At 73.6% G+C, this 55,162-nt stretch carries 56 protein-coding genes (1 of these 56 cut by a window edge); 29 read left to right on the top strand and 27 right to left on the bottom strand.

The window, feature by feature from the left end:
• Positions 1-90 precede the first annotated feature (90 nt).
• Positions 91-861: an SDR family NAD(P)-dependent oxidoreductase gene (locus CLV63_RS07095; protein WP_106582120.1), complete on the bottom strand. Its 771-nt coding sequence runs from the start codon at positions 859-861 to the stop codon at positions 91-93.
• 53 nt (positions 862-914) lie between these two features.
• Here CLV63_RS07095 and CLV63_RS07100 point away from each other — a divergent pair, with 53 nt between their 5' ends.
• Complete coding sequence (locus tag CLV63_RS07100; RefSeq protein WP_106582121.1) at positions 915-1,262, top strand: ArsR/SmtB family transcription factor; 348 nt, start codon at positions 915-917, stop codon at positions 1,260-1,262.
• Positions 1,263-1,581: 319 nt separating this feature from the next.
• Positions 1,582-3,816, top strand: a complete 2,235-nt coding sequence (pabB, locus tag CLV63_RS07105; protein WP_106582122.1) for an aminodeoxychorismate synthase component I — start codon at positions 1,582-1,584, stop codon at positions 3,814-3,816.
• A 21-nt stretch (positions 3,817-3,837) separates the two neighbouring features.
• Here the strand turns inward: pabB and CLV63_RS07110 are convergent, their stop codons facing one another.
• Together CLV63_RS07110 and CLV63_RS07115 are read right to left on the bottom strand one after the other, a co-directional pair.
• Positions 3,838-4,629, bottom strand: a complete 792-nt coding sequence (locus CLV63_RS07110; RefSeq protein WP_106582123.1) for an SDR family NAD(P)-dependent oxidoreductase — start codon at positions 4,627-4,629, stop codon at positions 3,838-3,840.
• Positions 4,626-5,444: an NAD(P)-dependent oxidoreductase gene (locus tag CLV63_RS07115; RefSeq protein ID WP_106582124.1), complete on the bottom strand. Its 819-nt coding sequence runs from the start codon at positions 5,442-5,444 to the stop codon at positions 4,626-4,628. The genes CLV63_RS07110 and CLV63_RS07115 overlap by 4 nt, the downstream gene beginning before the upstream one ends.
• A gap of 165 nt (positions 5,445-5,609) precedes the next feature.
• Here CLV63_RS07115 and CLV63_RS07120 point away from each other — a divergent pair, with 165 nt between their 5' ends.
• Positions 5,610-5,945 carry a winged helix-turn-helix transcriptional regulator gene (locus CLV63_RS07120; protein ID WP_106582404.1) on the top strand — a complete coding sequence of 112 codons (336 nt, stop codon included), beginning with the start codon at positions 5,610-5,612 and terminating at the stop codon, positions 5,943-5,945.
• 9 nt (positions 5,946-5,954) lie between these two features.
• Here CLV63_RS07120 and CLV63_RS07125 read toward each other — a convergent pair whose 3' ends face one another.
• A complete protein-coding gene (locus CLV63_RS07125) occupies positions 5,955-6,581 on the bottom strand; it encodes a hypothetical protein (RefSeq protein ID WP_106582125.1) in 627 nt (208 codons plus the stop codon).
• Between the two features lie 219 nt (positions 6,582-6,800).
• Between CLV63_RS07125 and CLV63_RS07130 the strand changes: the two genes are divergently transcribed.
• Entirely contained in the window at positions 6,801-7,112 is a 312-nt protein-coding gene (locus CLV63_RS07130) for a hypothetical protein (RefSeq protein WP_106582126.1), read from the top strand.
• 54 nt (positions 7,113-7,166) lie between these two features.
• Here the strand turns inward: CLV63_RS07130 and CLV63_RS07135 are convergent, their stop codons facing one another.
• Positions 7,167-8,159, bottom strand: a complete 993-nt coding sequence (locus CLV63_RS07135) for an exonuclease domain-containing protein (RefSeq protein WP_106582127.1) — start codon at positions 8,157-8,159, stop codon at positions 7,167-7,169.
• 164 nt (positions 8,160-8,323) lie between these two features.
• On the opposite strand from CLV63_RS07135, the gene CLV63_RS07140 reads away from it, so the two are divergent.
• From CLV63_RS07140 to CLV63_RS07170, 7 genes are all read left to right on the top strand, one after another.
• Entirely contained in the window at positions 8,324-9,145 is an 822-nt protein-coding gene (locus CLV63_RS07140) for a class I SAM-dependent methyltransferase (RefSeq protein WP_106582128.1), read from the top strand.
• 44 nt (positions 9,146-9,189) lie between these two features.
• On the top strand, positions 9,190-9,894 hold the full coding sequence (locus CLV63_RS07145; RefSeq protein ID WP_106582129.1) for a metal-dependent transcriptional regulator: 705 nt from the start codon (positions 9,190-9,192) through the stop codon (positions 9,892-9,894).
• Positions 9,895-10,390: 496 nt separating this feature from the next.
• Positions 10,391-11,350, top strand: coding sequence for a metal ABC transporter substrate-binding protein (locus CLV63_RS07150; RefSeq protein WP_394339752.1), 960 nt, complete (start codon positions 10,391-10,393; stop codon positions 11,348-11,350).
• Positions 11,347-12,108 carry a metal ABC transporter ATP-binding protein gene (locus CLV63_RS07155; protein ID WP_106582130.1) on the top strand — a complete coding sequence of 254 codons (762 nt, stop codon included), beginning with the start codon at positions 11,347-11,349 and terminating at the stop codon, positions 12,106-12,108. The genes CLV63_RS07150 and CLV63_RS07155 overlap by 4 nt, the downstream gene beginning before the upstream one ends.
• Complete coding sequence (locus tag CLV63_RS07160) at positions 12,108-12,983, top strand: metal ABC transporter permease (RefSeq protein WP_106582131.1); 876 nt, start codon at positions 12,108-12,110, stop codon at positions 12,981-12,983. Before CLV63_RS07155 ends, CLV63_RS07160 begins: the two co-directional genes overlap by 1 nt.
• 30 nt (positions 12,984-13,013) lie before the next feature.
• A complete protein-coding gene (locus tag CLV63_RS07165; RefSeq protein ID WP_106582132.1) occupies positions 13,014-13,280 on the top strand; it encodes a type II toxin-antitoxin system prevent-host-death family antitoxin in 267 nt (88 codons plus the stop codon).
• On the top strand, positions 13,277-13,534 hold the full coding sequence (locus tag CLV63_RS07170; protein WP_211301200.1) for a type II toxin-antitoxin system RelE family toxin: 258 nt from the start codon (positions 13,277-13,279) through the stop codon (positions 13,532-13,534). Before CLV63_RS07165 ends, CLV63_RS07170 begins: the two co-directional genes overlap by 4 nt.
• A gap of 44 nt (positions 13,535-13,578) precedes the next feature.
• Here the strand turns inward: CLV63_RS07170 and CLV63_RS07175 are convergent, their stop codons facing one another.
• The 7 genes from CLV63_RS07175 to CLV63_RS34450 form a co-directional block, all read right to left on the bottom strand.
• Positions 13,579-13,941 carry a MerR family transcriptional regulator gene (locus CLV63_RS07175; protein ID WP_106582134.1) on the bottom strand — a complete coding sequence of 121 codons (363 nt, stop codon included), beginning with the start codon at positions 13,939-13,941 and terminating at the stop codon, positions 13,579-13,581.
• 77 nt (positions 13,942-14,018) lie between these two features.
• Positions 14,019-14,678: a hypothetical protein gene (locus CLV63_RS07180; RefSeq protein ID WP_106582135.1), complete on the bottom strand. Its 660-nt coding sequence runs from the start codon at positions 14,676-14,678 to the stop codon at positions 14,019-14,021.
• 73 nt (positions 14,679-14,751) lie between these two features.
• Positions 14,752-15,357: a response regulator transcription factor gene (locus CLV63_RS07185; protein ID WP_106582136.1), complete on the bottom strand. Its 606-nt coding sequence runs from the start codon at positions 15,355-15,357 to the stop codon at positions 14,752-14,754.
• Entirely contained in the window at positions 15,354-16,544 is a 1,191-nt protein-coding gene (locus CLV63_RS34975; RefSeq protein ID WP_106582137.1) for a sensor histidine kinase, read from the bottom strand. The genes CLV63_RS07185 and CLV63_RS34975 overlap by 4 nt, the downstream gene beginning before the upstream one ends.
• 5 nt (positions 16,545-16,549) lie before the next feature.
• Positions 16,550-17,557, bottom strand: coding sequence for a CPBP family intramembrane glutamic endopeptidase (locus CLV63_RS07195; RefSeq protein ID WP_106582138.1), 1,008 nt, complete (start codon positions 17,555-17,557; stop codon positions 16,550-16,552).
• 194 nt (positions 17,558-17,751) lie between these two features.
• Positions 17,752-18,102, bottom strand: coding sequence for a VOC family protein (locus CLV63_RS07200; RefSeq protein WP_106582139.1), 351 nt, complete (start codon positions 18,100-18,102; stop codon positions 17,752-17,754).
• Positions 18,103-18,173: 71 nt separating this feature from the next.
• The gene (locus CLV63_RS34450; protein WP_245928636.1) at positions 18,174-18,326 is read right to left on the bottom strand and encodes a hypothetical protein; all 153 of its coding nucleotides are present in this window, start codon (positions 18,324-18,326) and stop codon (positions 18,174-18,176) included.
• Between the two features lie 212 nt (positions 18,327-18,538).
• Here CLV63_RS34450 and CLV63_RS07215 point away from each other — a divergent pair, with 212 nt between their 5' ends.
• From CLV63_RS07215 to CLV63_RS07230, 4 genes are all read left to right on the top strand, one after another.
• Positions 18,539-19,009 (top strand): MerR family transcriptional regulator, encoded by a 471-nt coding sequence (locus CLV63_RS07215; RefSeq protein ID WP_106582140.1) that lies wholly within the window; start codon positions 18,539-18,541, stop codon positions 19,007-19,009.
• Positions 19,002-20,039: an NAD(P)-dependent alcohol dehydrogenase gene (locus tag CLV63_RS07220; RefSeq protein WP_106582141.1), complete on the top strand. Its 1,038-nt coding sequence runs from the start codon at positions 19,002-19,004 to the stop codon at positions 20,037-20,039. The genes CLV63_RS07215 and CLV63_RS07220 overlap by 8 nt, the downstream gene beginning before the upstream one ends.
• 131 nt (positions 20,040-20,170) lie before the next feature.
• Positions 20,171-20,506, top strand: a complete 336-nt coding sequence (locus CLV63_RS07225) for an ArsR/SmtB family transcription factor (protein WP_106582142.1) — start codon at positions 20,171-20,173, stop codon at positions 20,504-20,506.
• On the top strand, positions 20,503-20,892 hold the full coding sequence (locus CLV63_RS07230; RefSeq protein WP_106582143.1) for a VOC family protein: 390 nt from the start codon (positions 20,503-20,505) through the stop codon (positions 20,890-20,892). The genes CLV63_RS07225 and CLV63_RS07230 overlap by 4 nt, the downstream gene beginning before the upstream one ends.
• Before the next feature lie 27 nt (positions 20,893-20,919).
• Here the strand turns inward: CLV63_RS07230 and CLV63_RS07235 are convergent, their stop codons facing one another.
• Positions 20,920-21,327 carry a hypothetical protein gene (locus CLV63_RS07235; protein ID WP_211301201.1) on the bottom strand — a complete coding sequence of 136 codons (408 nt, stop codon included), beginning with the start codon at positions 21,325-21,327 and terminating at the stop codon, positions 20,920-20,922.
• A gap of 257 nt (positions 21,328-21,584) precedes the next feature.
• On the opposite strand from CLV63_RS07235, the gene CLV63_RS07240 reads away from it, so the two are divergent.
• The 3 genes from CLV63_RS07240 to CLV63_RS07250 are packed head-to-tail and all read left to right on the top strand — an operon-like array spanning position 21,585 to position 26,583.
• Positions 21,585-22,955 carry an MFS transporter gene (locus CLV63_RS07240; RefSeq protein WP_106582144.1) on the top strand — a complete coding sequence of 457 codons (1,371 nt, stop codon included), beginning with the start codon at positions 21,585-21,587 and terminating at the stop codon, positions 22,953-22,955.
• Positions 22,952-25,036, top strand: a complete 2,085-nt coding sequence (locus tag CLV63_RS07245; protein ID WP_106582145.1) for a molybdopterin oxidoreductase family protein — start codon at positions 22,952-22,954, stop codon at positions 25,034-25,036. Before CLV63_RS07240 ends, CLV63_RS07245 begins: the two co-directional genes overlap by 4 nt.
• Complete coding sequence (locus CLV63_RS07250; RefSeq protein WP_106582146.1) at positions 25,033-26,583, top strand: FAD-dependent oxidoreductase; 1,551 nt, start codon at positions 25,033-25,035, stop codon at positions 26,581-26,583. Before CLV63_RS07245 ends, CLV63_RS07250 begins: the two co-directional genes overlap by 4 nt.
• A 189-nt stretch (positions 26,584-26,772) precedes the next feature.
• Here the strand turns inward: CLV63_RS07250 and CLV63_RS07255 are convergent, their stop codons facing one another.
• The 4 genes from CLV63_RS07255 to CLV63_RS07270 all read right to left on the bottom strand — a co-directional run bounded on the left by CLV63_RS07255 (position 26,773) and on the right by CLV63_RS07270 (position 31,160).
• Positions 26,773-27,138 (bottom strand): hypothetical protein, encoded by a 366-nt coding sequence (locus tag CLV63_RS07255; protein WP_106582147.1) that lies wholly within the window; start codon positions 27,136-27,138, stop codon positions 26,773-26,775.
• A gap of 154 nt (positions 27,139-27,292) precedes the next feature.
• On the bottom strand, positions 27,293-27,967 hold the full coding sequence (locus tag CLV63_RS07260) for a class I SAM-dependent methyltransferase (protein WP_106582407.1): 675 nt from the start codon (positions 27,965-27,967) through the stop codon (positions 27,293-27,295).
• 199 nt (positions 27,968-28,166) lie between these two features.
• Positions 28,167-30,320 carry an RNA polymerase recycling motor ATPase HelR gene (gene helR / locus CLV63_RS07265; protein WP_106582148.1) on the bottom strand — a complete coding sequence of 718 codons (2,154 nt, stop codon included), beginning with the start codon at positions 30,318-30,320 and terminating at the stop codon, positions 28,167-28,169.
• Positions 30,321-30,560: 240 nt separating this feature from the next.
• Positions 30,561-31,160, bottom strand: a complete 600-nt coding sequence (locus tag CLV63_RS07270; RefSeq protein WP_106582149.1) for a short chain dehydrogenase — start codon at positions 31,158-31,160, stop codon at positions 30,561-30,563.
• Between the two features lie 69 nt (positions 31,161-31,229).
• Here CLV63_RS07270 and CLV63_RS07275 point away from each other — a divergent pair, with 69 nt between their 5' ends.
• From CLV63_RS07275 to CLV63_RS07285, 3 genes are all read left to right on the top strand, one after another.
• Entirely contained in the window at positions 31,230-32,108 is an 879-nt protein-coding gene (locus tag CLV63_RS07275; RefSeq protein ID WP_106582150.1) for a LysR family transcriptional regulator, read from the top strand.
• Between the two features lie 71 nt (positions 32,109-32,179).
• Entirely contained in the window at positions 32,180-33,001 is an 822-nt protein-coding gene (locus CLV63_RS07280; RefSeq protein WP_106582151.1) for a MerR family transcriptional regulator, read from the top strand.
• Entirely contained in the window at positions 32,998-33,996 is a 999-nt protein-coding gene (locus tag CLV63_RS07285; RefSeq protein WP_245928637.1) for a hypothetical protein, read from the top strand. The genes CLV63_RS07280 and CLV63_RS07285 overlap by 4 nt, the downstream gene beginning before the upstream one ends.
• A gap of 113 nt (positions 33,997-34,109) precedes the next feature.
• On the opposite strand, the gene CLV63_RS07290 is transcribed toward CLV63_RS07285, so the two are convergent.
• From CLV63_RS07290 to CLV63_RS07305, 4 genes are all read right to left on the bottom strand, one after another.
• The gene (locus tag CLV63_RS07290) at positions 34,110-34,793 is read right to left on the bottom strand and encodes a DUF998 domain-containing protein (protein WP_106582152.1); all 684 of its coding nucleotides are present in this window, start codon (positions 34,791-34,793) and stop codon (positions 34,110-34,112) included.
• 38 nt (positions 34,794-34,831) lie between these two features.
• Positions 34,832-36,427 (bottom strand): carboxylesterase/lipase family protein, encoded by a 1,596-nt coding sequence (locus CLV63_RS07295; RefSeq protein WP_106582153.1) that lies wholly within the window; start codon positions 36,425-36,427, stop codon positions 34,832-34,834.
• The gene (locus CLV63_RS07300) at positions 36,424-37,038 is read right to left on the bottom strand and encodes a TetR/AcrR family transcriptional regulator (RefSeq protein ID WP_106582154.1); all 615 of its coding nucleotides are present in this window, start codon (positions 37,036-37,038) and stop codon (positions 36,424-36,426) included. Before CLV63_RS07300 ends, CLV63_RS07295 begins: the two co-directional genes overlap by 4 nt.
• Before the next feature lie 151 nt (positions 37,039-37,189).
• Complete coding sequence (locus tag CLV63_RS07305; RefSeq protein ID WP_245928638.1) at positions 37,190-37,963, bottom strand: TetR/AcrR family transcriptional regulator; 774 nt, start codon at positions 37,961-37,963, stop codon at positions 37,190-37,192.
• 60 nt (positions 37,964-38,023) lie between these two features.
• Here CLV63_RS07305 and CLV63_RS33470 point away from each other — a divergent pair, with 60 nt between their 5' ends.
• From CLV63_RS33470 to CLV63_RS07320, 4 genes are all read left to right on the top strand, one after another.
• Positions 38,024-38,173, top strand: a complete 150-nt coding sequence (locus CLV63_RS33470) for a hypothetical protein (RefSeq protein ID WP_170134167.1) — start codon at positions 38,024-38,026, stop codon at positions 38,171-38,173.
• 1 nt (position 38,174) lies between these two features.
• Complete coding sequence (locus tag CLV63_RS07310) at positions 38,175-38,930, top strand: siderophore-interacting protein (RefSeq protein WP_106582156.1); 756 nt, start codon at positions 38,175-38,177, stop codon at positions 38,928-38,930.
• 70 nt (positions 38,931-39,000) lie between these two features.
• Positions 39,001-40,260, top strand: coding sequence for an MFS transporter (locus tag CLV63_RS07315; protein WP_106582157.1), 1,260 nt, complete (start codon positions 39,001-39,003; stop codon positions 40,258-40,260).
• 20 nt (positions 40,261-40,280) lie between these two features.
• On the top strand, positions 40,281-40,655 hold the full coding sequence (locus tag CLV63_RS07320) for a MerR family transcriptional regulator (protein ID WP_106582409.1): 375 nt from the start codon (positions 40,281-40,283) through the stop codon (positions 40,653-40,655).
• A gap of 38 nt (positions 40,656-40,693) precedes the next feature.
• Here CLV63_RS07320 and CLV63_RS07325 read toward each other — a convergent pair whose 3' ends face one another.
• The 6 genes from CLV63_RS07325 to CLV63_RS07350 form a co-directional block, all read right to left on the bottom strand.
• Positions 40,694-42,685: a WD40 repeat domain-containing serine/threonine protein kinase gene (locus CLV63_RS07325; RefSeq protein WP_106582158.1), complete on the bottom strand. Its 1,992-nt coding sequence runs from the start codon at positions 42,683-42,685 to the stop codon at positions 40,694-40,696.
• Between the two features lie 287 nt (positions 42,686-42,972).
• Positions 42,973-43,737 (bottom strand): sulfite exporter TauE/SafE family protein, encoded by a 765-nt coding sequence (locus CLV63_RS07330; RefSeq protein WP_106582159.1) that lies wholly within the window; start codon positions 43,735-43,737, stop codon positions 42,973-42,975.
• Between the two features lie 132 nt (positions 43,738-43,869).
• Positions 43,870-44,682, bottom strand: coding sequence for a GntR family transcriptional regulator (locus CLV63_RS07335; protein ID WP_106582160.1), 813 nt, complete (start codon positions 44,680-44,682; stop codon positions 43,870-43,872).
• A gap of 136 nt (positions 44,683-44,818) precedes the next feature.
• Entirely contained in the window at positions 44,819-45,352 is a 534-nt protein-coding gene (locus CLV63_RS07340; protein WP_106582161.1) for a GNAT family N-acetyltransferase, read from the bottom strand.
• Between the two features lie 100 nt (positions 45,353-45,452).
• Positions 45,453-50,027, bottom strand: coding sequence for a HEAT repeat domain-containing protein (locus CLV63_RS07345; protein WP_106582162.1), 4,575 nt, complete (start codon positions 50,025-50,027; stop codon positions 45,453-45,455).
• Positions 50,028-50,303: 276 nt separating this feature from the next.
• Complete coding sequence (locus CLV63_RS07350) at positions 50,304-50,786, bottom strand: GyrI-like domain-containing protein (RefSeq protein WP_106582163.1); 483 nt, start codon at positions 50,784-50,786, stop codon at positions 50,304-50,306.
• A gap of 260 nt (positions 50,787-51,046) precedes the next feature.
• Between CLV63_RS07350 and CLV63_RS07355 the strand changes: the two genes are divergently transcribed.
• From CLV63_RS07355 to CLV63_RS07370, 4 genes are all read left to right on the top strand, one after another.
• Complete coding sequence (locus CLV63_RS07355; RefSeq protein ID WP_106582164.1) at positions 51,047-51,571, top strand: GNAT family N-acetyltransferase; 525 nt, start codon at positions 51,047-51,049, stop codon at positions 51,569-51,571.
• Between the two features lie 480 nt (positions 51,572-52,051).
• Positions 52,052-54,553, top strand: a complete 2,502-nt coding sequence (gene nirB, locus CLV63_RS07360) for a nitrite reductase large subunit NirB (protein ID WP_106582165.1) — start codon at positions 52,052-52,054, stop codon at positions 54,551-54,553.
• A 5-nt stretch (positions 54,554-54,558) separates the two neighbouring features.
• A complete protein-coding gene (nirD, locus tag CLV63_RS07365; RefSeq protein WP_106582166.1) occupies positions 54,559-54,936 on the top strand; it encodes a nitrite reductase small subunit NirD in 378 nt (125 codons plus the stop codon).
• Positions 54,933-55,162 carry the 5' end (the start) of a uroporphyrinogen-III synthase gene (locus tag CLV63_RS07370; protein ID WP_106582167.1) on the top strand. The gene runs 943 nt beyond the window's last position, so 230 of the gene's 1,173 nt are visible here — the first part of the coding sequence; it begins with the start codon at positions 54,933-54,935; its stop codon lies beyond the right edge, outside the window. The genes nirD and CLV63_RS07370 overlap by 4 nt, the downstream gene beginning before the upstream one ends.

Consider the following 55,162-nt stretch of genomic DNA (forward strand, 5'->3'; position numbering starts at 1 on the left):
GGCAGGCCGACGATTCCCCAGAAGGACAACCGAAGCGTCAGTCAGGCGGAGAGTCAGACCTCCGGGCGATGCCACGGCTAATCCTCACTGTCAGGTGAGTTCGAGGCCGCCGTCGATCGTGAGGACCTGGCCGGTGAGCCACGTGGTGCCCGGGTCGGCCAGCCGCAGCACCCACTGGGCGACCTCACCGGGCTCGCCGCGGCGGCCCAGCGGGATCCGCTCGGTCTCCGCGTCCTTGATCTGGGCGACGGTGGACTCGGACAGCCCGGCGGCCGACAGCGCCTCGCTCTCGGTGGGGCCGGGCGCCAAGGCGTTGACCCGCACCCCCTCAGGGGCCAGTTCCAGCGCCCAGCAGCGCGTCAACTGCTCGATGGCGGCCTTGGAGGCCGCGTAGTGGGCGGCGCCGGGCAGCGGCCGGTGGCCGTAGGTGCTGGAGACGTTGACGATCGTGCCCTTGTGGTGGCGCAGGTGCGGCAGGGCCGCGGCGGCCAGGAGGCTGGGGGCGGTGACGTTGAGCGCGAACAACGCGGCGATGCGGTCCGCATCGGTTTCGGCCAGCGGCATCAACGCGGTGGCACCGGCGTTGTTGACGAGCGCGTCGATGCGGCCCCACCGGTCCGCGGCGGCCTCGGCCACCTCGGCGGGGGCGTCGGGGGCGCGCAGGTCGGCGGGGTGGGCGACGATGCCGGGATGCCCGGCAGCGGTCTCCTCGAGCGCTTCGCGGCGCCGGCCGACCCCCAGGACGCGGGCTCCGGCGCGGGCCAGGCTGATCGCGGTGGCGCGGCCGATACCCGATCCGGCGCCGGTGACGATCGCCACCCGTCCGTGGAGGTCGGTGTGCTGGTGGTGCGGCTGGGTCAACCCGGCCCCCTTGTTCGTTGTTCGTCGAATATCGAACAAGCTAGCATGGGGGCATGAGACGCGCGCATCACCCGGCGACCGAAGAGCTGTCATTGCCCGAGGTGATGGCGGCGCTCAGCGACCCGTTGCGCATCGGGCTCGTGCGGGTGCTGGCCGACGGCGCCGAGCGCGGGTGGGGCGAGCTGCGGGCACCAGTGGCCAAGTCCACGCTCAGCCATCACCTGCGGGTGCTGCGCGACGCGGGGGTGACCCGCACCCGGCAGGAGGGCACCCGCTGCTTCGTCACGCTGCGCCGCCAAGACCTGCAAACGCGCTTCCCCGGGCTGGTCGAGGCCCTGCTCGCGGCGGCAGGCGCCGAGGGTGTCGGCAGCGGCGTCCATCTCGCCCCCGGCGGCAACTGACCTCCCCGGCCTCGCTCCGGGGCAACGCCGGGAGCCGCCTGGTCGGGCGGAGCGCCAGCGGGAAGGTGCTCGGGGGCGGCGCGGGCGTGCGGGTCGTCGACCGGCCACGCCGAACCGCATCCCGTCGGCCGAGGCGATCAGCCCGCCGCCCACAGGAGGGGGTGGTCTGCGAGGCGGGGAAGGGCTCCTCCGGCGCCGAGGCCATGGTCGTGGCCGCCGACCGCAGGTCCGATCCGGCGGAACCACCCGGCCCCCTGCCGCCGGGGCACCCGCGCCTGGCACTCTTGCAGTGGCGGTGCGGAGCGACGGGGGAGGGCCCATGCGGGTGCTGCTGGTGGACAACCACGACTCCTACACCTACAACCTCTTCCAGCTCATCGCCTCGGTGCTCGGTGCCGAACCGGTCGTGTACACCAACGACGCGCCCGAACTCGGCCGCCTCGACTCGGTCGGCTTCGACGCGATCGTCGTCTCGCCCGGCCCCGGCCGCCCGCAGAAGCCGCGCGACCTCGGCGGGGTGCCCCGGCTGCTGGCCGGTTCCCCGGTCCCGGTGCTGGGCGTGTGCCTGGGCCACCAGGCCATCGCGCACCTCGCCGGTGCGCCCGTGGTCGCCGCCGACACGCCCCGGCACGGCCACCTCAGCACCGTCCGCCACACCGGCACCGGGCTGTTCGCGGACGTGCCGCCGGACTTCACCGCGGTGCGCTACCACTCGCTGTGCGTCCGGGAGCCCCTGCCCGAGGACCTGCGGGCCACCGCGTGGGCCGAGGACGGCGTGGTGATGGCGCTGGAGCACCGCACGCTGCCCCGCTGGGGGGTCCAGTTCCACCCGGAGTCCGTCGCCGGCGAGCACGGGCGCACGCTCGTCGCGAACTTCGCCGCGCTCGCGTCCCGGTCCCGGCGCGCGGTGACCGAAACCCGGCGGACGGGCCACGGCGGTACCGCGTCCGAAACCATGGCGCACCCCCCAGGGTCCGGGCAGGGCACCGGTGACCTGGGCACCGATGAACGCGCCATGTCCGAAACCCCGGAGGCGCCACCGCGGCCGCAATACGGTCGGGCGGGCGGCGGCCGGGACGCGCCCGGCCCCGCCGCCGGGTTCGCGGCCGGGGGCGCGGTCGAGGTCGCCGGGCTGCCGTTCGCCGTCGACTGCGAGCGCGCCTTCGCGCACCTCTACGGCGCGCGGGAGTACGCGTTCTGGCTGGACAGCAGCCGCGTCGCCGGGCCGGCCCGGTTCTCCTTCCTCGGCGACGCCTCGGGCCCCTCCGGCGAGGTGCTGACCTACCGGGTGGGCGACGGCGCCGTGTCGGTGCGGCCGACCGGCGGCGCACCCCTGCGGGAGGACGGCACGATCTTCGACGCGCTGCGCCGCCGGCTGCCCGGCGCTGCGGCGGCCACTGAGACCGGGCTGCCGTTCGACTTCGCCGGCGGCTACGTCGGCTACTTCGGGTACGAGCTGAAGGCCGACTGCGGCGCCGCCGCCGCGTACACCGCCGAGACGCCCGACGCGGTGTGGCTGCGCTGCGACCGCTTCGTCGCCGTCGACCACGCCGAGAACCGCACCTACGCGGTCGCCGCCGGGACCGGCGCCCGCGCATGGGCGGACAGAACAGCCGCGGAACTGCGCCGCCTACCGCCCCTGCCCCCGCTGCCCTCCGCGCAGGGCGCCGCCTCCGACGCGGTGTGGGAGTGGGAGCGGGAGCGCGACGGCTACACCTCCGACGTCAAGGAGTGCCTGGGCTACCTCGCGTCGGGCGAGAGCTACGAGATCTGCCTGACGACCCGGCTGCGCACGGCGGCGCCAGCCGACGACCTGGCGTTCTACCGGCGGCTGCGCGCCGCCAGCCCCGCGCCCTACGCCGCGCTGCTGCGACTGGGGGAGGTGACCGTGCACAGCGCCTCCCCGGAACGGTTCCTGCGGGTCGGCGCCGACGGAACGGCGGAGAGCAGGCCCATCAAGGGCACCGCGCCCCGCTCCGCCGACCCCGCCGCGGACGCCGCGCTGGCGGCGGAGCTGCGCGCGAGCCCCAAGACCCGCGCCGAGAACCTGATGATCGTCGACCTGCTCCGCAACGACCTGGGCCGCGTGTGCGCGGTGGGCAGCGTCGAGGTGCCCGACTTCATGTACGTCGAGTCCTATGCGACGGTGCACCAGCTCGTGTCCACGGTCCGGGGCCGCCTGCGGCCCGGTGTCGGCGCGCTCGACGCCGTCCGGGCATGCTTCCCCGGCGGGTCCATGACCGGCGCGCCGAAACTGCGGACGATGGAGATCCTGGACCGGCTGGAGGGCTCCCCGCGCGGGGTGTACTCGGGCGCGCTGGGGTTCCTGTCGCACAGCGGAGCGGCCGACCTGAGCATCGTCATCCGGACGGCGGTGCGCAGCGGCGACACGCTGACGATCGGCGCGGGCGGCGCCATCGTGCTCGCCTCCGACCCACACGAGGAGTACGAGGAGATGCTGCTCAAGGCGTCGGTGCCCGCGGGCGCGGCAGGTGCGGTCCGCTGCGCACCCGGACCGGAGCCCGGGTGCGCAGCGGACCCGCAGGGGGCCTGACCGGGCCCGGCCCGCCGCGCCCTACGCGACGGCGATGTCCTGGCCGGTGCCGCCGTCGACCGGCAGCTTGACAGCGGTACTGAAAGTGGCGTCGAAGGCGAGGAACAGCGCCGCCCGCGCGACCTCGTCGACGCTGCCGTGCCGCCTCATGGGGGTCTGCTCGTCGCCCACCCGGGAGAAGTCGGCCCTGAACGCGTCGGTGGCGTCGATCCCCATGGACGGCGTGTCGATGAAACCGGGGCTCACCGCGTTGACCCGGATCCCGCGCGGCAGCAGTTCCGCCGCGAACCCCTGGGTGAAGGACCACAGCGCGGCCTTGGACCCCGCGTAGGCGATCATGCCTGGGGCTCCGCCGGAGTCGGCGATCGAGCTGGTGAGCACGATCGATCCGCCGTCGCGGACCAGCGGAGCCAGCCGCTGCACGGTGAAGAACGCGCCCTTGGCGTTGATGTCGAAGTGCCGGTCATAGGTCGCCTCGGTGACCTGGTCGAAGGTCTCCAGGCGTGCGTAGCCGTGGTTGACGAAGAGGGCGTCGATACCGCCGAGCAGCAGCTCCGCCCGCGCCGCCAGCGCGTCGATGTCGGCCGGGGACGCGGCGTCGGAGCGCACGACGTGGGCGCGGGGCCCGAGTTCGGCCTGCGCCGCCTCGATCTTCTTCCCGTCGCGGCCGGTGACGATCACCTCCGCGCCGCCGTCGATCAGCGCCGCGGCGATCGCCAGGCCCATGCCGTGCGTGCCGCCGGTCACGACGGCCTTGGTCGCTGCGTTGAGGGCCACGGGGTCCGTGCCTTCCGTGTCGTAGGTGTGGTTCATCGGGCGGCGCCGCGCAGCATCCGGGCCCGCAGCAGCCGCATCAGTTCGGGGTCGACTCCACTGTCCGCACTGGCGTCGATGATGTTGTCCAGGGCGACCGCCTGCATGGCGAGGTTGGACTCGTCGTTGTCGGCGGTGCCCGCGTCGAAGCCCTCCGCTATCCCCGGGAGGCCCGCGAGCATGGCCTCCAGCCAGGAGGCGGCGAGCGGCGCGAACTCCACCGCCGGGACCTGCTGCGCGGCAACCATCGACAGCGCGTGCTCGAAGCCGCCGAACATCCCGTACATCGCGCTGAGCAGCGCGAGGTCCTGCAACGACGCGAGCCCGGGGTCCTCTCCGACGTAAGTGGCGGCGCCCAGCGCCGCCAGCAGCCCCTGGTGCTCCTCGAAGACCTCCCGCGGCCCGCTGTAGAGGATGAACGCCCCGGGCCCGCCGATCATCGGGGGGACCGCCATGATCCCGCCGTCGAGGTACCGGGCGCCCTGGTCCGCCGCCCACGCCGCTGTCGCGCGGGCCTGCTGCGGAGTGCCGTTGGTGAGGTTGACGACGGTCCTGCCCGCAAGTGCGCCGGGCGCCGCGGCGAGGACCGCACGCACCGAGGCGTCGTCCAGGACGCAGAGCACGACGACAGGGCTCGCCGCGACGGCGTCGGCGGCCGTGTCGGCGCGGGTCGCGCCCTTGGCGACAAGGGGATCGGCCTTCGCCGCCGTCCGGTTCCACACGGTGGTCGGATGCCCGTTGCCGAGCAGTGCGTCGGCCAGCGCCGTTCCCATCGCGCCGAGTCCGATGACCGTCACCGCTGTGCGGTCCGTCATTCTGCTGCCCCCAGTTCAGTGCCGTGGATGGTGCGCACGCGGAGTCCCGCGGCGGTCGCCGCCGGGTGCTGTGCGCTCATGTCGATCCTGGGGCTTTACTGCACTTACCTCAAGTACCTACTATTAAGTCAGGTACTGGTGTTTTGGTAAGAATTGGGGGCGGTCGTGAAGAAGCGCGCGTACACCTGCGGCCTCGACGCCGCCGTCGACGTCGTCGGCGGCAAATGGAAGGCGCTCCTGCTGTGGGCCCTGCACGAGGAGCCGCTGCGGTTCGGTGCGCTCAAACGGCTGGTCCCCGACATCAGCGAGAAGATGCTCATCCAGCAGCTCCGCGAGATGGAGACCTTCGGGCTCGTCCACCGCGAGGTGTACCACCAGGTCCCGCCGAAGGTGGAGTACTCGCTGACCGACCTCGGCACCTCGCTGAACAAGGCGCTCGAACCGCTCGGCGATTGGGGCGAGGAGCACATGGCCACCATCGAGGCGATCCCCAGGGACTGAACCCGCCGGCTACCCGCGGGTGTCGACGACCCGCAGGTGCGGGGCGAACTGCGTCGCGGCGCGCACGACCTCCTCCGGCGGCACGGTCCAGGCGCCGATCCGCAGCGCGTAGCGCAGCGCGATCGGCGGGGCCCCGCTCGTGCTGCTCGCCGCCAGCTCCCTGCGGGTCGGCGGCGCCTCCATCCCCGCCGTGGGAAAGAACGCGATGTAGTCGGCCGAGCGCACCACACCCTGCCGGACGGAGAACAGGCAGCACCCCGCGACCTCGAACCACTGCAACGGGCGGGCCAGACCAGAGGACGGCCAGGTCGACGCCGTGGTGACCCCATCGGCGTCGAGGCGCAGCAGGACCCGGCCCGGCCGCCGCCTGATCGCCGACATCAGCCCGTTGGCGGGGACGACCACCCCGATCAGGACGCCCATCACGACACCGATGACACCCTGCCACTCGCCCCGCAGGAGCACCGCGACGCCGCCGACGATCACGGTCAGGCCCACGAGAGCCAGCACCAGGTGCAGGAGTGCCATGCCGACACCGCGCCACGAGAGGCGCGTCGACACCAGGAGCGGCCCGCCGGGCGCGTGCGGCTGGGAGTGCGGCGGGGTGTGCGGCGTGGGCCGATGCGGGTCGTACACGCAGGGCATCCTACGGCCCGCCGCCCGGCCCCTCTCCCGCGCCGCCCGCCGGGCGCGCCACCGAGGGCATTTCCGACATGGCCCGATGATGGGCGATGATGGAGGCCCTGACGGACGGTCCCAGTGCCCCGGCCGACCACGACCGGCAGTCCACCGGCCGCGGCGACCGAGAGCGGTGCCCGGAGTACGGCGCGCCGCGGGACGGCAGCGAGGAGAGCGATGACCGAGGAAGCGGGCAAGCACACGCCGGCGAGCTTCACCCGGCTGGTCGTGGGCAAGGAGGCCGAACGGCGCCGGACCGTCGTCCACTGGGACATGTCCGTGCCCGATCACGTCCCCGGCGAGATCCGGCACGCGGTGTTCCACGTCGCGGACCGGGGCTGGTGCGTGTGGGCCACCACCAGCGACGAGGAGATCGTCACCCCCGCGGAACGGGACTTCTACCCGCTCGACGACGTCCTGCCCGACCGGTGGAGCCGGGTCGGCTGGCACGGCGTGCGCGTCCCCGCGTCCACCGCCGCCCCGCGCTGACTCCGGCTCGGCCGCCGCCCCCACCGAGACAACGCGGGGTGGCGGGGGCCGCGGTCAGGTCGTGGTCGGTGCCACGGCGAGCATCGCGAGGAACTCCGCCTCGGTCACGATCGCGATGCGCTGGCCCTGCGTCCGGTACTGCTCGGCGCGCTGGTGCTTCGCCGTGCGGACCGCGATGTCGGCGACCACCAGGACGTCGGTCTTCTTGGTGACGTTCTTCGCCGGGATCCCGCCGGCATCGGCGATGCGGTCCCACGCGTCCGGCTTCTCCATGGCGTCGAGCTCGCCGCTGATGCACACGGTCCGCCCGAACAGCGGGCCGAGCGTGTCGGCACCGGCGTCGGGTTCGGGCAGGGTCGCCCGCCCGATCTCCTGCCATTTGGCGAACCGGTCGGCGGCGGGCGTCGACCCCGTTCTCGCGGGGGAGGGCGTGCCGGGTGCGGGGGCCCACGGCGCCAGGCTGCTCATGGGCAGCTCTGCCGCGGCGGCGAGTTCGTGGAGGGGCATGGAACGGTCGGCGCCGTGCACCTCCATAGCGGCGAGCACGATGCGGGCGGCGGCCTCGGCGTCGGCCCGCGCCTGGTGGTGGCCCGTCAGCGAGTGCTTGATGTGTTCGCACACCGTGGGCAGCCGGTGGTCGGACAGCTCCCGCCAGGTGCGCCGCGCCAGGGCGAGCGTGCAGGCGTAGGTGAGCGGGGGCCGGGGCGTCGCGGTGAGCTCGCAGGCGCGCCGCACCACGCTCATGTCGAAGGACGCGTTGTGCGCGACGAGCGGCCCGCCATCGGCGAAGGCGATGATGCGGTCGAACGCCTCGCGCCAGGTCACCGCCTCGGTCCCGCCGCGGCCCTCGTAGACGTCCTCGGCGGTGATGCCGTGGATCGCGGTGTTGCGGTATGAGAAGTGGCCGACCTGCTCGGGCGGGCGGATGAGCATGTCGTCCCAGTCGGCGATGTCGCCGTCGCGCACCTTCACCAGGCCGACCGAACACGCGCTGCCGCGGTCGTTGTTCGCGGTCTCGAAGTCGATCGCGGTCCAGGTGTCGGCCACCGTGCTCACTCCGTCCCACTGCTGTGTTCGCCCCCAATGAGGCTAACGGCGGGACGGCCGCGGTGAGACCGGATCGGGCACAGCGGAGGACCCCGGTTTCGGCCCGGCGGGCGCCGGGCACGTCCATGTCGGTGCTCTCAGCCCCTGGATGGAGGCGGTCCACCATGCCGCAGGGTCCGGCCGACGGCCGCGAGGCGCTCCGCGCCGCCATGTACGGCGCCGACGACCTGTCGTCGTTCGCGCTGTTCTCGGGGAGCTACATCAACTTCGGCTACTGGGACCGCGGCGGCCACGGCCTCGCCGACCCGCTCACCGTCGCCGAGCGCACGCTCAGCCAGCAGGACATGTACCGCGCGGTCGCCGAACGGCTCGACATCGGGCCGGGGCACCGGCTGCTGGAGGCCGGGTGCGGGATCGGGGTCGGCGCGGCGCTGGTCCTCAACGAGTTCGCCCCGGCGGCGGTGTACGGGGTGGACCTGTCGGGCGAGCAGGTCGACCGCGCGTGGCGGGTCAACACCACCACGCTGGAGGCCCATCCGGGGCGGCTCGGCTTCCAGCGGGCCTCCGCGCTGGACCTGCCGTGGCCCGATTCCAGCTTCGACGCCGTGTACTCGGTCGAGGCGGCCCAGCACTTCGACGACCTCGCGCGGTTCGCCGCCGAGGCGCGCCGGGTGCTGCGCCCGGGCGGCCGGCTCGCCGTCGCCACCTTCTTCGCCACCGGCGAGGGCGGCGGCGCGGCACTCGCCGAGCTCATCGAGACCGTGCGCAGCGGCGTCGACGTGCTGCACCCGGTGGCGGGGTTCACCGCCGACCTGCGGGCCGCCGGGTTCACCGGGGTGCGGGCCGACGCCATCGGCGAGCACGTGTGGCCGTACTTCGACGCCTGGATCGCGCACACGGAGTACCGCGACACCTGGGGCCGCAACTGGCTGCGCGCCTACCGCGAAGGGCTGGTCGACTACCACCTGGTGACCGCCACCGGATGAACCGCTACTCGGTAGCGCTACCGGGTAGCGGTACCGTTGCGGGCATGGCGAGTGCATCCGAGCGGCCGTCCACCTCGGTCGAAGACTATGTGAAGGTCGTATACGACCTTCAGGAGCGCGGCTCGGGCCAGGTGACCATTTCGCGGGTCGCCGAGCGGCTGGCCGTGTCGAACTCCTCGGTGTCGGGGATGCTGCGCAAACTGGCCGAGCAGGGCCTGGTCGACCACCAGCGCTACGGCGACGTCCGGCTCACGCCCGGCGGCGAGAAGCTGGCGCTGGCCGTGCTGCGGCGCCACCGCCTGCTCGAGTCCTACCTGGTCGAGGCGTTGGGCTACTCCTGGGACGAGGTGCACGACGAAGCCGAGATCCTGGAGCACGTGGTCTCCGACCGGTTCGTCGACCGGATCGCCGCGCACCTCGGCGATCCCGTGGTCGACCCGCACGGCGACCCCATCCCCAGCCGCGAGGGGCGGGTGCAGCAGCGAGCGACCGTGCTGCTGTCGCAGTCCGACCCCGGGTGCGTGGGCGTCATCGTGCGGGTGAACGACTCCGACCCCGAACTGCTGCGCTACCTCGCCGACCACGGCATCGGCATCGGCATGCGGGTGGAACTGGTCGAGCGCAAGCCGTTCGGCGGCCCGATCGTCGTCCGGGTGGGCCCGCCGGACGAGTGCGTCGAGCAGTCACTCGGCGCGGTCGCCGCCGAGGCCGTGTGGGTGGACCCGGCCGACCTCGGCGTCGCCCGCTAGACCCACTGGACCAGGAATGTCCCGCGGGTCGTGATTCAGCCGGAACGGAGCGCTGAACAGCACGGATCCGCGTAACCACGTTGCCGCACGTTCACGCCTCGCGCCGGGGCCGGGGGCCAAGAGCGCCCTTCCCCAAAAGCGGACCTGGGCAAGGCTGCCGTTGAGCCTGCGCAGCAGCGTCGGCCGAAGCGAATCCCGGGCGCCCTCTGCACGGGGATGACCCGATGGCCGGGGCGGGGCGACGCGGGAACGTCTCCGGGGGTTCCGTGGAGGGCCGGGCCTGGCGGTCGTCGTCCACGACGGGTGTCGGCCGTCGCGGGCCCCCGCTGCGCGACAATCGCGAAGCGGCGCAGTAGGGGCGTGCGCAGGCTTCCCGGCAGCCTGGCAACGGTCTCCTGGAGCGGGGACGCTCTCGCCCCGAACTTCTCCGGTCCGAACCGGGGTGCCTGGGGTCCCGGGCGGTTGATGTGCCCCGTTCTGTGGTACAAAGTTTGGTGTGCCGAACTTTAAAGATTGGCAACCCGTCCGCCGGATCGCGTGCAGGTGGGCCGCGCCGCTGCTGCTCACCGCCGCGCTGCTCGCCGGGTCCGGCTGCGCCGGCCCCTCGGCCGCCCAGGTCGACGGGCGGCCGCAGGTCCTCACGACCTTCACCGTCCTCGCCGACATGACCCGCGCCGTCGCGGGCGACGCGGTCGCCGTCCACTCGGTCATCCGCCCCGGCGCCGAGATCCACGAGTACGAGCCCAGCCCCGACGACCTGATCCGCGGGCTGCGCTCCGACCTCGTCCTCGACAACGGGCTCGGGCTGGAGCTGTGGTTCGCGAAGTTCACCGAGCGCGTCGAGGCGCCGTCGGCGACCGTCAGCAAAGGGGTGCGGACGATCCCCATCCGCGCCGGGTCCTACCGCGGCAAGGCGAACCCGCACGCGTGGATGTCGCCCCGCAACGCCCTGATCTACGTCGACAACATCCGCGATGCCCTGAGCGGGCTCGCGCCCGGCCACGCCGACGAGTTCGCCGCCAACGCCGCCGCCTACAAGAAGGAGATCCGCGCGATCGACGCGCGGCTCGGCGACGCGCTCGGCGCCCTGCCCGAGTCCAAGCGGGCGCTGGTCACCTGCGAGGGTGCGTTCTCCTACCTGGCGCGCGACGCCGGCCTGGACGAGCGCTACCTGTGGCCGGTCAACGCCGAGGGCGAGCCCACCCCGCAGCAGATCGCCTCGGTCGTGGACTTCGTCCGCGACAACGAGGTGCCGGCGGTGTTCTGCGAGAGCACCGTCAACGACAGCGCGCAGCGCCAGGTCGCGCGCGAAACCGGCGCCGCGCTCGGCGACAAGCTCTACGTCGACTCGCTGTCCGGACCCGACGGCCCGGTGCCCCACTACCTGGACCTGCTGCGCTACGACACGGAGGCCATCATCGACGGATTGACGCGCACACCGGGGGAGGGGCCGTGACCGCGGAGACGGCGGTCGAGCTCGACGGCGTCACCGTCCGCTACGGCGACGTCCTCGCCCTCGACGCGGTGACCCTGCGGCTGGCGGCCGGCCGGGTGCACGCCCTGCTCGGCACCAACGGGTCGGGCAAGTCCACACTGTTCAAGGCCGTCACCGGGATGCTCGCGCCGCAGCGCGGCTCGGTCCTGCTGTACGGCCACAGCCCGGACGCCGCGCGCAAGCGCGGCCTGGTGGGCTACGTCCCGCAGTCCGAGCAGGTCGACTGGGAGTTCCCGGTGCGGGTCGCGGACGTCGTCATGATGGGCCGCTACGGGCACATGGGCTTCACCCGGCGGCCGCGCGCCGCCGACCGCGCGGCCGTCGACGCGGCGCTGGAGCGCACCGGGCTCACCGAACTGGCGGGCCGCCAGATCGGGGCGCTGTCGGGCGGGCAGCGCAAGCGGGTGTTCGTGGCGCGCGGCATCGCCCAGGGCGCCCGGCTGTTCCTGCTCGACGAGCCGTTCGCCGGTGTGGACAAGGGGTCGGAGGCGACCATCATCGAGGTCCTGCGCGCCATGCGCGACGACGGCCACACCCTGCTGGTGTCGACCCACGACCTGGCCGGGGTCCCCGCGTTCAGCGACGACGCGGTCCTGTTGCAGCACCGAGTGGTCGCCCAGGGGCCGCCCGAGGAGGTCCTGACGCCGGACCTGCTCCTCGACGCGTTCGGCCTGCGCGCCGGCGACGCGGCGGGGGCGCGCGGCGAGGGGGTGCGGTGATGGAGTGGACGCAGTGGATCACCATCCCGCTGGAGTTCGAGTTCATGCGGCGGGCCCTGCTGGTGAGCGTCGTGGCCGGCGGGGTCTGCGCGGTGCTGTCGTGCTGGATGACGCTGATCGGCTGGTCGCTGCTCGGCGACGCGGTCTCGCACGCGGTGCTGCCCGGTGTGGTGCTGTCGTACCTGTTCGGCTTCCCGTTCGCCGTGGGCGCGCTGGTGTTCGGCGCGGGCTCGGTCGCCCTGATCGGGGTCGTGAACCGGACGTCCCGGGTCAAGGAGGACGCCGTCATCGGGATCGTGTTCACCGCCATGTTCGGCATCGGGGTGGTGCTGATCTCCAAGATCCCCAGCGACACCGACCTGATGCACATCCTGTTCGGCAACGTGCTGGGGGTCTCCGACTCCGGGATCGCGCAGATCCTCGTGATGGCGGCGGTGGTCCTCGCCGCGGTGGCGGCGAAGCACCGCGACCTCACCCTGTTCGCGTTCGACCGCACGCACGCCCACGCCATCGGCCTGAACCCGCGCCGGCTGGAGGCGCTGCTCCTCGGGATGCTGTCGGTGACCGTGGTGATCGCGCTCCAGGCGGTCGGCATCATCCTCGTGGTCGCCATGGTGATCATCCCCGGGGCGACCGCCTACCTGCTGACCGACCGGTTCGAGCGGATGCTCGTCATCGCCGTCGCGGTGTCGGTGGCGGCGTCGGTCGCGGGCACCTACGCCAGCTTCTACCTGAACGCCGCCACGGGCGGCGCCATCGTGGTGATGCAGGCGGCGGCGTTCGCCCTGGCCTACCTGTTCGCCCCCGCCCAGGGAGTCATCTGGCGAATCGAAACCCGCCGCGCGGCGCCCGGTACTCGAACCACGGTCATGTGAACCATGTGTACACATGGTACGCTTTCCGATATGAGTGAAGCACCGACCGAATCTGTCCGCGAGGTACGCCAGCACCTGGCCGACGTCGTCGACCGTGCCGACCGCGACGATACGTCGACGGTCATCACCCGCCGCGGAAAGGAGGTGGCGGCAGTCGTGCCGATCGATGTTCTGCGAAAGTTCGAATACTACGAGGAGCAGGCGATCGTCCGCATGGTCCAGGAGCGGATGAAGAATCCGGAACCGGGGATTCCAATGGACGAAGTGATGGCCGAATTCCTGACTGAGGAATCATGAAGTATCGGACAGTATTCCGCCCTGAAGCTCGCACGGAAATGCGGAAGCTTCCGCAGAAGACAGCGATGGGCATTTTCAGGAAGCTGGCTGAGCTAGAGACGGACCCGTACGCCTTCGGGACAACAGCCCTCGTCGGGTCACCTGAGCTTCGGCGGCTGCGTGTTGGCGACTACCGCGTCATCTATACACTAAAAAATGGCGACTTGATTATTTGGGTCCTTCACGTAGGTCATCGATCCAGTGTCTATGAATGAACCGAAAGCGCATTCCGTCGAATCCTCCGCCGTGTCCCCTCTCCTCAGCCCGGGGTGGGGACCGGGGTGGCGATGATGCGGGCGAGTAGGGTGCGGGCCGATTCGAGTTCGGCGATGGAGGCGGCGATCCGGTCGTGTTCGCCGCCGAGCGCGTCGAGGAGTTCGGGGCAGCCCGCGGCGAGCCCCTCGTTCCCCTCGACCATGCAGGGCAGGATCTCGGCGATCATCGCGGTGCCCAGTCCGGCGGCGAGCAGCAGCCGGATCCGGCGGACCGAGTCGAGATCGTCCTCGCTGAACTCGCGGTACCCGCTGGGCCGCCGCACGGGCCGCAGCAGCCGCTGCTCCTCGTAGTAGCGCAGCGCCCTGCTGCTCACACCGCTGCGCCGCGACAGCTCACCGATGCGCATGTGACCTCCGACACGGGTGATCGACTCTCGCGTCGATGTGAAGCTACAGCGTAACCGCCATGGCCGGGGCGGTGTTGCTATTGCGCCATGGAGTCCAGCAGCCAGTTATGGCGCAAGCGCAGGGCGCGCTCCATGCCGGCCGCGGCGGCGGCGAGCGTGAGCGCGGTGTTGAGCCAGAACGGCAGATGGACGGGCGACGTGAAGGTCCCGAAGCGCTCGGCAACGGGGGGCAGTTGGAAGGCCACGTCGAGGAGCTGCGGGATGAGGAGCAGCAGCGGGATGACGAGGACGACCACCGAGCAGCGGCCGATCCAGCGGCTCAGGACGGGGCGCTCGCGGTCGAGGCGCGCGCGGCGGCCCTCGCCGGAGCGCGGATCCGGGTCAAGCTGGCGTTCGGCCCCCTCGGCGGTGACGTAGTGGCAGCGCTTGAGGCCGAACGCCGATGCGGCGACCTCGATCACGCCGCCCTGGACGGGAAAGGCGGCGGGGAGCGTGGACACGGCGTGCTGCCTGCCGTCGAGGTACAGGTGGGCCTTTCCCTTGCCGTCGTCGGAGAAGAGCCGCAGCAGATAGTTGACGTCTACGGCGTAGACCATGAGTCGGCCGCCATCGTCCTCCACCGGGAGGTAGAACAGCGCGCGGGACGTCGGCTGCCACCAGCGGAACGGCTTCAGCCGACGGCCGTCGCCCGGTGTGATCCGTCGCGCGGCGCGACGCCGCGACCACTCTTTGAACATGTCGGACTCCTGGTTGTCATGCGTCACCGCCCCGGCGGTGCGCGGATCGGTTGGGGGACTCCGGCGGCGGGGCTCAGATCCAGCCGTGCTGGGCGGCGATGCGCGCGGCCTCGTGGCGGTTGGCGGTGTCGAGCTTGGCGATGGCGGCCGCGAGGTGGTTGCGCACGGTGCCCCGCGACAGCGAGACGCGCCGGGCGATCTCCTCGACGGGCGCGCCGTCGCGCGCCAGGGCGAGGATGTCGGCCTCGCGCGGGCTGAGCGGGGAGTCGCCCGCGCTGATCGCCTCGGCGGCCAGCTCGGGGTCGACGTAGCGGCCGCCGCCGGCGACCTTGCGCACGACATCGGCGAAGGTGCGCGAGGAGACGGTCTTGGGGAGGAAGCCGCGCACGCCCACGGCCAGCGCCGACTTCAGATAGCCGGGACGGCCGTGGGAGGTCACGATGACGCACCGGCAGTCCGGCAGCTCGGCCGCGAGCCGCCGGGCGACCTCGATGCCGTCGGGACCGGGCAGTTGCAGGTCGAGCAGTGCCACGTCGGGGCGGACCCGCAGGGCCGTGGCCAGGGCCTCGTCGCCGGAGGCCGCCCGGCCGACGACCTCGAATCCGTCCTCCAGTTCGAGCAGCCCGGCGATGGCGTCGCGGATGAGGTGTTCGTCGTCGGCGACGAGGATGCGCGTCATGCTGGGTCGTCCTTCGGGAGCGGGATCGTGGCGTCGAGCAGGAACCAGGTGCCGTCGCGGCGCGTGCTGAGGCGCCCGCCGAGCGCGTGGATCCGCTCGGCCATCGAGCGCAGCCCCGTGCCCCCGCCGTCCGCGTCGCCGGTCTCGCCGGTCGGCGCGGAGCCGGGGGCGGCGGCCCCGTCGTTCGCGATGGTGAGGAGCACCTCCCCGTCCTCGTGCGCGGTCGCGAGGGTGACGCGGGTGGCCGCGGAGTGGCGCAGCAGGTTGGTGACGCCCTCGCGGACGACCCAGGCCAGGGCCTCGGCGCACTCCTCGGGCACGGGGTCGCCGGTCACCGTGCAGCGGATGCCGGCCGACTCCAGCAGCGATCGGGCACCCGACACCTCGCCGTCCCAGGTGGTGCGGAGCTCGCCGCGCACGACGTGGCGGACCTCGGTGCCGGCCTCCTCGGCGAGCCGCTGGACCTCGGTGAGCTCCGCAGCCGCCCGGTCGTCGCGGCCGCGCTTGACGAGTTCCGCCGCCAACGAGCTCTTGACCGCGATGGCGGCCAGCGTCCGGCCGAACACGTCGTGCAGGTCGCGGGCGATGCGCAGGCGCTGGTTCGCCAGCGCGAGCGCGGCGCGGTCCTCGTGCGCCGCCTGGAGTTCGAGCAGGACCCGCAGCATCCACGCGCTCGACCAGCAGACCCACAGGATGACGCTGATCATGACCGCGCCGGTCAGCAGGAGGGCGACGTCCCCGAATCCCAGGAGGGGGACGGCGAGGACGAGCAGCGCCGCATGGAGCAGCAGGGCCCGGCGGGCGTTCAGGACCGGGGCGAAGCTCGCGCCGGCCGCGCCGATCGCCGCCGCGACCGTCATGCCCATACCGTGCAGGGGGATCAGGAAGGTCGCGGCGACCAGGGCGGCGAGGACCAGCAGCCAGGCGGCGACGCCGCCGGCGGGGAGCCGCCGTGCGCGCCCGACGAGGGTGTCGATACTCCATCGGGTGACGAGGACGTTCCCGGTGACCAGGGCGAGGGACAGCACGACCGCCGCGATCCACGCGGCCAGGGGCGCTCCGGTGAGCCGGTCGGCCCACCGCACGGTCCCGAGCAGGGTGCCGACCGGGGTCGCGAGGGCGAAATAGGTGGACCAGCGCACGAAGGACTCGAACCTGCGTGCGCCGACCAGCTGCGAATCGCGCATGCCCGTCATTGTGCCGCCGGGACCCGCGCGGGCCGTGCGTGCGGGTGGGACGGGGCGGTGTGCGCGGGGGTCAGGGCGGGTCCCGTCTTGCGGGTGCGTAGCCACACCACGGCCGCGATCGCGGCGACGGTCACGGTGGGCACGAGCAGGACGGGCGACCCGGTGCCCGCCGAACGGTCGGAGATGGAGCCGCCGATGTCGGAGTGCAGGACAGTGGCGATGACGAAGGTGAGCGTGTTGAGCAGCGCGTGGATGACGGCCGCGGTCTCGATGCCGCCGGTGCGCCAGGTGAGGACGGCCAGGCTGAGGGCGAGCGTGAAGTACCAGATGTTGATCCACGGGTCGTCCGCACCGTGGATGCCCATGAAGATCAGGCTGGAGACGAGGACGCCGACGACCAGCGCCGTGCGCGGCCCGCGGTTCCAGCTCCCGGCGACCCGGAAGACGAGCCCGCGCAGGCCGTACTCCTCGCCGGTCGTCTGAAGGGGGGTCAGCAGGAGGGTGACGACGAGGATGCCGATCAGGTCGGCGACCGGCCAGTGGGTCTGCTCGATGGGCATCGAGAGGTTCAGGATCACCATGGCGATCAGCCAGACGGGGCCGATGAGCAGGAGCGCCCTGCCGAACACGTCGAGCCGGAAGCGCGAGAGCACGGAGTGCAGCGAGGGGCCCCGCACGCCGTAGAGCCACCGTTGGATGAGCATGCTCCACGGGATGAGCAGGGCGAGGCCGAGCATGGTGAAGCCGTGGTACACCGGCGTGTAGTCGGTGCCGCCGCTCGCCGGGTTGGTCCTGCCCATCTGCGTGTCGATGAAGGCGGCGGCCTGGACCGCGGCGAAGCTGAAGACGAACAGCCCCGCTATCAGCAGCACGATGGCGAGGATGCCGCGGCCGATGCGGCGCTTGTCGCCGGCGAGCACGCGGTGGTACTCGACACCGGGCGGGACCGGCCTCGGTCCGCGGCGGCGGCTCGGGGCCGGAGTGGTGGGGAAGCGGTGGTCGTCGTGGTCCATGCTCCGAACGTAAGCCGGAGCATGGCCGTCACAGAGTGTCACGGATCATGGATTCTCTCCGCGCCCCGCACGGGCCGGGCATGACATCTGTCATGCGGTGGCGGCGCGCGGGGCAGGGCCCGTGGGCGGGCGCCCCGTTCCGCCGCCCCGCAGTCGGCGCCGCCCGCGCTGCGACGGGATCGCGGAAGCGGTGGTCAGCCCGGTTCGAGGAGGCAGAACTCGTTGCCTTCCGGGTCACACAGCACCACCCATCCGGCGTCGTCGGACTGCCCCACATCGGCGCGCGTGGCCCCTCTGGCGACGAGGTCCGCCACCGCCGCCGCATGGTCCTCTGGATACAGGTCGAAGTGCAGCCGGTTCTTGGCCCGCTTGGCGTCGCCGACGCGCACGAAGAAGAGGGATGCCGAGGTCCGGTCGGACGGCCGGACCTCGACACCGTCGGGGTCGGGGTCCATGACGTCCCAGCCGAGGGTCTGCGCCCACCACCGCGCGAGAGGCAGCGGCTCCCGCGTGTCGATGGTCACGGCCGCCAATCTGATCTCCATGGCCGCAACCCTACTGGCGGAGCCCCACAGGGCGCTCGCGGCACGGCCGCGATCGCGTGTCCCGCCCGCGGTCACGCCTTGCGGGCGGCCAGGATCTCCAGGTAGTGGGGGTTGTACATGATCCCGAGGATGTTGCCGAACGGGTCGACCACGGAGGCCGTGACGTAGCCCGAATTACCGTGGTTCGTGAGCGGGTGGGAACCCGCAGGGAACCCGTGGGGCAACTACCGCTGCCGGGGCGCCGACATCGAAGGCTACGAGTGGACCTTCGGCACGTACCGCCCAGGGGAGCCCCCCGGCGGCTGGTCGCAGCGCGGCGGCTACGGGGAGGACCTCTCCGCCACGGGCCTGCGGGCCCGTGGCGGTGGCCGGACGTCCCGGTTCGGAGCACGCGACGATTTGCGCTGGAGTGCACTCCACCTCCTACCGTCGGACCATGACCGACTCCACCGGGCCGGACCCGGTCGGCATCCGAGCGGTGTCGGAGCTGACCGGGCTGAGCCTCGACACCCTGCGCTGGTACGAACGCGAGGGGCTGCTGCCCCTGGTCGAGCGCAGCGACGGCGGGCAGCGCCGCTACCCGCCGGCCGCGATCCGGTTCATCCGGCTGGTGCAGGTGCTGCGCCGCACCGGGATGCCGGTGGACGACGTCCGGGACTTCGTGCAGATGGGCTCGGGGCTGGAATGGCACGGCGCGCGCACGGCGCTGCTGGAGCAGCGCGCGGCCGCCATCGAGGAGCAGATCGCACAGCTCCACCAGGACCTCGCCGTCGTGCGGGAGAAGATCGCGCACCACCGCGACCTGCAACAGCGGGGTCTGGACTGCGAGGACGAGATCGCCGCCGCAGCCCCGCATTCGGGCGGGGCCGGTCAGCGGCCGGAAACGAACGGGGACGGCCATGCGTGAGGTCAGGGGATGGGCGGCGCCCGCGAGCGGCGCGGCCCTGGTGCCGTGGGATTTCGAGCGGCGGGAACCGGGGGACCGGGACATCGCGGTGCGCATCCGCTACTGCGGTGTGTGCGCCAGCGACCTCGCCGCGGTGCGCCGCGGCGATCCGGCGGCGTTCCCGCTCGTACCGGGGCACGAGATCGTCGGGGAGGTCGCCGCGGTCGGCGCGGCGGTCTCCCGCTTCTCGGTCGGCGACCAGGTCGCGGTGGGCAACATCGTCGACTCCTGCCGCGTCTGCGCCGCGTGCCGGGCCGGCCGGGAGAACTGGTGCCACGACGGGGTCACCCTCACCTACGGCGGCACCGACCGGGTCGGCGGCGCGCGCACCCAGGGCGGGTTCTCCGCCGAGTACGTCGTCGACGAGCACTTCGCCTACCCCGTGCCGAGCGGCTTGGACCCGGCGGGCGTGGCGCCTCTGATGTGCGCCGGGATCACCACCTATGTGCCGCTGCGGCGCTGGGGCGCCGGTCCCGGGCGGACGGTCGGCGTCGTCGGGATGGGCGGGCTGGGGCACATCGCCCTCAAACTGGCCCACGCCATGGGCGCCGAGGTCGTGCAGTTCACGACCTCCCCAGCGAAGGCCGCCGAAGCGCGCCGGATGGGCGCCGACGACGTCGTCCACTCCCGCGACGAGCGCCGGATGGCCGAGCAGGCGGGCCGCTTCGACCTGATCCTCGACACCGTCGGCGCACCGCACGCGCTGGAACCGTATCTGGGCGCCCTCGCGATCGACGGCACCCTGTGCATGGTCGGCATCCCCGAGCAGGAGGTGCGCGTCAACCCCCTCAGCCTGATCGTCGGCGCGAAGTCCCTGGCCGGTGCCGGCAGCGGTGGCACCGGTGAGACCCGGGAGATGCTCGACTTCTGCGCGGAGCACGGCATCACCGCCGAGACCGAGGTCCTGCCCGCGGACGAAGTCGAGTCCGCCCTCGACCGGTTGGCGCGCAACGACGTCCGCTACCGGTTCGTCCTCGACATGGGCCACTGAACGGCCCGCTGACGCGCAGGTCACGGGCGTGGCGGACCGCCGCGGGCAGGGCCGGTCGCGCGATACTGGGGTGAGGGCACGTCCTGCCCCTGATTGACAGGCAAGCATTGACTTGCATAACGTGTGTGCGCATGGGAGACGTCTTCAGGGCACTGGCCGATCCCACGCGCAGGGCGATCCTCGACGAGCTGACCGACCGCAATGGGCAGACGCTCTTCGAGATCTGCGCCCGGCTGGCCACCAAGCACGGGCTCAGTTCGTCGCGGCAGGCGATCTCGCAGCACCTCGACGTCCTGGCGGACGCCGACCTTGTCGAGACCAGGCGCGAGGGCCGGTACAAGTTCCACTCCATCAACACCAGGCCGCTCGAACCGATCATCGCCCGGTGGCTCGACACGTCCGACGACGACTCCGGCGGCCGCCCCGGCGGCGGCGCCGACACCGAAGGGAACAGGGGGCCGACATGAGAGTGAACCTGGCGAGCGTGCTCGTCGACGACCAGGAGAAGGCGCGGCGGTTCTATACCGAGGTGCTGGGGTTCGTGCTGAAGCACGACATCCCGATGGGCGAGGCCAGCTGGCTGACCGTGGTGTCACCGGAGGACCCGGGCGGCACCGAGCTGGTCCTCGAACCCAGCGGCCACCCTGCGGCGAAGCCGTTCAAGGACGCGCTGGTCGCCGACGGCATCCCGTACACCTCCTTCGCCGTCGAGGACGTCAAGGCCGAGTACGAGCGGCTGAGCGGCCTCGGCGTGCGCTTCACCCAGGAGCCCACGGACATGGGCACGGTGATCACCGCCGTGTTCGACGACACCTGCGGCAACCTCATCCAGATCGCCCGCGAGACCACCTGACCCACCCACCCGGCCATCCCGGCCCGATCACACGCGCTCCAAAGCGCCGGAGGTGATGAACACGCCGCGTTTGCGGAAGGAGAGTGGAGACTCTCGCAGGGCCAGCGGGTGCATTCCACGCAGATCGGTGACGAACCACCAGTCGACGGTGACCCGATCCGCGCTCGTAGCCCACCTCGGTACCTTCCAGCCGTCGCGGCGCGCGAGATGCTCCGCAAGTGCCGCGAAGGCGGCATCGACACGCCTATCACCTGTAGGTGACGGAGCGTCGGTGAAAAGAGCCGCCGCGTTTTCCACACCTTCGCTGCTGAGGCGGCTCTCATAGGCATCGAGTAGCTGGATGACCGTGAATCTCCAGACATCCTTGAGCGGCTCGCCATCGCGCAACATGCGGGTGGCTTCTCTGCCCGCACCGGTGAGCGTGAACCTGTCCATGTGAGCAACCTCCTCATCAGAGGATAAGGGTCCCGTGTTACCGGACCCCCGATTTCCGGTGCGCGAAGCAGGGGAGAGAACCGCAGCAGATCCCCATGTCTCTTCGGGCATCGGGATGAACCGGGCGCGGGGACCTCACGGGGGGCTTTGGGCTGTGGTGATCTAGACGTTTCGCGGGTGTTACGGGTGGTTACCTGCGGGAAATCGGTCGTCCGTAGGGTCATCGGCGACACGCACCCGAGCGAGGAGCCCGCACCGTGACCGCTGACACCGCGACGACCCCCCGGCGTCCCGACGGCCGCTGGATCACCCGGTGGGACCCCGAGGACGCGGAGTTCTGGGCCGCCACCGGCCGGCGCACCGCCAACCGCAACCTGTGGGCGTCCATCGCGGCCGAGCACCTGGGGTTCTCGGTGTGGACCATCTGGTCGGTCCTCACGCTGTTCATGACCCCCGAGACGGGGTTCGCGTTCACCCCCGGCCAGAAGTTCCTGCTGGTGTCGATGGTGACGCTGATCGGCGCGATCCTGCGGGTCCCGTACACGCTCGCGGTGCCGCTGATCGGCGGCCGGAACTGGACGGTCATCTCGGTCGCCGTGCTGCTGGTCCCCACCGGCCTCGCCGTCTACCTGATGCAGCACCCCGAGACGCCGTTCCCGGTGTTCCTGCTGCTCGCCGCCACAGCGGGGCTCGGCGGCGGCAACTTCTCGTCGTCGATGTCCAACATCAACTTCTTCTTCCCCGAGCGCAGCAAGGGGTGGGCGCTGGGCCTCAACGCCGGCGGGGGCAACATCGGCGTGCCGGTGGTGCAGCTCCTCGGCCTGGGCGTGATCGCGGTGCTGGGGGTCGGCTCCGGGCACCTGCTGGCCGCGCTGTACATCCCGCTGCTGCTCGCCGCGTGCGTGCTGGCGTGGCGGCGGATGGACAACCTCGCCGGCGCGCGCACCGACGTCGCTGCGCAGCTCGCCGCGGTGCGCGACCGGCACACCTGGATCATGTCGTTCCTCTACATCGGGACGTTCGGCTCGTTCATCGGCTACAGCTTCGCGTTCGGGCTGCTGCTCCAGAACCAGTTCGACCGCACCCCGCTGGAGGCCGCGGCGGTCACCTTCATCGGCCCGCTGCTGGGCTCCCTCGTCCGCCCCTACGGCGGGCGCCTGGCCGACCGCTTCGGCGGCGCCCTGGTCACGGTGTGGACGTTCGCGGGGCTGGTGGCGGGCAGCGCGCTGATCATCGCGGCGTCCGGGATCGGATCGCTGACCCTGTTCACCGCGGGGTTCATCGCACTGTTCCTGCTCACCGGGGTCGGCAACGGATCGACGTACAAGATGATCCCCGCCATCTACGCCGCGAAGGCCGAGGACCTCGTCGCCGCGGGGACGCCGCGGGAGACCGCGACCGCCGACATGCGTCGCCTCGCCGGAGCGCTGCTGGGCCTGGTCGGCGCCGTCGGCGCGCTGGGCGGGGTCGGCATCAACCTGGTGTTCCGGCAGTCGTTCGAGAGCTTCGGCGCCGCGACCCCCGCCTACGCCGCGTTCCTCGTGTTCTACGTGGTGTGCATCGCGGTGACCTACGCGGTGTACCTGCGCCGGCCGGTCGGCACCCCCACGTCCGCCACCGCGGCATGACCCGCACCCATTGCCCCTACTGCGCGCTCCAGTGCGCCATGCACGTCGAGTCCGACGGCGCGGGCGGCCACACCACGCGCCCCGCCCCGTTCCCCACCAGCAGGGGCGGGCTGTGCCGCAAGGGGTGGAGCGCCGGGGCCCTGCTCGCCGCCCCCGACCGGCTGACCACCCCGCTGATGCGCCCCGCCAAGGACGCTCCGCTGCGGCCGGTCGGCTGGGACACCGCACTCGACCACGTCGCCGGGCGGCTGGCGGCGCTGCGCGCCGAACGCGGCCCCGACGCGGTCGCCGTGTTCGGCGGCGGCGGGCTGACCAACGAGAAGAGCTACCTGCTCGGCAAGTTCGCGCGGGTCGCGCTGGCGACGTCCCAGATCGACTACAACGGCCGGTTCTGCATGTCCTCCGCCGCGGCGGCCGGGCTGCGCGCGTTCGGCATCGACCGGGGGCTGCCGTTCCCCGTCACCGACCTCGCGGAATCCGACGCGGTGCTGCTGGCGGGGGCGAACGTCGCCGAGACGATGCCGCCGCTCATGGGCCACCTCAGCGCGCCGCGGCTGATCGTCGTCGATCCGCGCCGCAGCGCGACCGCCGAGCGGGCGCTGGCAGTCGGCGGCCTGCACCTGGCGCCCCGCCCCGGCACCGACCTCGCACTGGCGCTGGGGATCCTGCACGCGGTGCGCGCCGAGGGAGGGCTGGCGCACGGCTACATCGAGGAGCGCACCACCGGGTTCGACGCCGCGTGGCGGCACTGCGCCGGGTGGTGGCCCGAGCGCGCCGAGCTGACCACCGGGGTGCCCGCCGCCGACATCCGCGCCGCGGCGCGGATCCTCGCGGGCGCGGGCCGCGCCCACATCCTCACCGGGCGCGGCAGCGAGCAGCACGCCAACGGCACCGACACGGTGTCCGCCTGGATCAACCTCGCGCTCGCGCTCGGCCTGCCCGGGCGGCCCGGCTCCGGGTACGGCTGCCTCACCGGCCAGGGCAACGGGCAGGGCGGCAGGGAGCACGGGCAGAAGGCCGACCAGCTGCCCGGGTACCGGCGCATCGACGACCCCGCCGCGCGCCGCCACGTCGCCTCGGTGTGGGGGATCGACCCCGGATCGCTGCCGGGCCCCGGGCGCAGCGCCTCCGAACTGATCGACGCGCTCGGCACCGCCGATGGGCCCGGCGCGCTGCTGCTCTTCGGGTCCAACCCGGTGGTGTCCGCACCCGGCGCCGGCCGCGTCAGCCCCCGCTTGGCAGCCCTCGACCTGCTGGTCGTGGCCGACTTCGTGCTGTCGGAGACCGCGGAGCTCGCGGACGTCGTCCTGCCCGTCACCCAGTGGGCCGAGGAGGACGGCACGATGACCAACCTTGAGGGCCGGATCCTGCGCCGCCGCCGAGCGGTGGCGCCGCCGGAGGGTGTGCGCAGCGATCTGGAGGTGCTGCACGGGCTGGCGGTCCGCCTCGGCCGCAGCGGCGCGGAGTTCCCGGCCGACCCCGGCACCGTGCTCGCGGAGCTGCGCGCCGCCTCGGCCGGGGGAGCGGCCGACTACTCGGGGGCGACCCCCGAGCGCCTCGCCGCGGAGGAGGCGCTGCACTGGCCGTGCCCCGACGGCGCGGGCACCCCGCGGCTGTTCCTCGACGGGTTCACGCACCCCGACGGCAGGGCCCGCTTCACGGCCGTCGACCACCGCGACACCGCGGAGGCGCCCGACGCCGACTACCCGCTGGTCGCCACCACCGGGCGGGTCCTCGCCCACTACCAGTCGGGGGCGCAGACCCGCCGCGTCCCCGAACTCGCCGCCGCGGAACCCGAGGCGTTCGTCGAGGTCCACCCCGACACCGCCGCGCACAGCGGACTGGTCGACGGCCAGTGGGCCCGGGTGGTGTCGCGGCGCGGCGCCACCGAGGCGCGGGTGCGGGCCACGCCCGGCGCGCGGTCCGACACCGTGTTCCTGCCGTTCCACTTCGCCGCCGGACAGCGGGCGAACCTCATCACCGACACGGCGCTGGACCCCGTCAGCAGGATGCCGGAGTTCAAGGCGTGCGCGGTCCGCCTCGAACCGCGCGAGCGCGCGGGGTCAGGAGAGCGCCCATGAACCCCCGCCCTACGCCGTTCGTCCCCGACCCATCGGGCGCCGCAGCGTCCGGCACCGCACGGTCCGGCCACGAAGCGTCCGGCCACGAACCGTCCGGCCCCCGGCACGCGGTGGTCGTCGGCCACGGCATGGTGGGCGCCCGCTTCGCCGAGGAGGTCGCGCGGCGCGACCCCGGCGGGCTGCGGCTGCGGCTGACCGTCGTGGGCGCCGAACCCGAGGGCCCCTACAACAGGATCCTGCTGCCCGACGTCCTGGCCGGCCGGCTCGGAGCGGGCGACCTGGCGCTGCCCGCCCTGCCCGAGGGGGCCGCCGACGTCCGGCACGGGACGGCCGCGACGGCGATCGACCCGGCGCGGCGCAGCGTCGTCCTCGACACCGGGGAGCGGCTCGGCTACGACGAGCTCGTCCTCGCCACGGGCGCCGCCGCGGTGCTCCCGCCGCTACCCGGCGTCGCCCACGGCGACGGCACCCCCGCCCCCGGTGTCAGCGCGCTGCGCGACCTCGGCGACTGCCGCCGCCTCATGGCGCTGGTCCGGCCGGGCGCACCCGTGGTGGTGCTGGGCGGCGGGGTCCTCGGCCTGGAGGCCGCCCGCGCGCTCGCCGGGCGCGGCGCACGCGTCCACCTGGTCGAGTCCGCGCCGTGGATCATGCGGCGCGGACTCGACCAGCAGGCCGCCGGGATCCTCGCCGGGCACTACGAGGCGCTCGGCGTCACCGTGCACGCGTGGCGGACGGCGGCGCGCTGGCTGCCGGGCACCGGGCTGGAGCTGGACGACGGCCAGGTACTCGCCGGGGACGCCCTCGTGGTCACCGCGGGGGTCCGCGCCAACAGCGGCCTGGCGTCCGCCGCCGGGCTCGCAGTGGACGGCGGGGTCCTGGTGGACGACCTGCTCGGCACCAGCGACCCGCGGATCCACGCAATCGGCGACTGCGCCCGCCACAGCGGCGGCGGGGGAGGGCTCGTCGCGTCGGGGTGGGAGCAGGCGGCGGTGCTCGCCGACCTGGTCACCGGGGCGGCGCCCGGCGCACGCTACCGCGGCGCCCGCCCGGTGACCCGGCTGAAGGCCGAGGGGATCGAGCTGACGTCGCTGGGCGAACCGGACGCCGACGCGTCGGCCGAGACGGTCACGCTCGCCGACCCGCCGGGCGGGCGCTACGCAAAGCTGTCGGTCCGCGACGGCCGGGTGGCGGGCGCGATCCTGCTCGGCTTCCCCGACAGCGCGGCGGTCATCGCCCGCCTCTACACCGCGGCGTCCCCGGTCCCCGCCGACCGGCTCGCCCTGCTGCTCGGCGGCGCGGTGGGGGGTGCCGGGACGGGGGACGCGGGGACCTCGGCGGGGGCGGTGTCGGAGGCCGCGGCCGACCCGCTGGTGTGCCTGTGCAACGGGGTCACCCGCTCCACCATCGAGGATGCCTGGCTCGACGGTGCCCGCACCCGCGACGCCGTCGCCGCCGCCACCCGCGCCACCACCGGCTGCGGCGGCTGCGTCCGCGACGTGGGCACGCTCCTCGGCTCCCTGGCGGAGAAGGCCCCGGTGGGTGACTGACGGGGGAGCGGGGTGTCCCCGGCCCAAGGCACTGGGCCGGGGACACCCTGCAACTCCGGCTCAGAGGCTGTCGGGGATTCCGGTCCTGATTCGCCCGTGAGGACGTGTTTCGGCGGTCGCTGCTGCGCAGCAGCGACCGCCGACGCACATCCTCACCGGAACAGGCCAGACCGGCACCCCAACAGCCACTCAGCCGGTCGGGAAGGCGGAGGCACTGAGGAGCCGCGCGATCTGTGCGGCGAGGTCGGCCGCCGAGGTGCCCTCAGGGATCTCGTCCCCGGTTCCGAGGGGCCAGTCCGCGCTTCGGTCGTCGCGCATGTCGAGTTCCACGGTGTGGCGCGTGCGGAGGTTGCTGACACGCAGCGAGCTCGGGTCGTTCTCGTTCGGGGCGCGGACGTCCAGCCCCGCGGCGGTGAGCAGCGCGGCGACGGTCCCGGAGTAGCGGTCGAACTGGTCATCAGACAGCAGCTCGGGTACCTCGGCGTCGATGGAGGTGTCGACGCCGTCCCACGCGTGGGCGACAATCGGTGCAGGGAGTGTGTGGACGTCGGTCATCGATGGTTCCCCCTAGTTCGGCCCTCGCCAACCACTACACCTGGCCACTTCCTCCCCCTGCCGCCAGGGCATAGAGCAGCGCGTTCATCGTGGTGCCTGAGAAGATCTCGCGCTTTGGGACCGGTTCGAGCTCAGCCGGTGCAGTGTGTGGTGGCTAGCGTCGTGGGTCGGCCCGTTCGCCGAGGCCCCAGCAGAAGGGGCCGCTGGTCTGATGGACTCGGATGTTCCAGCCCAGACGGGTCAGTTCACGCGTGAGCTCTTGAGGTGTGTGCGGTACTTTCACCGCGCGATGGGGAGTGCCATCACGCAGGCGGCGCTGGATGATCGTTGACGCCTCTCCGTTGATGAGCTCCTGCTCGGTGCGGTGACCGTCATCGACGAACAACACCCGGCCCCCCGGGTGCAGGCTGCGATCGACAAGGTCCCATAGCTCTGCGAAACGGCCCCAGGGCACGTGTGAGATCCAGAAGCCCATGAAAACGCCGTCGTAGCGGCGGTCGGGCTCCCAGGTGAACAGATCGGCCAGGACGAATCGCACCCGCCCGAGGTCGGCGGCGACGCGCTGCCTGGCCCATGCCTGCATCTCGGGTGATGCGTCGACCGCGGTGACGGTTTCGGCACGGCGGAGCAGTTGCGGTGTCCAGGTGCCCGGCCCGGATGCCAGTTCCAGGACGTTGCCGGTGGGAGCGAACGTCTCGACCGCGGCGATGAGTTCGTCAACGCCGGGTTGGTCGAGCTGATTGTCGTGATACTCGTCGGCGACGGCCCGGTAGTAGGCGATCTGCTCTGCCAACAGCCGCTGATCGCCACTACCTGCATCGACATCCATCACAGTCCCCTTCGTCGAAAAGTGTGCTGCTATCAAAGGGTGCGGGCTGCTCGCAGGGGCACGTCAAGCTGATCGTGGCGAGACGGCATGGTCGGGGCCTGTGGTCCTGCCTGCCCTGACGGGGTGACCCGCTGCTGCGGGACCCGCTCTCCTGACAAGTCAAGACGAAACCCGCGCGTTGGGTCCTGCCGCTGGTCATCTACCCGGGGCTCGTGAGGATGACGAGTCGGCCGGTCGCCCTGGTCATCGCGACGTAGCGGTCGACCGCCCCTTCGATGCCCGTGCCGAACCCCTCCGGGTCGACGAGGACGACCAGGTCGAACTCGAGGCCCTTCGCCAGTTCCGGGGTCAGCGACCGGACGCGCGGCGTCGCCCGGAACGCGGGGTCGCCGATGACGCAGGCGGTCCCCTCCGCGTTCTCGGCGAGCCAGGTGTCGAGGACCCGGCCCAGGTCCGATGCCGAACCGCGGCCGACGGGGACGCCGCTGCCGCGGATGGACACCGGCACGTTGGCGTCCGGGAGCGCCGCCCGGATGACCGGTTCGGCCTCCGCCATGACCTCCTCCGGCGTCCGGTAGTTGATGCTCAGCGAGGCCATGGCGATCCGGTCGAATCCGAGCCGTTCGAGCCGCTCCCGCCACGACTCCGTGAACCCGTGCCTGGCCTGGGCGCGGTCACCGACGATGGTGAAGCTCCGGGACGGGCAGCGGAGCAGCAGCATCTGCCATTCCGCGTCGGTCAGCTCCTGGGCCTCGTCCACGACTATGTGCGCGAACGGGCCGGCGAGCAGGTCCGGATCCACTGCGGGCAGCGCGGCCTCGTCGACCAGGCTGTCCTTGAGGTCCTGGCCGCGCAGCATGGTCACCGCGCCCTCGCCGTCGTCGTCGGCTTCGAGGATGTCGTCGATGACGGCGGCCATGCGCTCGCGTTCGGCGGCTGCGGTGGCGCTGCGCCGGCGTTCGCGCCGGGACGCCTCCGGGTCGCCGAGGCGCTGCCGCGCCGCGTCAAGGAGCGGCAGGTCGGACACCGTCCAGGGCCGGCCCTCCTCGCGCCGCAGCGTCCTGATCTCGTCCAGGCTCAGCCAGGGGGCGCACTTGCGCAGGTAGGCGGGTACCGACCACAGGTCGGCGACGATGTCGGTCGGTTCGAGCAGCGGCCACGCGCGGTTGAGGGTCCTGACCAGGTCGGCGTCCCGCAGCAGCGCCGCGCGGAGCATGGCGGGCGAGACCTCGTCGGCGTCGAACCTGTCCGCCAGGATCGCGACCAGCTCCGCCCAGATCTGCTCCCGCGCCTCGTTGTGCGGGGTCCCCGGTTCGACCGCCGAGAACGCCTCGGCCCAGTCGGCGGCGCTCAGCCGGACCTCGCCCCAGTCCGTTGCGACCGCCGTCCCCTGGGCGGGCGGCCGCTCGTAGAACGCTGCGGCCGGTTCGATCGCCCGCACCAGGTCGGCGGAGGACTTCAGGCGGGCGACCGCCGGGTCGGCCTCGGCCTCCGCCGCGGCGCCCTCGGGGAGTAGGTCGCGCAGGGTGCAGGTCTGCACGCCCTCCTCGCCGAGGCTCGGCAGCACGTCGGCGACGTAGGCCAGGTAGGGCTGGTGCGGGCCGACGAACAGCACGCCGCCCCGATGGTGGCCGAGGCGGGGGTCGGCGTAGAGGAGGTGGGCGGTGCGGTGCAGGGCGACGACGGTCTTCCCTGTCCCCGGGCCGCCGTCGACCACCAGCGCGCCACCGGAACCCGCGCGGATGATGGCGTCCTGGTCGGCCTGGATGGTGCCGAGCACGTCCCGCATCCGGGCCGACCGGTTGGCGCCCAGGCTGGCGATGAAGGCGGACTGGTCGTCCAGCGCGGCGTGCCCCTCGAACCCGTCCGCGGTGAACACCTCGTCCCAGTAGTCGCCGACCCGGCCCCGCGTCCAGCGGTACCTGCGGCGGCTCGCCAGGCCCATCGGATCGGCGTGGGTCGCGGCGAAGAACGGCTCGGCAGCGGGGGAGCGCCAGTCGAGCAGCAGGCGGCGCCCCTCACTGTCGGTGAGGCCGAGCCGCCCGATGTACACGGGCTCGGCGCCGTCCGCGCCGACGATGCGCCCCAGGCACAGGTCCAGGCTGAAGCGGCGCAGTGTGCGCAGGCGCGCGGCCAGCCGGTGCACCTCCATGTCCCGGTCCAGCGCCTCCCGGCCCCTCCCGCCAGGGGTCCGGCGCGCGGCGTCGAGACGGTCGGACAGGTCGGCGACCGACTGTTCGAGGCTCTCCGCGATGGCGGCGAAATGCCGCTCGTCGTCGGCGATCAGCTTCGGGTCGGCTTTGGCGGCAAGGTGGTCGGGGAGGTCGAACGCGCTGTTGATCAGGTACTTCACGTCGTCTCCCGTGTCATGTTCTCCGGTCACGATCGACGATTCTGCGCCATCCAGGGGGTCTTGCCGCAAGCCCCGGGGTGCGCTATAAGTTGAAAGTGGCGGGGAGTGACCAGAACCCTCCCTCGCGATCACCCACCAAGTGAGTCTCCCCACGGGCGCCCGCCGGGAACGGCAGCGCTGTCGGCCCAGGCCGATCTTGCACGGCCCGCAGATACGACAACGCCGTGTCCTGGGCAAGGCCTACCGGACGGGGTAGACCTGGCCGGTCTGGGCGCCCTCGATGGAGCGGACGTAGGCGCTGGCGACCCGTTCCAGGTCCACGGGTTCGACACCGGGGAAGAAGTCGCCGTAGTCGGCGACGGACTCGGTGAAGATGGTCGGGCTCACAGCGTTGACGCGCTGCGGCGCGATCTCGATCGCCGCGGAACGGACGAACGCCTCGACCGCGCCGTTCGCCATCCCCGCGGCGCTGCCAGTGGGGATCGGCTGCTCCGCGAGAACGCCGGTGATCAGCGTGAAGGAGCCCCGCTCGGCGATGCGGGCGGTGCCCTGACGCACGAGTTCGAGTTGGCCGGCCACCTTCCCGTTGAAGGCCGACAGGTAGTCGGCGGGCATCATCTCGACCACGGGCTTGTACGGGACGTCGCCGGCCGCGCTCGCCACGGCGTCGATGTCGCCGGCCCGGTCGTAGGCGGCGGTGATCTGGGCGGGGTCGGTGATGTCCAGGCGCAGGTCTCCACTGGAGCGGCCGACGGTGACGATCGAATGACCGCGGTTGACAAGGGTCTCGTGGACGGCCGCGCCGAGCTTTCCGGCGGCTCCGACCAGCAGGATTCTCATACAGACGACGCTAGGAGGCCGCGCCCGGAAAGAGAAATGTCTACCGCGCGGCACTTATGCTCGGTGGTTATGAATGTGGAGCTGCGACATCTGCGGGCCTTGGCTGCGATCGGCGACGACGGCACCATCACGGGGGCGGCCGCTGCTCTCGGGATCAGCCAGCCCGCGCTGTCACGCACGCTCGACCAGATGGAGAGGCGGCTCGGGGCGCTGCTGGTGGAGCGCACCACACGGGCACTGCAACTCACCCCTGAGGGGAAGCGGCTGTGGGAGCACGCACACGTGATCCTGGCGCACCTCGACGACGCCCTCGCCGAGGTCACGACGGGGCCCCGCCCACTGCGCGTCGGCTTCTCCTGGGGCGCGCTGGGCCGCCACACGGTGCCGCTCCTGCGCGGCTGGCGGGCCACCCGCCCCGATGTGCCGGTGTCGGTCCACCGCCTCGGCGACCCCGAGCCCGCGCTGCGCCGCGGCGACATCGACCTCGCGTTCCTGCGCGTGCTGCCCCGCGACGACGCGTTCTACGTCCTGCCGCTGTTCCGCGAACAGCGGATCGCGGCCGTGGCCGAGGGCGACCCGCTTGCGAGCCGCACCCGGCTGCGGCTCGCCGACCTCGCCGACCGCCGCGTCGCGCTGTGCGCCACTGCCGCGACGACCAGCGCCGGACTATGGCCCGTCGGCGGGCGCCCCGACACCGGCCTCCATGTGGAGAACGCCGATGAGTGGCTCACGGTGATCGCCACCGGCGAGGCGGTCGGGGTGACCGGCGAGGCGACCGCGCACAGCCACCCCCACCCCGACGTGCACTACCTCGCCATCGAGGACGCCCCGACCATCACCGTCCACCTCGCCTGGGCGCCGGTGCCCGCCCATCCCGAGATCGCCGCGTTCCGCGACTACGCGCGCTCCACCATCGGCGCCGCCGAACCCGCGGGGGCGATCCCGTGACCGGCCGCGGCGGAACACGCCGTCATCGCGCTTGACCCTGTCACTGTGTCAGGGGGTGGGGTGGAGGGGTCATGTTCATCATCGGAGACTTCGCCAAGTACGGCCGGGTGTCGGTCCGCATGCTGCGGCATTACGACGTCATCGGGCTGCTGCGCCCCGCTCGCGTCGACCCGGACAGCGGATACCGCTACTACCGGGCCGCGCAGCTCGCGCGGCTGAACCGCATCATCGCGCTCAAGGACCTGGGGTTCACCCTGCACCAGGTCCAGACGATCCTCGACGACGTCGGCCCCGAAGAGCTGCGCGGCATGCTGCGGCTGCGGCGCGCCCAGCTGGAGACGGCCGCCGCCGACGCCGCGGCGCGATTGGCGCAGGTCGAGGCGCGGCTCCGCACAGTCGAGAACGAGGGACTCATGCCCACCGAGGACATCGTCGTCAAGAGCCTGCCGCCCGTGCGGCTGGCCGAGTTGACCGGTATCGCGGCCGGTTTCGACCCGCAGGACATCGGGCCGGTCATCGGCCCCCTCTACGCCGAACTCTGCCGCCGCCTCGACGCCGCCGGTGTGGCCGCAGCGGGCCCCGGCATCGCCTACTACGAGGACGCGCCGCACGGCGGGGCGATCACCGTGCACGCCGGGCTGCCGGTCGCCGAGGGAGTCCGCAGCATCGGGGACGTCGACGTCGTCGATCTGCCCGGTGTCGAGCGCGCCGCCACCATCGTGCACCGCGGCCCCATGGACGACGTGCTGCCCACCGCCCAGGCGCTGGCGCGCTGGATCGACGCCAACGGCCACAGCTCCCGCGGCTACGCCCGCGAGCTCACCCTCGCGGGACCCGGGGACCGCGACCAGTGGGTGACCGAGCTGCAAGAGCCCATCAGCGGGCCCGCATGACCGGCACCGGCGGCCGCGCGTCCGCTCTGAACGACGGCCTCGGCATGCCGCCCTACACCGGTTCCGGGCCCTACTGCTACACCCATTCCCTCGCGATGGTGCTCGGGCCCGCGGCGCCCGCGCCTGCGGTCATCGAGACGCTGACCGGCGCGCCGTTCGGCGTGCAGTCGATCGGCGGGACCCTGCCGCTGTTCGACCCCTACGGCTGGAACCCGGAGGTCGGCCTCGACGCCGCCATCGGCCTGCTCGGCTGGCGGTGCGAGCGCAGCGCGGGCGGCACCGCCGAGGAGGCGCCGGCCCGGCTGCGCGCGGCCTGCGTCCGCGGGCCCGCCCTGGTGGGGCCGGTGGACATGGGTCTGCTGGCGTACCAGACCGGCCTTCCCGACGACGACCCCTCGGGCGGCGACCACTACGTGGTGGTCCTCGGTGTCGAGGACGGCACCGTTCTGCTGCACGACCCGCACGGCCACCCATACGCGACCCTGCCTGCGGCGGCCTTCACCGCGTCGTGGCGCGCGGCGGGGGTGCCCTACGTCGAGGCGGGGTTCGTGCTGCGCACCGGGTTCGTCCGGGAGCGTGCGGTCGCGGACGCGGAGGCGCTGCGGCGGTCCCTCCCGAACGCGCTCGACTGGCTGGGCGGCCGCACCGACCGGCCGATGCCGCCGGGATCGCTCGGCGGGGCGGCGGCGGTCGAGGCGCTCGCGTCGCAGGTGGACGCCGGGCTCGACCCCGGCGTCCGCGCGCTGCTGGCGGAGTTCGGGGTGCGGGTCGGCGCGCGCAGGCTCGCCGACGCGGCCACGTGCCTGGGGATCCTGGGACTGGCGGGCCCCGCCGCCGTCGCGACCGGGCAGGCCCGCATCCTCGGGGGACTCCAGCACCCCCTCGTCACAGGCGACGATGCGGCGCTGGCGGCGGGCCTGCGGCGCCTCGCACCCACCTACGAGCGGTTGCGCGGCGCCCTCGCAGCGGAGGTCGCCGAGCGCACCGGCGCCTGACCTGGTCGGTCCCGCTGCTCGGCCATCGCGACTACGCGGCCCCCGCTGCTCGGCCGTCGCGAGGCCGAGCAGCGGGGGCCGAGGGCCGTCCGGAGGCGGCCGCGAGTCGCGGCCTAGGAGCGGCGGATCCAGGCGGTGAGGACCGCCAGTCCGATGACCACCTTCCAGATCTCGAACGGGTAGCCGGCGAGCCGCTCCACGAGGCCGATCCCGGAGTCCGGCGCCATCGCGACGAACACGAGGCCGGTCAGCCCGATGAGCACGGCCGCCCCGGTGAAGGCGCTGAGCACCGGGTTGGTCCGCCGCAAGGCCAGCGCCAGCAGGCCCATGCCGATGTTGGACATCGGGATCGCGATCACGGCACCGAGGAGGTGCAGGTCCAGGTCGACGTTCTCGGGGTACACGCCGGCGATGATCGCGCCGACCCCCGCCAGGGCGACCAGGACCAGCCCGGTGGTGGCGAGGCCGCCCTTCGGCCACGCCGCGCGGCCGAGGGCGGCGCCGAGGATGGCGAGCACGCCGACGCCGATGTAGGCGCCGTTCATCAGGGCGTGCAGCGGCGAGCAGACGTACTCCTGGTAGTTCTTGATGGTCACCGTGCCGCACTCGGTTGCGCCCAGGTCGCTGATGTAGTTGTCGACCATGCTGTACGGGGTGGTCCAGGCGGATTGCACGATCGCCTCGATGACGAAGAAGCCGAGGCAGAGGATCCAGCAGGTGGCGGCGACCATGATCCGCGGGGTGGTCGCCAGCGGGAATTTCGGCACCGAGCGCACGCCTGTCTGAAGAGTCGTCATGGTGTTCCCTGTCGTTCCATTCTTGGGGTCGGTGCCGATCAACCGAGTGATCTCCAGAACTCGGCGTGGTGCTCCGTCGCGACGTCGGCCGGTTCAACGGCGCCGGGTGTGAACCGCATCGCGCGGCCGCCGTCAGTTCCGGCGGGCCAATGCGGGGCGCCCTCGTGGTTCGGGTCCCCGGTGCGGGCGAACGCGGTCCAGTAACCGATCATCGTCCGCGACATCTCCCGCTGCGCCGGGTCGGTGAGGAGGTCATGGCCGTGCAGCTCGAACAGCGACGGCAGGTCGGTCGCATGCGCGGCTCCCTGCGGGACCTCGGGGACCTCGACCCCGTTGACGTTGGGCGCGTCCGGGTCGGCGAACTCGTAGGGGTAGACGGTCGTGTGCCGTGCGAACTCCCGGTTCCCCGCCTGCGTCTGCCCGGCCCACGTGTGGTCGGTGACGACCGTGGCCCAGGCCAGGCCGGCCGAGGGGTACTCCGACAGCGGGTACTCGGCCGCCACGGCGGCCGCGTTGTCGCCGAACGCGTTCCGCAGGAGGCCGGGGTAGGTCTCCGCGGTGATCCGGTCGGGGTCGACCATCATGGCGCCGGCCACGAACGAACGGGCTTCGTCGCGGGTGTTCCCCGAGATCATCGGGACCCGGGTGAACGCGCCCGCCTGCACGGCGGCGGCGGGGTCCATCGGCAGCAGCCCGGTGCCGTAGGCGAGGTGGTTGGTGAAGCCCTGCGTCTTCGTCAGCAGTTCGGCCACCGGCTTCTCGCGCATGTCGGCCAGTTCCCGGCCCGGAGAGGCGCCGAGGTCTCTGGCGACCGCCAGGCCGTCCTCCTGCACCCGCCGGAGCGGCAGGTAGGGGGCCTGCGCCGCCGCACCGGGGTAGAGGCCGCCATTCGGCCACCGCAGCAGGCAGGACCCGGACGAGACCGCGGCCTTCGCGAAGAGGCCGTCGGCGCGCGGCGAGGTCAGCAGGGCGCAGATGGACATGGCCCCCGCGGACTGGCCGAACACCGTGATGTTGGCCGGGTCGCCGCCGAACGCGGCGGCGTTGCGCTTGGTCCATTCGAGCGAGGCGATCTGGTCGGCGAGCCCGAAGTTCCCCGACCCGGGCAGGCCGGGGAGGCCGAAGTAGCCGAGGATCCCGAGGCGGTAGTTCACCGTCACGACGATGACGTTGCCCTGGTCGGCCAGCCGCTCGGCGTGGTAGTAGTTGCCGCTGTCCTGGGTGAAGCCGCCGCCGTGCCACCAGACCATCACCGGGAGCCCGGACCCCGGCTCGGCGTCGCGCGGCGTGGTGACGTTGACGAAGAGGCAGTCCTCGTCGGTGATCGGGTCCTGGCCGGGCGCGGCCTGCGGGCACGCGCTGCCCGTTGCGGCGGCCTCCCGTACGCCGCGCCACGGCTTCGGCGGTTGCGGCGGCGCCCAGCGCAGGTCGCCGACCGGCGGGCTGGCGTAGGGGATGCCGAGGAACCGGCGGGTGGTGTCGGTCTCGATGCCGTGGATCCGGCCGGAATCCAACCGCACCGTCAACGAGGGCGATCCGGGTCCGGGGGTCGCGGCGCTCGCTGCACCGGGCGCGATGAGCATGGCCGCGGCCACTCCGGCGATGCGGCGCCGACGGCGCTTGGGGGTGGTCATCGCGCCGCCTGGGCGGCCGTCGCGGCGTCGATGGTCGCACGCAGTTCGGCGACGTACTTCTCGGGTCGCTCGCCGCGCGCGATGGGCTTCAGCGCCCCGTCCAGCGCCTGCCGGATGGTGGTGCACATGAACTCGACGTCGAACGCGCGGAACTGCCCCTGCTCCTGGCCGGCCCGCAGGATCCGGCCGAGGTCGGTGGCCTCCTGGGTGTGGCGGTGGTGCCGCGCCCGGGGCACGGCGTCCTCGGCCTCCCCGGCGAAGATCTCGGTCAGCGCCGCCATGTGCCGCGGGTAGTCGGCGTACAGCTCGATGCTCCCGCTGACGAACGTCAGCAGGGACTCTCTCGGTGTGCCGGCCGCCGCCATCCGCGGGCCGAGGACGGCCGCGCCCAGGTCGTACACGCTCTCCACCACCTTCTCGATCAACTCGGCGCGGTCGCGGAAGTGGTAGGACAGCACGCCGCGGCTGACCTGGGCCCGCTCGGCGATGCGCACCATCGATGCGCGGGCGAGCCCCCGTTCGGCGATCACCTCGATCGCGCACTCCACCAGTTGCTCTCTGCGGGCGGTGTGGATGAACGATCCACCCCTGCCTTCTTCGCTCTTTGTCATGATGGTCGAAAAGTTAGCAGGTATGTTTAAAAATTGGCAACATCGTCAGTACGGGTCGCCGTGGGATCGATCCCCGCCCTGCTCAGGACGGGTGCGCTCGCCGCACGTCCCCCTTGGGCCGCGGCGGCGTGATCAGCGCGTCATGGCGCGCCTAGGTGGCCGGCGGGGTGGCGGACTGGGCCGGGAGGTCCAGGGCGAGCCGCCCGGCGAGGTCGCGCAGGCACTCCTCGAAGACCGGCTCCATGTCGGTGTAGGCGAAGTCGAGCTGGTGCAGGACCTCCATGCACAGCAGGCCGTACATCCGCGTCCAGCAGGTCAGGAAGACATGGGCGGCCTCGGGCGGCAGCAGCCCGCCGATGGTGTCGGAGTAGGCGGCCAGCTGCTCGCGCAGTGACGGCGGCAGGTCGGCCGGATCGGGCACGGGGAAGGGGTGCGTCCGCCACAGTTCGACGAACAGGTCGAGCAGGATCTGCTCGAAGCGCTGTGCGGCCTGGTGGCGCGCCGAGGCGGGCTGCCGGTTGGACGGGGTGACGGGGCTCGCGAAGATCCAGCCGAACTCGGCCGGGTGGGTTGTCGCCCACGCGCGCATGGCGCGGCACGCCGCGACGAGGCGTTCGGCGATCGGCGCGCCGGGGTGTGCGTCGCGGGCCCGGCCCATGGCCTCGGCGAGTTCGCGGAAGAAGCCCGCGGTGACCGCGCCGACGAGTTCGTCATAGCCGGCGTAGTAGTGGTACAGGGCCGGACCGCTCATGCCGACCTCCCTGGCCACCGCGTTGATGGTGACCGCGGCGGGCCCCTTGTCGACCAGCAGGCGGCGCGCCGCCGCGTGGATCTCGTCGAGGGTGGCCTCGCGCAGCCTGCGCCGCCGTTCGGTGGTGCGTGCGGGCATCCCGCTCCCTTCGTCGGCGCCTGCCGGGATTGACATCCTAACGCCCCTATGTTTACTTAATGGCTCTAAATAAAACTAGAATCATTAGGAGATGCGATGAGACTCCGCTGGCGGATCCTTCTCGGGGCGGCGCTCGTCTCGGCGGCGTGGTGGGGGCTGTCGTACTCCGCCGCCCAGCGGCGCGGCCCCGAAACGCCGCACGACCGGTCACAGGACAGGCCGCAGGACCGCGGGACGGCGGCCTGACATGCCCGCCACCAGGCGCAAGAACCCCCTCGTCGGCGTCTTCGGCAAGTACGCGGTCGACGCGACGGTGACCGAGGCCGAGCCCGTCACCCCCGCGATGCTGCGGATCCGGCTCCGGACCGACCGGCCCGTCGCGTTCCCCTACACCCCCGGCCAGCACATCAGGATCCAGCTGATGGACCCGCTGTCGGTGGCTGGCATCCTGCGCCCCGCCGAGACGCTGCGCACGTACACGATCTGGGACATGGCCGCCGACCGGTGCGCGGTCGAGCTGCGCGCCCACCTCTACGAGGGCGACGGCATCGGGTTGGCGTGGGCCCGGGCGGCCCGGCCCGGCGACCCGGTCACCTTCTGGTGGCCCGAGGGCGACTTCCACACGCGCGAGGCCGACTTCCACGTGTTCATCGGCGAGGAGACCGCCGGTGCGGCGTTCGGGCCGATGATCCGCGGGCTGGACGCATCGGCCGAGGTGTACGGGGTGGTGGAGGGCGACGTCCCGGAACACGACCTGCCCCTTCCCCGTGAGGGGGAGCTGCGCCGGGTGCACCGTTGCGGCGCACCGGCCGCCTCGTCCCAGGTCCTGCTCCGGGCCGCGGCGGCGCTCGACCTGCCCGACGGCTCCGGGGCCGCCTACGTGGCGGGGGAGGCCCGGACCTGCCAGATGGTGCGCGACATGCTGGTCAAGGAGCGCGGCTGGCCGCGCACGTCCATCAAGGTCAAACCGTTCTGGACACCGGGCAAGCGGGGCCTGCACTGACCCCTGCGGCGACCAGTCCCGCACCGCGCGCTTGACCTTCACGTATACGTGAAGGTTCTAGCTTCGCGGCATGAATCCAGACGCACCCGAAACCCCCCGCTTCCCGTCCCGCGGCCTGCCCGCGTGGCTGCTCTGCCTGCTCCTCGCGGCCTTCGCCGTCGGCACGGACGACTTCGTCGTGGCCGGTGTGCTGCCGGAGGTCGCCACCGGGCTGCGCGTGAGCGAGGCCGCCGCGGGCCAACTCGTGACGGTGTTCTCGATCACCTACGCGGTGGCGGCCCCCGTGCTGGCGGTCGCCACCGCACGGCTGCCCCGGCGGCGCCTGTTCGTCGGCGCGATGCTCGTGTTCGCCCTCGCCAACGTGGGTGCCGCGCTGGCGCCGACCTACGCGGTGCTGATGGCGTTCCGGGTCGTCGCCGCGCTCGCTGCGGCGGCGATCACCCCTGCGGCGTTCGCCATCGCCGCGGCACTGGCGCCGCGCGAGCGGATGGGCCGCGCCATCGGCACCGTGGCGGCCGGGCTGACGCTCGCACTGGCGCTGGGCGTGCCGGTCGGCACCTGGCTCGGCGCGGCCTTCGGGTGGCGTTCGACGTTCGCCTTCGTGGTCGTGCTCGCCGTGGCGGTCCTCGCCGCCACACCGGTGTTCCTGCCGGACCTGCCGGGCGCCGCCGAGATCGGGCTGCGCCGGCGGTTCCGGGCGCTGACCCGGCCGGCGATCCTGCTGGGCGTCTCCGGCACCGTTCTCGGCGCCACCGGCGGCCTGATGACCTACACCTACATCGCGCCGATCGTGCGCGACCTGACCGGCGCGGGCACGGCGCAACTGGCCGCGCTGATCGCGGTCGTCGGCGTCGCGGGCGCCATCGGCACCGACCTGGGCGGCCGGGCCACCGACCGGTGGGGCGCGGACCGCGCGCTGCTCGTCACGATCGCCGGGCAGGTGGCGGCGACCGGGGTCCTCGCCGCGATCGGCTTCGCGGGCGACGGAGCGAGCCCACTGCCGCTGGTCGCCGCCGTGTTCGCCGTGTGGGGGCTCGCGGGGTGGGCGTTCAACCCGCCCATGAACACCAGGATGCTCGAACTGGCGGGACCGGCCGGTACCGAGGTGGTGGCGCTCAACACCAGCGGGCTCTACGTCGGCATCGCCCTGGGCGGCGCGCTCGGCGGCGCGGCCGTGGCCGGTTACGGTGGCATCGGGGTGACCGTCGCCTCGGCCGTGATCGGTCTCGCGACGATCGTGCTGCTCGCGGCGTCCGTCGTGCGCTACGCCGCGCCCCGTGCCGCCGCCGGACCCGAGCGCGACCACGGCCCGGCGGCCCGGCAGACGTGACCGAGGCGAAGGCGGGGGACATGCGGATCGGCGAGCTTGCACGGCGGACCGGCACCACGACCAGGGCGCTGCGGTACTACGAGGAGCAGGCGCTGCTGACCTCAGAGCGCGGCGGCAACGGCTACCGCGAGTACGGCGACGACGCGGTGGTGCGGGTGCGCAACGTCCGCCTGCTGCTCGACGCCGGGCTCGGCTCCGAGGAGATCCGCGAGCTCCGCGCCTGCCTGTCCAGGGACCTCACGCACGAGCCCGCGTGCGGGGAGGCGCTGGGACTGTACGAGCGCAGGCTCGACGCCGTGCGGGCGCGGCTACGCGCGCTGCTCGACGTCGAGGAGCGGTTGAGCGCGCAGGTCGGCGAGTTGCGCTCGGCCGCAGCGGACTCCGTTCCGTCGTGACTCCCCGCCCGGGGGCGCAGCCCGCCGCCGGGCGGGAGTCAGGAAACGTCCCAGAGCCGCACGGTGCCGTCGTCGCCACCGGTGGCGAGGGTGTCGCCGTCCGGTGCGAACGCCACCGACTCCACCGGCTCGCCACGGCCGATCGCCGTGATCCTCGTTTCGGAGTCCACGTCCCACATCCGCAGTGCGTCTTGGCTTCCGGTGGCGAGGGTGTCGCCGTCCGGCGCGAACGCCACCGAGCGCACCGGGTGGATATGGTCGAACACCCTGGCGCTCGTGCCGGAGTTCACATTCCACGATTGAGCGACTCCCTGGAAGCCGTGCTCCCCGCTTCGGGAGCCGGTGGCGAATGTCAGTCCGTCGGGCGCGAACGCGATGGAGTTCGCTGATTTGCCGAGAGCGATCGTCTGGACCTCTTCACGGGTGTCCACGTCCCACAAGCGCGCGAACTGGTCGTCAGAGCCGACCGTCACGCTGCCCTGATTGGCGGTGGCCAGGGTGGCGCCGTCCGGTGCGAACGCCACCTCCATCACTGCGGTGCCGTCTTCGAGGGTGGCGATCTCCTCGTCCGAGTCCATATCCCACAGTCGCGCACCTTCGGTGGTGCCAATGGCGAGCGTCTTCCCGTCAGGCGCGAACGCGACCGAATTGGCCGGCTCATCGCCATCGAGGGTGGTGATCTCATCACCGGAGTTCACGCTCCACAGCCGCGCGCCTTTTGGGGTACCGGTGACGAGCGTCTTCCCGTCGGGCGCGAACGTCACCGCATCCACCACGTCGTCGTGGACGAGAATGTCGGTCTCCTCGCCGGAGTCGACGTCCCATAGGCGCACGGTGCCGTCGCCGCTGGCGGTGGCCAGAGTGGCGCCGTCCGGAGAGAACGCCACCGAACGCACCCGATCGTTATGGCCGGTCCATGTCTCGACCGGCTCCAGCCTCGACGTTGGGGACTCCGAGTCCGCTCGTGGCCAAACGGCCGGCAGCACGGTGGCGAGCCCCGCGACGCCCGCGACAGCGAGGATCGCGGCACCGCCCACGGCCCACGGCCGTCGCCTGCGCTTGGCGGACACCACCGCGACACCGCCGTCACCGGTGCGGCCCGGGGCGATCCTGGTCGTGGGCGGGACGGAGCCGTTGTCCACGACCGCCGTGGCGGCCTCGCTGCCGGCGGAGGGCGCGGACTGCTGCGCGGTGGGGGCGAACCCGGCCGGCGGCCAGGCGCCGTCCAGGTCGGCGACCTCGCACCGGGCGAGGATCTGCGCGGGAGTGGGACGCCGGCCGGGGTCGGGGTTCCAGCAGTCGGTGATCAGGGCGGCCACGTCGTCAGGGAGTCCGTCGAGGGCGGGGACGGGCCCGATGATGGCCCGGATGGTGGCGGCCGGGGTGGTGGCGGCGAAGGGGTTGGTGCCGGTGGCGGCGAACGCCAGCACCGTGCCCAGCGAGAAGACGTCCGTGGCCGGGCCGACGTGGTCGCCTTCGGTCTGTTCGGGGGACATGTAGGGGAGGGTGCCCAGCACCGCCCCGGTGGCGGTCTGGTGGGTGGTGTCCAGTGCCCGGGCGATACCGAAGTCGATGATGCGGGGACCGTCGGCGGCGAGGATGATGTTGCCGGGTTTGAGGTCGCGGTGCACCAGGTCGGCGCCGTGGATGGCCTCCAGCCCTTCGGCGAGGCCCGCGGCCAGCACCCGCAGCGCAGCCGGCTCCAGCGCCCCGTGGTCCGCGAGGAACCGGTGCAGCGAGGGCCCGGGGATGTGGGCGGTGGCGATCCATGGCGGGTCGGCCTCGGGGTCGGCGTCGATGACCTGGGCGGTGTGGAACCCGCCGACCGTGCGGGCGACGGCGGCCTCACGGGCGAACCGCGTCCGGAAACCCGCATCGGAGACATGCTCGGGCCGGATCACCTTGACGACCAGCTGTCGGCCCGCCGCTGTGCGGGCGAGGAAGACCTGGCCCATACCCCCGGCGCCCAACCGGTGGGTGAGGCGGTAGCGACCGACACGCTCCGGATCACTGGGGTGTAGGGGATCCACGTCGCGCGCCTTCCGCCCCAGGGGGACGTCCTCGACCGCCGCCGGTCCCGGAGAACGTCCCGCATCGCCTGTTGTGCGGGGGATTATGCCAGCAAGCCGGGTTGAGGGCGCGGCGCGGTCGGGACAGCGGGCGGCCGTCGTGCGGTGCCGGTGGCGCCGGACCCACGCGGCGGGCGGTCTCCGCAGGCGGCCTCCCGGCCCCGCCCGGCCGCAGCGGCGCGGGGCCGGGGAGGATGCCGCGGCGCGGGGGTTCGCGCCCCGGTGTCCCGCTGCCTCAGCACCGGTGTTCAGCCGTGCAGGGCGAGGTAGGGGGCGAGGGCGAACAGACTGATGATCAGGGCGTACTTGAGGCCGCGGGTCGGCAGCGCGTGGGCGATCCGCCAGCCCAGCAGCACACCGGCCAGCTCCGGGATGCCGACCAGTGCGGCGAGGGGCCAGTCGATGGTGCCGTGGGCGAGGTAGCCCAGGGTGCCCACCCCGGCGATGACGATCGACTGGGCCTGGGCGACCGCGAGGGATTCCAGCACGGGCACGCCGAGGGCGACCAGCAGGGGGACGGTGAGCATCGGTCCGCCGATGCCGACGATTCCTGAGGCCAGGGACACGGCGAAGCCGAGCCCGGCGAGCACCGGCACGGGCGGGTACGCGCGCGCCGCGACCGGGCCGCTGCGCTCCCGGTGCCACACCAGCGCCGCCACGCCCGCCACGAAGACCCCGAGCACCAGCCCGAAGGCGCGCGCCGACACGAAGGTGTTGATCAGCACCCCGATCGGCGTCCCGACGACGGCGCTGCCCGCGAGGACCAGGGCCATGCGCCGGGTCGCCGCCTCGCGCAGTTGGCCCGACCGGGTGTAGGCGGCGGTCGCCAGTGCACCGGTCGCGATATGGGTGACGATGGCGGTCCCGGCCACCTCAGCGGGGGACAGGTCGGTCAGGGCGAACAGCCCGATGGTGGGCAGCACCCCGCCCGGGCCGACGGCGGTGATCCCGACGCCGCCGACGAACCCGAACAGGGCCAGCGCGATCAGCACCGGCACGGTCAGCCCCGCCATCACCGGCCCTCCTCGACCATTCGCGACGTGCGCGATCCGGGGCGGGACGCGGGCATGGCTGTCTCCAATCAATGGCGGTACGTGGTGGTACTACGTGAACGAAGCGGGCGCGCTGGGCCGCGCGTGCGGGGATCAGCCGGACGCCGGGGGCACGCCGCGGTGCAGGGTGGTGCGCAGGGCCATGCGGTCGGCGCGGATGCGGATCGACTCGGCGTCCACCGGACGCCCGTCGGCCAGGTGGGTCAGCCGCTCCAGCGCGAACACCGCGGCCCCGGCCTCGATCCGCAGCAGGGCGGCGGTGTCCGGGTCGGCGGTGACCGCGTGCACCGCGACGTCGGCGCGCCCCAGCCGGTGGCCCGACGTCTCCTCGATCAGGCTGAACACGTCGCGGCCGACCAGGTCACCGGCCAGCACCCGGGTACCGACGTCGGTGGTGAGGTAGGAACTGTCGAGCGACAGCGGCAGCCCGTCCAACCACCGCAGGCGCTCCAGGCGCACCCCGCCCGCCGCGGCGGGTACGCCGAGCCGCTCGGCGATCACGGCCGGCAGCTCGGTCACGGCCTCGGCCGCCCGGATCTCGTTGGTGACGGCGCCGTGGCCGCTCAGCGCCTCGGCCAGCCCCGCGAGCCGGTCCAGCCCGTGCCCGTACTTGGGCAGCACCACCGTGGTGCCCACGCCGCGCCGCCGGGTGATCAGCCCTTCATTGCGCAGCAGGCCCAGCGCCTCCCGCACGGCGTTGCGGGAGGCGTGCAGCCGCTGCCCGAGGCTGTACTCGTCCGGCAGGACGCCGTCGGGGAAGCGGCCGGACGTGATCTGCTGCCGCAGGACGTCGGCCACCTCCCGTGCCCGTTCGGCGCGGGGCCGTGAGGAGACCCACCCGGCGGCGGCGCTGCGGCCGGGCCGGGCCCGCTGCCCGCCGCGTGCGGCGTCCCTGGGGTGATCCATGCGGGCGACGCTACCGGTACGGTGTTTCGCCAGAGTTACGCCACTCTATTTGACCTGGAAAAACGCGTGGCCTGCGAGTCTGGCGTCGGGAGCGGCCTCTCCGCCACCCGGCGGGCCCGGGGCGGGGGCGGGGCTGTCAGATGCGCGAGTAGACGAGCACGTCGGCCCGCCGCGCCCCGAGGACCAGGAAGCTGCGGAGCAGTCCCTCCCGCGCGAAGCCATTGGCCTCCAGGACCCGCTGTGACGCGCGGTTGTCCGGTTCGACCCATGCCTCGACGCGCGCGAAGCCGCCCGCGTCCAGTCCCCACCCGCTCGCGATCCCGACCGCGCGGGTGGCGAGCCCCCGCCTGCGGGCCTTGGGGACGACCCAGTACCCGATCCCCGCTACGCCCGCCTGCGGACGGCGCGACAGGATCACCAGGCCGAGCGCCTCGTCGGTGGAGTGTGCGGCGATGGCGAAGGAGATGCCCTCGCCCGTGGCGAGCCGGCCGTGCTGGCGGCGGATGAACGCCAGGGCCTCCGCCGCCGTGTAGCGGGCCGGGACCGTCGTTGCCTCGGGGATCCGCGGGTCGCGGCTCGCTTGCTCGACACAGGGGACGTCGTCGTCGCGCCAGGAGCGCAACCGCACGGCGCCGTCGGTCGGCGGCTCGGGGTAGGACGGCTCGGCCATGGCCCCAGTCAAGCGCATGGGCGCCGGGCCGCACCGGGCGCCTGTCCGGTCCGGTGCGGGTCCGGCCGAAGGCCGCGCGGAGCGCGGCGCACCAGCTCCCTCACCCGCTGCCGGGGCCGTCGGCGGCGATGCGGTCGAGGACGTCGGTGTAGACGGGGCGCCGGTCGGGCCGGGCGCGTGCGGCGGTGTGGGTCAGCACGGGCACGGCGGGCGCGCCCATCAGGGCGAGCCCGTCGGCCGCCGCCTTGCGGACGACGTGGTGGGGGTGCTCCAGCAGCCCCGCTATCGCGGGGATCGCCGGTTCCCACGCCGCGTGGCTGAGGACGCGGACCGCCGAGCGCACCACGTCGGGCTGCGGGTCGCCGAGCAGCACCTCCGTGTGGCCGAGGTAGGTGTTGCGGTCGAGGAGCGCCCGCGAGACCCGGTGGGCGTGCAGGCGGACCTTCGGCTTGGCGTGGTGCAGCAGCTCCTCGATCAGGTCGCGCAGGCCCGGGTCGTGGTCGGCGCCGGACCCGGGGTGCTCCTCGGCGATCCGGTTGAGGGCGCGGCGGATCTGCTCGGGCGACCCGGTGCGGGCGAGGCCCAGGAGTTCGCGCCGGGAGGGCCGGTGCGGCGCACCCTCGGCGCGCTCGCGCGGCGCGACCAGGGCGGCGGTGTCCCGGACGGGGGAGCCCGGTGCGCGCACGGGGCCCTCGACGATGCGCAGCCGGTCGGCGAGATCGGCGCGCCCCTCCTCGCGCAGCCGCCGACACGCGCGCTCCAGCACGGGGGTGCGCAGCAGCGGGCGGCCGGCGAGCAGGTCGAGGACGCCCCAGGCGCCCGCCTCGATCCGGTCGGCGAGGTGCAGGGCGAGCGCATCGGCGGGGACGGCGGCCAGTGCGCGCTCGATCGCCGTGCGGATGTCGGGCGGATCGGCCTCCCACCACTCCAGCAGAAGGGGGACCCGGCGCGCGAGGTCTTGGGGGCCGAGCCCGGCGGCGACCTCGGCGGCCCGATCGTGCCGGACCTCGCCGCCGCGCAGTTCGGCGTCGCTGACCGACGCCAGCGGGGCGGCCAGCGCGGTGGTGCCGCGGACGGCGACGCGGCCGCGCAGGAAGGCCCGCAGCACCGGCAGCCGGTTCTCGGGTTCCGGCCAGCGCAGCAGCACCACGGCCGCGGCGTCCCTGCGCGCGGGTTCGGCGGCGTCGAGCAGCCGCAGCAGGCGGCGGCGCTGCCCGGCCGAGCGGGGTTGGTCGATGCTGTCGGGGCGCACGCCCCGGCGCGGCTCCTCGGTGGTGCGTGCGGTCTCGGTGATGGTCCACTGCGGCGCGTCGAGCGGTTGGAGGGCCGTCATCCAGTCGAGGAGGGCGGCGCGGACGCCGTCGGGCGCCGCGGGGTAGGCGTCGGCCAGCGCGCCCAGGCGCTCGCGCGCCCCCACCGCGCCGCCGCTGTCGCGGCGGAACGCCGCGAGGCGCCGCGGTGTGCCGACCGCGTCGGCCAGCGCTGCGCACCACGACTCGGCTTCGGCGCCTGAGGGCGGCCCGGGCGCGTCGAACGCCTCACGGAGCACCGCTGGCTGCGCCTGCCACGGGTTGGCGCCGAGCCGGGCCGCCGCGAGTGCCTGCTCGACGTCGGGCCGGCGCAGGACGGCGCCCGCGCGGCGCAGCAGCGCCAGCGCAGACCGGTGTCCCGCGGGCGCGTCCGGGAGCGCGCGCACCGCACCGGCGATGGCGGGGGTCCACTGCGGCGGCAGGGTCGGGGCGACCGCTTCGAGGACGGCGAGCAGGGGATCGCGGTCGTCTCCCGAGGCGGCGGCGAGCGCGGCGAGGAGCGCGTCGGTGTGCCGGGCGAAGGCCGCGATCTCGGCCGCCGTCCAGGGGTCCGGGCACACCAGCAGGGCGAACCGCAGGAGGCGGTGGCGGTCGCCGGGGGTCGCCGCGGCGAGGGCGAGCCAGTCGGCCAGCCGGGGCCGCAGTTCGGCGAGCCGGTCGGGCGGCGGCGCCTCGGCGCGCCGGGCGACGCGGAGCGCGGCCTCGGGATCCCACCCGGTCGCGGTGAGCGCCCGGAGGTCGGCGTCCGCCGCGTCGGCGGGGCGGGGTGCGCCGTCCGGTGCGGGGATGCCGTGTGCCGCCAGCGCCGGAGCGAGGTCCGCGACCGTCCCCTCGGCGAGCCGGACCGTGCCGTCCGCCGCCAGCGCCAGCAACGCGGGGGCGACCGGCGACCCCTGGTCGTGCAGGGCGAGCAGGGAGCGGGCCGGCAGCGCGCCGCAGAGCCCCGCCAGCAGCAGGTCCCGGGCGCGTCCGTCGGCGTGCTCGGCCGCGGCGAGCAGGGTCCCGGCGAACGCGCCACCGAGGACCGCGCGCAGCGCCGCGGTGAGCCCGGCGCGCAGGCCCGGGTTGTCGTGTCGGCCGAGCCACGCCAGCAGCGCCGGGACCGCCGCGGGAGTGCCGGTGTCGGCCAGCACCGTTGCGGCGGTCTTCTTGACGTTCATGTTCGGGTGGTCGAGGCAGGCGGTGATCGCTCCGGCGGCCCAGTGGGCGCGCGCACGGCCGAGGGCGAGCAGCGCCTGCCGCACGGTGGGCACGTCGCGCGCCGCGGTCAGCGCGATCGCGGAGGCGGACAGCGCCCGCGCGTCGTCGCCGGAGGTGTCGCGGGCGAGCAGCGCGATCGCGCGCTTGCGCACGTGCCGGTCGCGGTGGCGCAGCAGGCGGTGGACGCGGGCGCGGGTGCGCTGCGACGGGACCCGCAGCAGCAGTCCGAGCAGGACGGCCTGCTCCCCGCTGGACAGGCCGGGGCGGTCGAGCAGGTCCAGCGCCAGGGTCGCGGCAAGGGCGTCGCCGGCCTCCTGCGCGTTCGCCGCGTCGAGCAGGCAGGACGGCCGGATCCGCGCCCGTTCGTGCAGGCGGCGGCCCATCGCGCGCACGGCGTCGAGGACTTCTTCGGGGACCTCGGGTTCGGCCTGGGGGCTCGCGCCACGGGTCTCGGCCGCGCCCGGTTCGGCCGCTGCCGCCGCCTCGGACGCGATGCGCAGCAGCAGGTCGGCGATCGTCGGCAGTTCGGCGGCGCCGCCGTGCGCGGCGAGCCGGCGCAGGGCCGCCACGGGCTCGTCGGGATCGAGGTGGGCGGTCAGCAGCGCCACTTCGTGCGCGTCGGGCCCGCCGAGGTCGGCCGCGACGGCGGCCGGCAGGTCGCCGGGGTCGAGGCGGGCGACGATGGCGCGCCGCTCCCCGGGGTCCTCGGTCAGCTGCCACAGCAGTGCGAGGGCCCCGGTGCGGACCGCGCGCAGATGGGGTGCGATCGGCCCGGCGCCCTGGGCGGCGGTGAGGCCGAGCCCGTCGCGCAGCGCCGCCGCCGTCGCCGGGCCGCCGACGGCCTCCAGCGCGGCGAGGGCCCCTTCGGGCGCCGCGGGCAGCACGGCGAGGACGGCGTCCTCAGCTCCGGTGTGGCGCAGGTCGCGGATCGCGGCGAGGAACGGGCCGGGGTCCGGCGCGAGCGGGAGCATGCGGGTCACGGCGTCGCCGATCGGCACGTCGCCCGTTCCCTGCCGCGCGAGCGCGACGAGCAGCGCGAGGCGGCGCCGCCAATGGGGGTCGCCGGGCGGCGCGTCCGTCAGCGTGCTGAACAGCGCGTGGCGGCAGGTGAACAGGACCGTCGCGACATCACGGGGCGGGATGGAGTGGTCGGCGAGGGCCAGGGCGACGATGGGCGGGACGTCGCCGTCGTCGGGGAAGTGCCCGCGCCGGTGCAGGCCGCGCAGGCATGTCACCGCTGCCGCGCCGAACAGGAGGGGGTCCTCGGCGGCGATGGCGGTGACCTCGCCGATGTCGCCGCGGCCCGCGAGGTCGCCGAGGAGTTCCAGTGCGCGCCGCCGCAGCCCCGGCGGCAGTCCGGGCTCGCCGATGGCGTCGCGCAGCACACCGCTGTGCCCGTGGCGGACCGCGGCGGTCAGCGCGGTGTCGGCCGCCTCGGGGTGGTCGGACGCGGATTCGGCGGTGAGGAACCGCGACATGCGCGCCGACGGCAGCGGGTCGAGTGCCGCCCACGGTTCGGCGAGCTCGCCCAGTGCCGCGGCGGCGACCTCGGCGTCGGCGGACCCGAGCAGGTCGGTGAGGTGGCGGCGGACCACGGCGGGGGCCAGGAGCCCCGCGTGCAGGCCGTGGCGGGCCAGGCGCGGCACCTCGGCGCGCAGCACCGGGTCGCCGCCCGCGGCGAGCTCGGCCACGAGGTCCGGCAGGCGGTGCGCCGCAGCGCCCTCGATCCCGCGCACCGCCTGGTAGAGCAGCTCTCCCGGGGGTTCGCGCCGGACGGTGGCGGGATCGTCGTGGATCTCGGCGCGCAGCCAGGCGATCTGCACCCGGACGGGCAGTCCCGCGGTGCGCCACGACGGCCAGGGCCGCGCGACGTGCCGTCCCAGCCGTTCGTAGAGGCCGGCCAGGACGAGCGCCTCCTCGGGCGGTCCCGGCAGGCGGTCCGGCAGCAGGGCCGCGAGCTCGGCGGCCTCGACGGGGTCGAGCGCCGACGCGGTGCGCTCGCCGAGCCGGACCAGACCCAGGTACCGGACCCGGGGGTCGTCGTGCCGGAGGAGGCGGCCGAAGGACCCCGGCCGGCGGCGCAGGGCGTCGAGGCCGCCCGCGTGCCATGCGACGTCGGCGCGGCGCACGGCATCGCGGAAGGCGTCGTTCTCCTGGGTGGTCACACCCGGATGTTAACCAAGGCGCGGCCCGCCGGGCGCGGTGGGCGGCGCCGGACCGGCCGGGCGCCATCGGCCTTGATGGCACCGGACGTGTCCGAGCCATGCATCCGCCCACCGGCGGTACTCCTCGGGCACGCCACCCTCCAGCAGCAGCACGCCCGCGCGCCGCAGGAGGTCGTCCGGCACCGGCTGCCCCATGGGCGTATCCCTCTCCTGATCCAACGGGGATCGGCGGCAGTGACGGAGGTGGCGCGGATCGAGCGGGTCCGCACGCCCCGCTCAGTCGGACACCGGCCAGGTGAGTTCGACGCGGAGGTCGCGGGGGTCCATGTCCGGTGTGGGTTCGGTGACGTAGCACTCCCAGCGCATGGTGGCAGGTGTCAGCCCATGGCCCTCGATCCAGGCGCGCAGCCGCTCCCACGAGGCGTCGAGGCCGTCGAAGGCACCGGAGTGGAGCAGCCGGGCGGCGCGCCCCGCGGGGAGCGACCCGGGGACGACGTCGCCGTCCGGGCGGATCTCGCGGTCGACGGTGAACCCCACCTCGATGTCGATCGTGTCGGCGGGCTCGCCGTCGTAGCGGCCGAACGCGGGCCCGGTGATGGCGGCGCCCTGTGCGGCGATCGCGGGAGGCAGCGCGCCGAAGGAGCGGTCGAAGAACTCCGTGATCCCGTCCATAGTGACGGTGCCGCGGACGACCGCCGTCGCGGTCTGCTCGCACGTGACGAGTTCCGGCGCTGCCGCGCCCGTGGTGGACTCCTGCATTCGGTGCTCCCTTACTGCTCGGCTACCCGGCGGGTTCGTGATCGCGGCCGTACACCGGCTAGACCGCCGTGGCGCGCGGAACTCATCGCCCCCGGCGGATCCTCCCCAGCCCGGCCCAGGCCGGGCCCGCTGGGGAAGGATGCCCTCGGCACCCGGCGGTACGCGTGGTGCGAACTCATTTCCGGGCGGTCCGGAAGCGCGATGGCGACTCGCGGGGCGCTGCGCTTGCGCGCCGGTGATCGGCCGCTCAGAGTGGCGGCATGCGACCCGCGACCCGCACGTTCTCCGAGGTGCCGCCCTCCTGCGGCCCCGACCTCAGCCTGGAACCGCTCACGGTGGAGCACGCCGAGGAGATGGCGGGCGTGCTGGCCGATCCGTCGCTGTACCAGTACATCGGGGGTTCGCCGCCCACGGCCGAGCACCTCCGCACGCGCTACGAGTGGCTGGTCAAGGGCTCGCCCGAGTTGAGCGTGCGCTGGTTCAACTGGATCGTCCGCACGGCGGACGGCGACGCGGCCGGCTTCGTCCAGGCCACCGTCGGGCCGGGGCACGGCGGGCCGTCGGCCGTTGTCGCGTGGATGGTGGGCGCCCCGTGGCAGGGGCGCGGTATCGCCACGCGGGCGTCGCGCGCCCTGGTGGTGTGGCTGCGCGAGCACGGCGTGCGGCGCATCACGGCGCACATCCACCCCGACAACGCGGCCTCCGAAGGGGTCGCGCGGGCGATCGGCCTGCACCGCACCGAGCGGTGGGACGACGGTGAGGTCGTGTGGACCGACGCCCCCTGACGACGCGGGCCCCCGCTGCGCGATACGCCGCGAAGCGGGCGCAGTAGGCGCGTGCGGAGCCTCCAGCGGACAGGCGGACAGAGGATGGCTGCCGTCGCGATTGCGAAGCATCCGGCGGCGCGAAGCAACCGCGACGGCAACCCATCCCCTCCGTAGGACACCAGGCACGCGCCGCACACCCCCTGCACCCCAGGACACCAGGGACGCGCAACCCACCCCCTTCGCCCCAGGGCGCCAGGGGCGTGCCGCACACCCCCTCGGCGTCTCGCCGTTCGCGTCCCGCACCCCCTTCGCCCGGGGTGCGGCTGCCCAGGTCCGTTCACGCCTGCGCGATCTGCGGTGACAGGACAACGAAACGCCGCCGACACGAACGGCTGACCGCGGCGAAACACCGTCCCTGTTGCCTGGGAGGCGTCCGCACGGGTGCCGCCGCTCTACGGCGCGCCCGCCGCCGATCCCCGTTGAGGAGACCGACCGCGCATGAGACGACTCCTTGTCCTCGGCTACGGAATGGTAGGGCACCGGGTCGCCGAAGCCGTTCGCGACCGGGACGGCGGCGACGCCTGGCAGGTGACCGTTGTCGGGGAGGAGCCCCGCCCCGCCTACGACCGGGTGGCGCTGTCGGCCTTCTTCGACCGCGGCGAAGCGGAGCTGCGGCTGCCCGACCTCGCCCGCCGCGGCGTCGCGCTGCGCCTCGGCGAGACAGCGACCGCCATCGACCGCTCCGCCCGGACTGTGACGACCTCGGCCGGCGCGGTCCTGGGCTACGACGCCCTCGTCCTCGCCACCGGGTCCGCCGCGTTCGTGCCGCCCGTCCCAGGCAACGACCTGCCCGGCTGCCACGTCTACCGGACGATCGCCGACCTGGAGTCCATCGCCGCCGACGCCGCCGGTGCGCGCACCGCCGCGGTGATCGGCGGTGGGCTCCTCGGGCTCGAAGCCGCCGATGCCCTGCGCCGCCTGGGGGTGCGCGCCAACGTGGTGGAGATGGCGCCGTGGCTGATGCCCGCCCAGGTCGACGAGGGCGGCGGCGCGCTGCTGGGGCGGCTGATCTCCGGCACAGGGGCCGGGGTGCACACCGGGGCGGGGGTGAGCGGCGTGGTCGCGGGCGACGACGGGCGCGTGCGCCGTGTGCTGCTCGGCGACGGCGCCCTCGACGCCGACCTCGTGGTGTTCGCCGTCGGCATCCGGCCGCGCGACGCGCTGGCCCGCGACGCCGGCCTCGCCCTCGGCCCGCGCGGGGGCGTCGCCGTCGACGCGGCGTGCCGCACCGGCGACCCCGCGATCTTCGCGGTGGGCGAGTGCGCCAGTGTCGACGGCACCGTCTACGGGCTGGTCGCCCCCGGGAACGCCATGGCCGAGGTCGCCGCCGACCGGGTGCTCGGCGGGCGCGCGGAGTTCGGTTCCGCCGACACCTCCACCAAGCTCAAGCTCCTCGGCATCGATGTGGCGTCCTTCGGCGACGGGCACGCCCGCACCGAGGGCGCGCTGGAGGTCGTCCTCAACGACGCCCCGGGCGGCCGCTACGCCAAACTCGTGGTCTCCGACGACGCGCGGACCCTGCTCGGCGGGGTGCTGGTGGGCGACGCGTCCGCCTACGCGGGGCTGCGCCCGCTGGTCGGCAGGGAGCTGCCCGGCGACCCGCTGGACCTGATCGCGCCCAGCCGCGGCGGCGGGGGAGTGGGCGTCGACGCGCTGCCGGACGACGCCCAGATCTGCTCCTGCAACGCGGTGACCAAGGGCGCGGTGCGCGCCGCCATCAGCGAGGGGGCCGCCGACGTCGCGTCGGTCAAGGGGTGCACCCGGGCCGGGACGAGCTGCGGCTCCTGCGTGCCGATGCTGACGAAGCTGCTCGCGGCCTCGGGCGTGGCGCAGTCCGCGGCGCTGTGCGAGCACTTCGCGCACACGCGCGCCGAGCTGCTGGAGATCGTCCGCGCAACGGGCATCACCACCTTCTCGGCGCTGCTCGCCGCGCACGGGCGGGGGCGCGGCTGCGACGTGTGCAAGCCCGCGGTCGCGTCGATCCTGGCGTCGCTGGGCGGCGGGCACATCCTCGACGGCGAGCAGGCGGCCCTCCAGGACACCAACGACCACTTCCTCGCCAACATCCAGCGCAACGGCAGCTACTCGGTAGTGCCGCGCATCCCCGGCGGGGAGATCACGCCGGAGCGGCTCATCGTCATCGGCGAGGTGGCCCGCGACTTCGGCCTGTACACCAAGATCACCGGCGGGCAGCGGATCGACCTGCTGGGCGCGCGGGTCGAGCAGCTCCCCGCGATCTGGGGGCGGCTGGTCGAGGCCGGGTTCGAATCGGGGCACGCGTACGGGAAGGCGCTGCGCACGGTCAAGTCGTGCGTCGGCTCGTCGTGGTGCCGCTACGGGGTGCAGGACTCGGTCGGCCTCGCCGTCGAGCTGGAGACCCGGTACCGGGGGCTGCGCGCCCCGCACAAGATCAAGGCCGGGGTGTCGGGATGCGCCCGGGAGTGCGCCGAGGCGCGCGGCAAGGACATCGGGGTGATCGCGACCGAGCACGGCTGGAACCTCTACGTCGGCGGGAACGGCGGTTTCACGCCGCGCCACGCCGAACTGCTGGTCGCCGACGTCGACCACGACACCCTCATCCGCTGCGTCGACCGGTTCCTGATGTTCTACATCCGCACCGCCGACCGCCTCCAGCGCACCGCGGCGTGGATCGAGGGGTTGGACGGCGGGCTCGACCACCTGCGGGCGGTCGTCGTCGACGACAGCCTCGGCATCGGCGCCGACCTGGAGGCCGCCGTCGCCCGACACGTCGACACCTACGCCGACGAATGGCGCGGCGTCCTGGACGACCCGCACAAGCTCGCCCGGTTCGTGTCCTTCGCCAACGCGCCCGACGCGCCCGATCCCACCATCGCGTTCGGCACCGAGCGCGGCCAGCCGGTGCCCCTCGGCCCGGTCGACCTCGGCCTGCCCGTCCGCCCCGACCACGCAAAGGTCTGATCGCCATGACGCTCTCCACCACCGTGCCACCGCGGACCGCCGTCGAGCGGGGCGCCGCCTGCCCGGCGCACCGGGTCACCACCGAGCGGGGTGTGGCGCTGCTGCTGCCCGACGGGTCGCAGGCCGCCGTGTTCCGCACCGGCGACGGCGCGCTGTACGCCCTGGACAACGTCGACCCGTTCAGCGGCGCCGCCGTTCTGTCGCGCGGCATCGTCGGCGACCGCGCGGGCGAGCCCACCGTCGCGTCCCCGATGCTCAAGCAGGTGTACTCGCTGCGCACCGGGGTGTGCCTGGACGACCCGGAGGTGCGGGTCGCGGTGTTCGACGTCGAGGAGCGCGACGGCGTCGTCGAGGTCGCCGCCCGGCCGGACGGCGGCCGGTGAGCCCGGCGGCGACCGCGGCTCCGCGGCCGCGGGCGGCGCGGCCGGACAGCCCCGCTCCGCTCGCCGGGTTCACCGTCGCGGTGACCGCCGCGCGGCGCGCCGACGAGCTCGCGGCCCTGCTGCGCCGCAAGGGCGCGGCGGTCGTGTGCGCGCCGGCCCTGCGCATCGTCCCGCTGAGCGACGACCGCAGGCTCGCCGACGTGTCCCGCGCCCTCGCCGAGCACCC

The sequence above is a fragment of the Murinocardiopsis flavida genome (assembly GCF_003014485.1).
GTDB lineage: Bacteria > Actinomycetota > Actinomycetes > Streptosporangiales > Streptosporangiaceae > Murinocardiopsis > Murinocardiopsis flavida.

Bases quoted from the DNA above. Each gene is read 5' to 3' on its own strand.
- CLV63_RS07275 (WP_106582150.1), top strand. From the start codon at position 31,230: ATGAATGTGGAGCTGCGACATCTGCGGGCCTTGGCTGCGATCGGCGAC.
- nirD (WP_106582166.1), top strand. From the start codon at position 54,559: ATGACGCTCTCCACCACCGTGCCACCGCGGACCGCCGTCGAGCGGGGC.
- CLV63_RS07110 (WP_106582123.1), bottom strand. From the start codon at position 4,629: ATGAACCACACCTACGACACGGAAGGCACGGACCCCGTGGCCCTCAAC.
- CLV63_RS07230 (WP_106582143.1), top strand. From the start codon at position 20,503: ATGAGAGTGAACCTGGCGAGCGTGCTCGTCGACGACCAGGAGAAGGCG.
- CLV63_RS07350 (WP_106582163.1), bottom strand. From the start codon at position 50,786: ATGCAGGAGTCCACCACGGGCGCGGCAGCGCCGGAACTCGTCACGTGC.
- CLV63_RS07255 (WP_106582147.1), bottom strand. From the start codon at position 27,138: ATGACCGACGTCCACACACTCCCTGCACCGATTGTCGCCCACGCGTGG.
- CLV63_RS07100 (WP_106582121.1), top strand. From the start codon at position 915: ATGAGACGCGCGCATCACCCGGCGACCGAAGAGCTGTCATTGCCCGAG.
- pabB (WP_106582122.1), top strand. From the start codon at position 1,582: ATGCGGGTGCTGCTGGTGGACAACCACGACTCCTACACCTACAACCTC.
- CLV63_RS07170 (WP_211301200.1), top strand. From the start codon at position 13,277: ATGAAGTATCGGACAGTATTCCGCCCTGAAGCTCGCACGGAAATGCGG.
- CLV63_RS07340 (WP_106582161.1), bottom strand. From the start codon at position 45,352: ATGGCCGAGCCGTCCTACCCCGAGCCGCCGACCGACGGCGCCGTGCGG.
- CLV63_RS07200 (WP_106582139.1), bottom strand. From the start codon at position 18,102: ATGGAGATCAGATTGGCGGCCGTGACCATCGACACGCGGGAGCCGCTG.
- CLV63_RS07315 (WP_106582157.1), top strand. From the start codon at position 39,001: ATGAATCCAGACGCACCCGAAACCCCCCGCTTCCCGTCCCGCGGCCTG.
- CLV63_RS07215 (WP_106582140.1), top strand. From the start codon at position 18,539: ATGACCGACTCCACCGGGCCGGACCCGGTCGGCATCCGAGCGGTGTCG.
- CLV63_RS07320 (WP_106582409.1), top strand. From the start codon at position 40,281: ATGCGGATCGGCGAGCTTGCACGGCGGACCGGCACCACGACCAGGGCG.
- CLV63_RS07260 (WP_106582407.1), bottom strand. From the start codon at position 27,967: ATGGATGTCGATGCAGGTAGTGGCGATCAGCGGCTGTTGGCAGAGCAG.
- CLV63_RS07140 (WP_106582128.1), top strand. From the start codon at position 8,324: ATGCCGCAGGGTCCGGCCGACGGCCGCGAGGCGCTCCGCGCCGCCATG.
- CLV63_RS07330 (WP_106582159.1), bottom strand. From the start codon at position 43,737: ATGGCGGGGCTGACCGTGCCGGTGCTGATCGCGCTGGCCCTGTTCGGG.
- CLV63_RS07295 (WP_106582153.1), bottom strand. From the start codon at position 36,427: ATGACCACCCCCAAGCGCCGTCGGCGCCGCATCGCCGGAGTGGCCGCG.
- CLV63_RS07145 (WP_106582129.1), top strand. From the start codon at position 9,190: ATGGCGAGTGCATCCGAGCGGCCGTCCACCTCGGTCGAAGACTATGTG.
- CLV63_RS07355 (WP_106582164.1), top strand. From the start codon at position 51,047: ATGCGACCCGCGACCCGCACGTTCTCCGAGGTGCCGCCCTCCTGCGGC.
- nirB (WP_106582165.1), top strand. From the start codon at position 52,052: ATGAGACGACTCCTTGTCCTCGGCTACGGAATGGTAGGGCACCGGGTC.
- CLV63_RS07130 (WP_106582126.1), top strand. From the start codon at position 6,801: ATGACCGAGGAAGCGGGCAAGCACACGCCGGCGAGCTTCACCCGGCTG.
- CLV63_RS07175 (WP_106582134.1), bottom strand. From the start codon at position 13,941: ATGCGCATCGGTGAGCTGTCGCGGCGCAGCGGTGTGAGCAGCAGGGCG.
- CLV63_RS07290 (WP_106582152.1), bottom strand. From the start codon at position 34,793: ATGACGACTCTTCAGACAGGCGTGCGCTCGGTGCCGAAATTCCCGCTG.
- CLV63_RS07115 (WP_106582124.1), bottom strand. From the start codon at position 5,444: ATGACGGACCGCACAGCGGTGACGGTCATCGGACTCGGCGCGATGGGA.
- CLV63_RS33470 (WP_170134167.1), top strand. From the start codon at position 38,024: ATGAGACTCCGCTGGCGGATCCTTCTCGGGGCGGCGCTCGTCTCGGCG.
- CLV63_RS07245 (WP_106582145.1), top strand. From the start codon at position 22,952: ATGACCCGCACCCATTGCCCCTACTGCGCGCTCCAGTGCGCCATGCAC.
- CLV63_RS07165 (WP_106582132.1), top strand. From the start codon at position 13,014: ATGAGTGAAGCACCGACCGAATCTGTCCGCGAGGTACGCCAGCACCTG.
- CLV63_RS07280 (WP_106582151.1), top strand. From the start codon at position 32,180: ATGTTCATCATCGGAGACTTCGCCAAGTACGGCCGGGTGTCGGTCCGC.
- CLV63_RS34975 (WP_106582137.1), bottom strand. From the start codon at position 16,544: ATGCGCGATTCGCAGCTGGTCGGCGCACGCAGGTTCGAGTCCTTCGTG.
- CLV63_RS07285 (WP_245928637.1), top strand. From the start codon at position 32,998: ATGACCGGCACCGGCGGCCGCGCGTCCGCTCTGAACGACGGCCTCGGC.
- CLV63_RS07310 (WP_106582156.1), top strand. From the start codon at position 38,175: ATGCCCGCCACCAGGCGCAAGAACCCCCTCGTCGGCGTCTTCGGCAAG.
- CLV63_RS07220 (WP_106582141.1), top strand. From the start codon at position 19,002: ATGCGTGAGGTCAGGGGATGGGCGGCGCCCGCGAGCGGCGCGGCCCTG.
- CLV63_RS07185 (WP_106582136.1), bottom strand. From the start codon at position 15,357: ATGACGCGCATCCTCGTCGCCGACGACGAACACCTCATCCGCGACGCC.
- CLV63_RS07235 (WP_211301201.1), bottom strand. From the start codon at position 21,327: ATGGACAGGTTCACGCTCACCGGTGCGGGCAGAGAAGCCACCCGCATG.
- CLV63_RS07305 (WP_245928638.1), bottom strand. From the start codon at position 37,963: ATGTCAATCCCGGCAGGCGCCGACGAAGGGAGCGGGATGCCCGCACGC.
- CLV63_RS07160 (WP_106582131.1), top strand. From the start codon at position 12,108: ATGGAGTGGACGCAGTGGATCACCATCCCGCTGGAGTTCGAGTTCATG.
- CLV63_RS07335 (WP_106582160.1), bottom strand. From the start codon at position 44,682: ATGGATCACCCCAGGGACGCCGCACGCGGCGGGCAGCGGGCCCGGCCC.
- CLV63_RS07225 (WP_106582142.1), top strand. From the start codon at position 20,171: ATGGGAGACGTCTTCAGGGCACTGGCCGATCCCACGCGCAGGGCGATC.
- CLV63_RS07270 (WP_106582149.1), bottom strand. From the start codon at position 31,160: ATGAGAATCCTGCTGGTCGGAGCCGCCGGAAAGCTCGGCGCGGCCGTC.
- CLV63_RS07250 (WP_106582146.1), top strand. From the start codon at position 25,033: ATGAACCCCCGCCCTACGCCGTTCGTCCCCGACCCATCGGGCGCCGCA.
- CLV63_RS07195 (WP_106582138.1), bottom strand. From the start codon at position 17,557: ATGGACCACGACGACCACCGCTTCCCCACCACTCCGGCCCCGAGCCGC.
- CLV63_RS07300 (WP_106582154.1), bottom strand. From the start codon at position 37,038: ATGACAAAGAGCGAAGAAGGCAGGGGTGGATCGTTCATCCACACCGCC.
- CLV63_RS07180 (WP_106582135.1), bottom strand. From the start codon at position 14,678: ATGTTCAAAGAGTGGTCGCGGCGTCGCGCCGCGCGACGGATCACACCG.